At 45.0% G+C, this 45788-nt stretch carries 48 protein-coding genes and 3 tRNA genes; 22 read left to right on the plus strand and 29 right to left on the minus strand.

Annotated features, from left to right (window positions below; genetic code table 11):
• Positions 1-4: 4 nt before the first annotated feature.
• From EDC63_RS16055 to EDC63_RS16065, 3 genes are all read right to left on the minus strand, one after another.
• On the minus strand, positions 5-196 hold the full coding sequence (locus EDC63_RS16055) for a hypothetical protein (protein WP_132920958.1): 192 nt from the start codon (positions 194-196) through the stop codon (positions 5-7).
• A 241-nt stretch (positions 197-437) separates the two neighbouring features.
• Positions 438-2405: a PhoX family protein gene (locus EDC63_RS16060; protein ID WP_124946653.1), complete on the minus strand. Its 1968-nt coding sequence runs from the start codon at positions 2403-2405 to the stop codon at positions 438-440.
• Positions 2406-2657: 252 nt separating this feature from the next.
• Positions 2658-2734: transfer RNA gene (locus EDC63_RS16065), tRNA-Arg, on the minus strand.
• Between the two features lie 799 nt (positions 2735-3533).
• Between EDC63_RS16065 and EDC63_RS16070 the strand changes: the two genes are divergently transcribed.
• The 4 genes from EDC63_RS16070 (at position 3534) to EDC63_RS16085 (ending at position 6888) form a co-directional block, all read left to right on the plus strand.
• Complete coding sequence (locus tag EDC63_RS16070; RefSeq protein WP_124946654.1) at positions 3534-4457, plus strand: hypothetical protein; 924 nt, start codon at positions 3534-3536, stop codon at positions 4455-4457.
• A 105-nt stretch (positions 4458-4562) separates the two neighbouring features.
• Positions 4563-5087, plus strand: a complete 525-nt coding sequence (locus EDC63_RS16075) for a hypothetical protein (protein WP_124946655.1) — start codon at positions 4563-4565, stop codon at positions 5085-5087.
• Between the two features lie 321 nt (positions 5088-5408).
• On the plus strand, positions 5409-5894 hold the full coding sequence (locus EDC63_RS16080) for a hypothetical protein (protein ID WP_124946656.1): 486 nt from the start codon (positions 5409-5411) through the stop codon (positions 5892-5894).
• Positions 5895-5982: 88 nt separating this feature from the next.
• Positions 5983-6888, plus strand: a complete 906-nt coding sequence (locus EDC63_RS16085) for a hypothetical protein (RefSeq protein ID WP_124946657.1) — start codon at positions 5983-5985, stop codon at positions 6886-6888.
• 348 nt (positions 6889-7236) lie between these two features.
• On the opposite strand, the gene EDC63_RS16090 is transcribed toward EDC63_RS16085, so the two are convergent.
• The 7 genes from EDC63_RS16090 to EDC63_RS16120 form a co-directional block, all read right to left on the minus strand.
• Positions 7237-8472: an SEL1-like repeat protein gene (locus EDC63_RS16090; protein ID WP_124946658.1), complete on the minus strand. Its 1236-nt coding sequence runs from the start codon at positions 8470-8472 to the stop codon at positions 7237-7239.
• A 149-nt stretch (positions 8473-8621) separates the two neighbouring features.
• The gene (locus tag EDC63_RS16095) at positions 8622-9077 is read right to left on the minus strand and encodes a hypothetical protein (RefSeq protein ID WP_124946659.1); all 456 of its coding nucleotides are present in this window, start codon (positions 9075-9077) and stop codon (positions 8622-8624) included.
• A gap of 172 nt (positions 9078-9249) precedes the next feature.
• On the minus strand, positions 9250-9492 hold the full coding sequence (locus tag EDC63_RS16100) for a hypothetical protein (RefSeq protein WP_165923019.1): 243 nt from the start codon (positions 9490-9492) through the stop codon (positions 9250-9252).
• 460 nt (positions 9493-9952) lie between these two features.
• Positions 9953-10171, minus strand: a complete 219-nt coding sequence (locus EDC63_RS16105) for a hypothetical protein (protein ID WP_124946661.1) — start codon at positions 10169-10171, stop codon at positions 9953-9955.
• Positions 10172-10219: 48 nt separating this feature from the next.
• On the minus strand, positions 10220-11884 hold the full coding sequence (locus EDC63_RS16110; RefSeq protein ID WP_124946662.1) for a hypothetical protein: 1665 nt from the start codon (positions 11882-11884) through the stop codon (positions 10220-10222).
• 110 nt (positions 11885-11994) lie between these two features.
• Positions 11995-12087, minus strand: a tRNA-Ser gene (locus tag EDC63_RS16115).
• A 53-nt stretch (positions 12088-12140) separates the two neighbouring features.
• Positions 12141-13370: an aspartate kinase gene (locus EDC63_RS16120; RefSeq protein WP_124946663.1), complete on the minus strand. Its 1230-nt coding sequence runs from the start codon at positions 13368-13370 to the stop codon at positions 12141-12143.
• Between the two features lie 429 nt (positions 13371-13799).
• On the opposite strand from EDC63_RS16120, the gene EDC63_RS16125 reads away from it, so the two are divergent.
• A complete protein-coding gene (locus EDC63_RS16125) occupies positions 13800-14102 on the plus strand; it encodes a helix-turn-helix domain-containing protein (protein WP_124946664.1) in 303 nt (100 codons plus the stop codon).
• 54 nt (positions 14103-14156) lie between these two features.
• Here the strand turns inward: EDC63_RS16125 and EDC63_RS16130 are convergent, their stop codons facing one another.
• Positions 14157-14960, minus strand: a complete 804-nt coding sequence (locus tag EDC63_RS16130) for a radical SAM protein (RefSeq protein WP_124946697.1) — start codon at positions 14958-14960, stop codon at positions 14157-14159.
• 167 nt (positions 14961-15127) lie between these two features.
• Here EDC63_RS16130 and queD point away from each other — a divergent pair, with 167 nt between their 5' ends.
• From queD to EDC63_RS16145, 3 genes are all read left to right on the plus strand, one after another.
• Entirely contained in the window at positions 15128-15577 is a 450-nt protein-coding gene (queD, locus tag EDC63_RS16135) for a 6-carboxytetrahydropterin synthase QueD (RefSeq protein ID WP_124946665.1), read from the plus strand.
• A gap of 28 nt (positions 15578-15605) precedes the next feature.
• Positions 15606-16046, plus strand: a complete 441-nt coding sequence (locus EDC63_RS16140; RefSeq protein ID WP_124946666.1) for a universal stress protein — start codon at positions 15606-15608, stop codon at positions 16044-16046.
• Between the two features lie 599 nt (positions 16047-16645).
• The gene (locus EDC63_RS16145) at positions 16646-17302 is read left to right on the plus strand and encodes a PEP-CTERM sorting domain-containing protein (RefSeq protein WP_124946667.1); all 657 of its coding nucleotides are present in this window, start codon (positions 16646-16648) and stop codon (positions 17300-17302) included.
• A 337-nt stretch (positions 17303-17639) separates the two neighbouring features.
• Here the strand turns inward: EDC63_RS16145 and EDC63_RS16150 are convergent, their stop codons facing one another.
• From EDC63_RS16150 to EDC63_RS16170, 5 genes are all read right to left on the minus strand, one after another.
• A complete protein-coding gene (locus EDC63_RS16150; protein WP_124946698.1) occupies positions 17640-18485 on the minus strand; it encodes an SIR2 family NAD-dependent protein deacylase in 846 nt (281 codons plus the stop codon).
• Positions 18486-18490: 5 nt separating this feature from the next.
• Entirely contained in the window at positions 18491-19375 is an 885-nt protein-coding gene (locus EDC63_RS16155; protein WP_124946668.1) for a hypothetical protein, read from the minus strand.
• Positions 19376-19460: 85 nt separating this feature from the next.
• Entirely contained in the window at positions 19461-19790 is a 330-nt protein-coding gene (locus EDC63_RS18600; RefSeq protein ID WP_165923020.1) for a hypothetical protein, read from the minus strand.
• 111 nt (positions 19791-19901) lie between these two features.
• Positions 19902-20126, minus strand: a complete 225-nt coding sequence (locus EDC63_RS16165; protein WP_124946670.1) for a hypothetical protein — start codon at positions 20124-20126, stop codon at positions 19902-19904.
• A complete protein-coding gene (locus EDC63_RS16170) occupies positions 20123-20371 on the minus strand; it encodes a helix-turn-helix domain-containing protein (RefSeq protein ID WP_124946671.1) in 249 nt (82 codons plus the stop codon). Before EDC63_RS16170 ends, EDC63_RS16165 begins: the two co-directional genes overlap by 4 nt.
• 117 nt (positions 20372-20488) lie before the next feature.
• Here EDC63_RS16170 and EDC63_RS16175 point away from each other — a divergent pair, with 117 nt between their 5' ends.
• On the plus strand, positions 20489-20848 hold the full coding sequence (locus EDC63_RS16175) for a hypothetical protein (protein WP_124946672.1): 360 nt from the start codon (positions 20489-20491) through the stop codon (positions 20846-20848).
• Between the two features lie 34 nt (positions 20849-20882).
• Here the strand turns inward: EDC63_RS16175 and EDC63_RS16180 are convergent, their stop codons facing one another.
• Complete coding sequence (locus tag EDC63_RS16180; RefSeq protein ID WP_124946673.1) at positions 20883-21563, minus strand: hypothetical protein; 681 nt, start codon at positions 21561-21563, stop codon at positions 20883-20885.
• Positions 21564-21795: 232 nt separating this feature from the next.
• On the opposite strand from EDC63_RS16180, the gene hsdR reads away from it, so the two are divergent.
• From hsdR to EDC63_RS16235, 11 genes are all read left to right on the plus strand, one after another.
• Positions 21796-24177 (plus strand): EcoAI/FtnUII family type I restriction enzme subunit R, encoded by a 2382-nt coding sequence (hsdR, locus tag EDC63_RS16185; protein WP_124946674.1) that lies wholly within the window; start codon positions 21796-21798, stop codon positions 24175-24177.
• Between the two features lie 31 nt (positions 24178-24208).
• Positions 24209-25684 (plus strand): type I restriction-modification system subunit M, encoded by a 1476-nt coding sequence (locus tag EDC63_RS16190; protein ID WP_124946675.1) that lies wholly within the window; start codon positions 24209-24211, stop codon positions 25682-25684.
• On the plus strand, positions 25681-27477 hold the full coding sequence (locus EDC63_RS16195; RefSeq protein ID WP_124946676.1) for a restriction endonuclease subunit S: 1797 nt from the start codon (positions 25681-25683) through the stop codon (positions 27475-27477). The genes EDC63_RS16190 and EDC63_RS16195 overlap by 4 nt, the downstream gene beginning before the upstream one ends.
• Before the next feature lie 53 nt (positions 27478-27530).
• Positions 27531-28493: an ATP-binding protein gene (locus EDC63_RS18880; protein WP_223248296.1), complete on the plus strand. Its 963-nt coding sequence runs from the start codon at positions 27531-27533 to the stop codon at positions 28491-28493.
• Positions 28494-28537: 44 nt separating this feature from the next.
• The gene (locus EDC63_RS16205; protein ID WP_124946677.1) at positions 28538-28846 is read left to right on the plus strand and encodes an STAS-like domain-containing protein; all 309 of its coding nucleotides are present in this window, start codon (positions 28538-28540) and stop codon (positions 28844-28846) included.
• A gap of 186 nt (positions 28847-29032) precedes the next feature.
• A complete protein-coding gene (locus tag EDC63_RS16210) occupies positions 29033-29407 on the plus strand; it encodes an HNH endonuclease (RefSeq protein ID WP_124946678.1) in 375 nt (124 codons plus the stop codon).
• A 297-nt stretch (positions 29408-29704) separates the two neighbouring features.
• Positions 29705-30862 (plus strand): hypothetical protein, encoded by a 1158-nt coding sequence (locus EDC63_RS16215; protein WP_124946679.1) that lies wholly within the window; start codon positions 29705-29707, stop codon positions 30860-30862.
• 193 nt (positions 30863-31055) lie between these two features.
• A complete protein-coding gene (locus tag EDC63_RS16220) occupies positions 31056-31262 on the plus strand; it encodes a helix-turn-helix transcriptional regulator (RefSeq protein WP_124946680.1) in 207 nt (68 codons plus the stop codon).
• A 10-nt stretch (positions 31263-31272) separates the two neighbouring features.
• Positions 31273-31851, plus strand: a complete 579-nt coding sequence (locus tag EDC63_RS16225; protein ID WP_124946681.1) for a hypothetical protein — start codon at positions 31273-31275, stop codon at positions 31849-31851.
• Between the two features lie 5 nt (positions 31852-31856).
• Complete coding sequence (locus tag EDC63_RS16230) at positions 31857-32327, plus strand: helix-turn-helix domain-containing protein (RefSeq protein WP_124946682.1); 471 nt, start codon at positions 31857-31859, stop codon at positions 32325-32327.
• Between the two features lie 12 nt (positions 32328-32339).
• Positions 32340-33452, plus strand: coding sequence for a tyrosine-type recombinase/integrase (locus EDC63_RS16235; protein WP_124946683.1), 1113 nt, complete (start codon positions 32340-32342; stop codon positions 33450-33452).
• A 158-nt stretch (positions 33453-33610) separates the two neighbouring features.
• On the opposite strand, the gene EDC63_RS16240 is transcribed toward EDC63_RS16235, so the two are convergent.
• The 3 genes from EDC63_RS16240 to EDC63_RS16250 form a co-directional block, all read right to left on the minus strand.
• Positions 33611-34645 (minus strand): hypothetical protein, encoded by a 1035-nt coding sequence (locus EDC63_RS16240; RefSeq protein ID WP_124946684.1) that lies wholly within the window; start codon positions 34643-34645, stop codon positions 33611-33613.
• 2 nt (positions 34646-34647) lie between these two features.
• Positions 34648-35880 (minus strand): tyrosine-type recombinase/integrase, encoded by a 1233-nt coding sequence (locus EDC63_RS16245; protein ID WP_124946685.1) that lies wholly within the window; start codon positions 35878-35880, stop codon positions 34648-34650.
• Positions 35881-36043: 163 nt separating this feature from the next.
• Positions 36044-36133, minus strand: a tRNA-Ser gene (locus tag EDC63_RS16250).
• Positions 36134-36240: 107 nt separating this feature from the next.
• On the opposite strand from EDC63_RS16250, the gene EDC63_RS16255 reads away from it, so the two are divergent.
• On the plus strand, positions 36241-36930 hold the full coding sequence (locus EDC63_RS16255; RefSeq protein WP_124946686.1) for a Bax inhibitor-1/YccA family protein: 690 nt from the start codon (positions 36241-36243) through the stop codon (positions 36928-36930).
• Between the two features lie 54 nt (positions 36931-36984).
• On the opposite strand, the gene rlmD is transcribed toward EDC63_RS16255, so the two are convergent.
• The 9 genes from rlmD to EDC63_RS16300 are packed head-to-tail and all read right to left on the minus strand — an operon-like array spanning position 36985 to position 44024.
• Positions 36985-38277, minus strand: coding sequence for a 23S rRNA (uracil(1939)-C(5))-methyltransferase RlmD (gene rlmD / locus EDC63_RS16260; RefSeq protein ID WP_124946687.1), 1293 nt, complete (start codon positions 38275-38277; stop codon positions 36985-36987).
• Positions 38278-38295: 18 nt separating this feature from the next.
• Positions 38296-38697, minus strand: a complete 402-nt coding sequence (locus EDC63_RS16265; RefSeq protein WP_124946688.1) for a VanZ family protein — start codon at positions 38695-38697, stop codon at positions 38296-38298.
• Positions 38698-38702: 5 nt separating this feature from the next.
• Complete coding sequence (locus EDC63_RS16270) at positions 38703-39476, minus strand: 3'-5' exonuclease (protein ID WP_124946689.1); 774 nt, start codon at positions 39474-39476, stop codon at positions 38703-38705.
• Positions 39473-39889, minus strand: a complete 417-nt coding sequence (locus tag EDC63_RS16275) for a YdbL family protein (RefSeq protein WP_370685880.1) — start codon at positions 39887-39889, stop codon at positions 39473-39475. Before EDC63_RS16275 ends, EDC63_RS16270 begins: the two co-directional genes overlap by 4 nt.
• 22 nt (positions 39890-39911) lie before the next feature.
• Complete coding sequence (locus EDC63_RS16280) at positions 39912-40118, minus strand: hypothetical protein (RefSeq protein WP_124946691.1); 207 nt, start codon at positions 40116-40118, stop codon at positions 39912-39914.
• Between the two features lie 14 nt (positions 40119-40132).
• The gene (locus EDC63_RS16285; RefSeq protein ID WP_124946692.1) at positions 40133-42190 is read right to left on the minus strand and encodes a translocation/assembly module TamB domain-containing protein; all 2058 of its coding nucleotides are present in this window, start codon (positions 42188-42190) and stop codon (positions 40133-40135) included.
• Positions 42153-42779 (minus strand): histidine phosphatase family protein, encoded by a 627-nt coding sequence (locus EDC63_RS16290; RefSeq protein WP_124946693.1) that lies wholly within the window; start codon positions 42777-42779, stop codon positions 42153-42155. The genes EDC63_RS16285 and EDC63_RS16290 overlap by 38 nt, the downstream gene beginning before the upstream one ends.
• Positions 42780-42822: 43 nt before the next feature.
• Positions 42823-43440 (minus strand): phosphatase PAP2 family protein, encoded by a 618-nt coding sequence (locus tag EDC63_RS16295; protein ID WP_165923021.1) that lies wholly within the window; start codon positions 43438-43440, stop codon positions 42823-42825.
• A gap of 14 nt (positions 43441-43454) precedes the next feature.
• Positions 43455-44024, minus strand: coding sequence for a DUF4337 domain-containing protein (locus EDC63_RS16300; protein WP_124946695.1), 570 nt, complete (start codon positions 44022-44024; stop codon positions 43455-43457).
• 78 nt (positions 44025-44102) lie between these two features.
• Between EDC63_RS16300 and EDC63_RS16305 the strand changes: the two genes are divergently transcribed.
• Positions 44103-45683: a bifunctional aminoglycoside phosphotransferase/ATP-binding protein gene (locus EDC63_RS16305; RefSeq protein ID WP_124946696.1), complete on the plus strand. Its 1581-nt coding sequence runs from the start codon at positions 44103-44105 to the stop codon at positions 45681-45683.
• The last annotated feature ends 105 nt before the right edge of the window (positions 45684-45788 follow it).

The following is a 45788-nucleotide window of genomic DNA, read 5'->3' on the forward strand; positions in this document are numbered from 1 at the left end:
GATTTCAAATCGGCACCAAAATATTTTGCTTTCTAAACCCCGCCCAGATTGGATCTTGGCGGCTCGATTCGCGATTTAACCGGACACTACTGACTGGCAATGCAAAGTAAATCAGCACCGCAATCCCTGCTGACAATATCAGCCTGTTCTTTGCATTAAGTTTCGTCATCCAGCGAAATGCATCCCTTACACTCATCAACATCCTCCCAATTATTATTTACCAGATCAACTCGTTATATGGTTTCAGCGATGTACATGTTATTGCTTAAACTAAGGAATCATAATCCATATTTGCGAAATCAATCGCACCCTATTTTTTACACTTGCAAATATTTAACCAAAACCATTGAATTCACAGTTTCAGCAATAAAAAAAGCAACCGGTTAAGGTTGCTTTCAATACATCATCCCCGTTTACCACGGGTAAACTGCTAGGTGTTAGTCATCGTCATTTCCATCAATTTCGTGTTCGTGATGTTCTTCTGTTTTTTTCACCTTGATTGCAGGCAATCCTCCGATATAACCAACAACACCTCGTTGGTCAATTCCCGCTCTGAATGCATCAAATTCAGGTATTTTGCTCTTGTACCCAGAAAGATCATCAGCGGCACCCGGGTGCTGAATGTTGGACATGATATAGGCAAAACCATTCATATCATCAACAGCCTGCAGCCCCGTCCACTCTGCACCAGCTCGGTTGGTTGCGATGCGGGTAGATTTTTTGGTGTCTACATTGTATGCCCACAGGAAGTTGTTCAGATGGTTACCACTATCCTCTCCAATAAACAAAGTACGCATAGCTTCTGAGTATTTCAGGTTATCAGGGTTAGCCATCTTGTCTGTGTCACATTTGTCATAGGTTCCATAAGCCGTTTGCGTAGCAGGCTTCTGCGCTCCCATCAGCAGTGCATTCATATCAGTTGCTACCCATTGACTATTTATAGGATTACCTGATGTATCCTGCTGCCCACCTTTCAGATTTGACTCATAAACAATGCCGCAAGCCAGATCTTTTGGATCGCTGTCCAGATGAATGTCATCTGCCGGATGATCAGCATTCTGCCCTGCAAGCATGCTATTTTGAACATATGACATAGCAACATACAATTTCTTATCTGCATTGTTTGAGGTTTCACCTTCCATCTTTGTGAACTCCGTTGTTGCACCCATGTAGGCTGCGTAACGGCGCGTCTCAAGAAAAGCGGCGGCTTTATCCATTCCTGCTTTTACTTTCAAGTACTCCAGAGCAGTCTTTCCACCTGTACCTGTGTAAGCGTAGACAGCCTTGTAGTCTGCATAGGCAGCAGGGTTTGCCTGATACTCAGTTTTACTGGCAATATCGAAAATATCAGAAAACTGGATACCACTAGCTACAATCGCGTTGATTTCGCTATCTGAAGCATGACCGAGCTTAATCCATTGAATACCGAATTGACCGCCGTTGCTACCATCGTTTTGCTGCAGCTTCGCAGCATAAATTGTACCTTTGCTCAAGTCTTTTGCTTTATCAGCAACAAACATGGTGAGCACAACATCTCTGCCATCATCCCCTTTATAAGCGGTTCTACCATCAGGCATCACATGGGCCAGTTCATTAGCCAGTCGGCCCATGGCATAATGTTTAACTACTTCAGAGTTACCTTTCTTGCTCACTGTCACTTCCGTGATCATGCCGTATTTGTAAGGATTAGCACCGTTAGGTGGCAGTTGTGCAGACGCATCCAGAAACAGGTTCATCGCAGTAAGAGGCTTGCTTTGGAAGGCTCTTGCATCCGGTTCATATTCTTCGCCGCCAATATGGGTATTCCACGGTGTCAATTCACCAGCACAAGGAATCCATAATCCATCCACACCACTCATATCCACGTTCTTCAAATCAAACGCGTTCAACATTCCATTACGGTGATTCTGCTTGATTGAAGCCAGGTTCATTACCATTGGCAACGCACCATACATACTAACCATTGGCTTGCTCGGATTGACGTTTGGCGCTTCAGTATCATATTCAAGGTGGGTTACCAGAAAAATGTTGTCGCCCTGCTTCATCAGCGAATTAGCATCAGGGCTATGCGCATAGAACGGACCTTGCGCGGTTGTACCGGCTTCATCTATCTGAGCGGTTTGAAGAATATTGCCATTTTTATCGACTATAGTGCCTGCCTTCCAATTACCAATCTGTTCGCCTGAACTATAAAGCGCATTGTAACTTAATGGGAATATTGATTTTTTACCATTAGCATAAGTCACAATAGCACTGGATTCAGTGTAAGCTTTTTGCAATTGTTCAGTTGTAATCGGTGCTTTTGTTTCGGTGAATTCCACACTCACAACTGGCATATCTGCCATGCCAAAAGGCGCATATAAAGTTGATAAGACAGCACTTACAAGCAACTTCCGCTTCATCATTTTAATTCTCCTGAATATACATATCTAAATGAAGCCAAGATTCGTAGCTTCATAAGTAAAAATTGGGATTTCTATGAATCCAGCAGAAGTTTAATTGCGTGAGATGTGAATTTCATGAAGAAAACATGAAAGTTAGGTTACAGAACATTTAGCATATTGGGATTAAATGCACTCTACATCACTCAAGCGATTAAAGTAGATGGCTAGAAATGAAAAAAGGGTTAGATCTTAAGATCTAACCCTTTTATTTTTTGGTGCGCCCGGAGCGATTCGAACGCCCGACCCCTTGGTTCGTAGCCAAGTACTCTATCCAGCTGAGCTACGGGCGCATATTGCAGGAGGCATTATACACATAAAATAACCACCATGCAAATTATGGCGGAGAGAGAGGGATTCGCAATCATCCCAAACTAATCGCTATAAATCAATGTGTTGCAAATAACCAGATGTAGCACCTAGTTACAATCAATAGCTACATTTCAAACCATGTAACGCGCTACTGATCAGAGACGGAATTATTGCATAAACAAAGGCTAAAATAAAGACAAATGATAAAAAAATTCCTTACATAATTTTTAGCTAAATGACTAGGGGTGATCTTGGATTGGAACTGGTGGCTGGCTTTAGTGAAATACACAAAGGCCGTCCTTTATTGAGTAAATGTTTACTGCACAAATAGATATCACCACCGTTTTCACATGGACGCTGGCCAGACAATCCCAACCGCAAAAAACAAATATTTTCCCAGAAAAAAGCACTATTCCAGTTTTCAATGGATATAGGAACAAACGGATTGGTTTTGACCTGGCTTTTGACTTTAAGCCGCTATGCGGTGATTGGCGTCCAGCCAATCAGTACTGGTCCCTAGACCAGTGCCGCTGGGGGAGCCGAACTACGTAAACGAACGACAGTGAGTTAAGCCGCCCTAGCGGCTGGTAGTGGTTTGGGGGCAAAGCCCCGATCATTCCCCGGAGGGGTGAGCCCCGCGCTAGCGGGGTGAAAGGGGTGATCGCTGGGTTTTAGGTGACTATGGACGTCCAGTCCATAGAGCCCCCCGAAGCGGCCCTAGCCGCGTGCCTTTCGGGGGGTGGTCGCCTATGTCCGGGACTATCCCGGACGGTTTAGGAAATGAGCAGGTTTTGCTCATTTTTAGGTGTACCGTTTGCGTGCGGTACGCCAGCCGGCACACTATGGATAGCTGGTCGCTATATTAGACATCATCAACTCAATATAGCGACGATTATGCAACCAGAAAAAAAAGCTCCAAGCAAAGAGATAGCTCGGGATCGTGAGATCGAAATATTGCGGTATCTCCACGTTTTTGGATATCTTACCGCGCAACAAATCGCAGCCCTGGTCTATTCCCATGCCTCCCAAAAAGATCGGCTCGCCAGGCGAACACTTCAGCGCATGGAAGGAGCCAACTTGATTATCAGAAAGTCAGGCGGATTCAACGCGCCAGATCACCATACGCTGAGTGAGCCAGGGGCTTGTTTGCTGTCTTCTCTAACCGGGCTGAACGCGAGTTCTGGAAAAGACCTCGTGAGAGAAATCAGCAAACATCGGGATGCTGCGAATTGGGCGGGAATCAAACTACTGCAAGAGGGTTATAACATCTGGACTGAACGCGATATCCAAAGTGTCGGGGAAAGTGCTCGCAACCCGATGAGATCCCCGATAAAAAACGTCGGGGGTAAAGTTCCTGATTTATTAGCAGTTGATTCAAATCGATTGGTGACTTGGGTTGAAGTGGAGGCGTCGGTTCGCGGCGGCAGGGATCTAAAGAAACTGGCTAATTGGTTGATCAATACTGCTTTCCCCATTTCAGGAAACAGAATCCCTTTAAATCCACCAGCTGACGATTTATGGCTGGATAGAGTCCGGTTCATCATGACTGAAAAGCACATAGCGAGCTTTCCTCAGCGGTTAGAGAGGCAATTAATGAGTTTGTTGGGGCCGAGTTACCAATCAGAATTTTGGACAAACCAGATTGAGTTTCACCGAGTCTGGACTAATGAGAGTTGGACTGGTTTTGAAAATCCACCCCTCTAGTTCGCAGGCATACCGTGCTTTTAAACCCTGCCGGCGAAAGAATGCAATTAAAAATCTATGTTTCTATATTACAAGTAACGTTCTTGTAACACCTCTGGAATAAATATGGACGAAAAATACGAAAATACCACTTCCAAGTTGGTGCCAATCCGGCCTTCTAAATTTATTGAGCAAGTACCGGATTACCCTCCATCTGGCGAGCCCTTATCCGACGAAGATCTGATTGCTGGGGGTCTGGTTCCTGTGAAAACTTGGTTTAGAACTAATAAAACAAAGGCGGCTTTACGTGTTGCGAAGCATCGAGAAAAAAATGCAGTTTTAGGCTTAAAACCGGTTAACGTGGTGGCCAACGCAGAAACCGAAGCAGTGATTAAGCAGCTGGCCGCGGCAGCCAAGGCAGGAAAAACAGCAAAGGCAGCAATTCTTGAGCTTGCCGGGCCTGAGATTCAATTAATTACTGCCGATCTTGAAAAAGAGAAAGCAAAGTCAGTAATTGCAATGACTGACCTGGGGCTGTTAAAACGGGAATTAGCTGATATTAAAGCTGAGCGTGATCGTTTGCGTGCATGGAAGGAAACTGTACGCAAAATGGCCCTTTTAGACAGATTTATGGGACGTTGGCCAAGGTAACTTGCCCTTATTTCTGCATCTTTGCTAAATGCGTATTGAACTTCAAACCCGCCAGTTGTTCTACAGTAAGGTCGGCCACCGATTCTAACAAGCTTCCGCCACTTGCAAATGGCTGCTTTTTGGAAAGTCGAATGCGTACTCCCGATCCTTTCGGTCATTCATTACCTTGTCATTCAGCTTCAGTTCAACATCATAAAACAGACATACAGCCTACCTGTCTGTACCATTGCATAATATGCGGACAGATTATTTATAGAGTACCTTGTTAATCATGTTGTTATCGATAATAAGCCCGCTTTATTAGCCGTCTGAGGAGAATATATGCGCGCTTTTACATTCCTAATATTTTTAACTTTCGCGTCGATTGCGCAGGCAGACCTTTTAGTTTCATTTGTCAAAGAATCGAGCTTGTCTTACGACTTATCACCCAGTAACTATGTTAACTCGTCAAGTAATTACGATAATTCGGTTAGTAATTATGATAATTCGCCGAGTAATTACAACAACTCAGAAAGTAACTATGATAATAGCTCATCAAACCATAACAATGGTGCAAGTGGAGATAAACGACTTATTCTTGAGGAAAACGGAAAGTCATATCGAGTCGGTTATTATGTAAGGGTAGATAACGGTGTGATAAATTTTTTCTCAACCAAAGGTAAGAGGCTATTTTACAATCCTGGAAAAGGCGTTGGCATTTTTCATGGAGAAAAAGGTTTTTTCTGCGGTGTTCTTGCCAGTGTAAATGGAAATTATCAACTAGCTTTAACGGAAAAAGGTACGCAAGTGCTCATGCTTTCTCAATAAACGGCTAACAAACGCATTTAATCGAATAATTTGCTACGCTAGGCAAATTTCCAGTTATGCGGGGCGTTAGGGTTTAAGGAATATTCATATGCCAGACCTAAACTTAACAACGTTGATTTCTTCTATATTGTCGTCAGTTGGGGTGACGGCAGTAGGGGCTTGGTGGCTCGGAAAAAGGTGGGTAGACCATCGACTAAATACTGAACTTGAAAAAACAAAAGGCAATATAAGGAAAGAAATAGAAAATGAACTGGCAGATACGAATGCAAATAGACAGTACCAGTTAGCCGCAAAAACCAGACTCTATTCAGCAATAGGTCCACTTAAGTTTCAGCTACTCATTGCATGCCGTGATTTGGCGCTCCATATACGAGCGTTTGGATTAGAAGGAATTTCTTACTCTCTAAGCCCCACAAACTATTACGGGCAAAGTACGTTATACAGAATATTACAACCATTAGTCATATCGGAGTTGATAGAAAAGCAGATAGCTGTAACGGATTTTTCCGTTGACAAAGAAGCAGTAGATCTACTTGTATTTAAAAAGCTCGGGTATGAAGCATTAAAAGGCGACAAACCAATACTAAACAACCCGGATGAGGACTGGAATCACCAAACGCAGCATTTGTTTCATCATTCAATCTCAAAGATCGTTAGTTCTCTTATTGTTGTGGACGGCACATTAAATCGTCCCATGCACTTCAAAGAATTTGAACAATTTCTTTTATCGGTGCATGGAAAGGAAGTGCTTGGTCCGCTTGTGGACTTGATTCAAGATTTTACAATTATGGGAAAGCCAATACTCTGGGTCCGTTTGGTGTTTTATGCATATTGTTGCTCCCATATTGTAAATAAACTGGGGATTAAAATTGGATTTTCAGAGATCGATATTCATGTAAGAGAATTACTTTTGGAGTCAAACAACGAGTTCAATAGGCGAATGCTGGAAGACTTTCAGCACGTCTTCAGTACCCTAATAAATGGTGGCCTATAAAGGAACAGTGAACAACTACCCCTAACAAAACGCTCCAACCGACATCTGCGCTTGGTCGTTGAAGCTGTAGAAATTTTCCTCTACAAATCCCACTCTGAATGGTCGCTGTTTGCTACCTTCCCAACCTTAAACCAAACTGATTCTAATAACTTTTCATGGCACACGACGCAAGTTCGCCATGGAATCCAAGCCAATGGCCGTTTTGGGGAAAGGCGAATGCGTATTCACGACCCAAGTAGGCGATCATAGCCTTATTATCATAGGTCCGATCAACAGCTCGTAGCAGTCAGCCGAAGCTAACAACTTGCATAAATGCTTTATTGATAGATTTTATTCCGAGATTTCTTTTTAACTTCTCACATTCAACCTTGCAAGCGCATCAATAGCTCGCTGATCTCCCTTGTTAGCAGCCTCTCTATACCATTTAATAGATTCCCCCAAGTCTTTAGGAGTATTCTCGCCCTGCTGATACATAAATGCTAGGCAGCATTGAGATGAGGCCAAGCCCAATTCGGCGCCTTTACGGTAAAAGGCCATAGCCTCCCGATGATCCTTAGGCACACCATAACCATGTTCGTAGAGGTAGCCAAGATTCTGGCAGGCCATTGCCTCATCCTGTTCTGAGGCAAGTCGGTACCATTTAGCCGCCTCGGCATAATTTTGCCGAACACCAGTTCCGCATTCAAGGCAACGTCCAACTTGAAACTGTGCACCAGCATTTCCATGTTCAGTCGCCTTCATAAACCACTGGTATGCCAATCCCCCATCCTTTGCCACCCCGCGCCCAAATTTGTAGGCAAGTCCAATGTTATGCTGAGCCAAATCAAAACCTTGATTGGCTGCCTTAAGATACCACTCAGCAGCAAGTACATCGTTCTTAGGCACACCACGCCCATGCTCGCACATCAAGCCAAGATTATGCTGTGCAACCGCTTCACCTTGTTCAGCCGCTTTCAGGTACCATTTGCAGGCTTCAAAGCTATCCTGAGATATGCCAATTCCACGAGCATACATCATGCCTAAGTTTGTTTGTGCAGCAGTTGAACCTGCCTCGGCTGCTTTTCGGTACCAGAATGCTGCATTTGATAAATCCTGCTGGACACCGAAACACCCCGTGTCGTAGGCCACGCCAAGTATGAATTGAGCAGAGCAATTCTCATATTTTGCAAGACGTGTTAAAACGTGAAAAGACTTTGCATCATCTGGCAATTTTACTAGGAAGTCGAAATGACGCACCTTTAAGTTATTTTTAGCAATTTCATGCCCTTGTTTCGCAGCCTTTTCTAACCAACTAATAGCGTCCAGATTGCTTTCAATGTTCTGTTTACTGAGTAAAAAACGCAGAGCATATTGGAACTGAGCCTCCGCATTTCCCTGATGTGCCGCGAGACTAAACCAGTGCTGAGCTTGAACAGAGTTTTCTGAAATGACATCACCGTACCCAGACATGTGCATATAGCCCATATACAGTTGAGCTATTGAGTTCCCTTTTATTGCCAAAGGTTCAAGACATCTCAATGACGTTACATAATCGTCTACCTCAAATGCGCTGATTCCTCTTTTGAGATCAAAATCGACAATCATGGATACTCTTTTCCCCTAAGTGGTGAAACTACATATAACCCAAATAATACTCAGATTAAAATCGAATAATGATAATCAACTTTAGAAAAAACTATTTTGTATGGCTCTTTGCGCAGAAGCTGCGGGATAATGGGTAAACATTTAAGTCGCTATGATTCTGATTTGTGCTCTATCAAGAACTGAGTCAAAGATAGCGCCCCCTTTTTTGTAACAAACAAACTTACATCATAAGCCCCTCTCTGCTGTCCAATATCAAAGAGCCCCCCTGATAAAGTCCATAGCAAGTTGAATAAACTTTCCCCTTTCTCAACACCGAACATCTGCTCAAGTACTTGAGCAGATGTTGTGGTACTTACTGACTGATCATATTTTTTATTTGTGGATTCTGCAAAATATTGCGCAAAACTGTCAGAAAAGCCCCATACATATCCGAGAAAGAACGGTAATACATCATTCGTGAGAAGAGTAGTAGGCTTTCTTTCTGCCAGCGTTAGCTGTAGCGTTATTAATTTATTCGTCGCCTGCGAAATCGTTTTAGCACTTTCTATGCATTCTGCAATGCTCATTTTTTTTCGAGTAAATACCCGAAATAGTTTTTTAAACATGATAGTTGCTCTCCATTCAAATATCCAATAACACTAAAAGCGTGGGTTATGAATTTGCTTCACCTTAATCCTTGCTTGTTTTTTATTAGTTGATGATTGCCAAATATATTTCCACAGAAAATTTAGGATTCCTGTTATGAACCGAAGCTGTATTCCAAACTATTCAAACTTTTTAATCTTGATTTCTGCCAAAAAATGAACCAGCAAGCAATAGCAGTCCAGATAAATATTGAATAACAAAACCACCAATAACAGCCGCCATGGTTATCATCAAACCCTTGACAAAAGATACTGCAAAAAGGATATAAGCTCCAAAGCAGAACATTAAATACCACCCTGGACTTAAAAATAGGAGTAGAGAGGCAGTGCCGACGAGGATTGAACCAATTGTTTTTCTTATCATATAAATACCCATTTTAGTTATTTGAAGGGGTAACCTGATTTACATTTTTCTCGATTTATACAAATTGTTTTTTTGTTCACCTAGCCCCAAAAGTAATTTCTTGCTTGAAATAAGTCACAGTTTTTGAGGAAATATAACAGACTCAATCCACTCAGGGCTCGCGTCCCGCATTACATCTTAAATGATTTTAATTATGCATGTATCAATTAAATGAAATATGTAAAGATCAAGCCAATTTTTAAAAACCCCTAGCTCGCTGATCGCCTGTTTGGTCATGGTTCCCCAAAGCGAGATTTGGCAAACTGCGGGGGTCTTCAATAAACGAACACTTTGGCCGACTTTGAGACTGCCGCAGCTCTCAACGCGAATTTCCGCATATGGCACGTAGCTGGTGGATAGTGCGGAAATCTAATTTCATTTCGAGGGGTGTAAAGAATCCCTACAAGATTCCATGATTCCATTTGAATGTCCGCTATTGAGCAAATTCACAAGCGACTGCTTTTGTTACGAAACTGCCTGATACCCCTAAATTCCCGCCATTGGTTTTAGAGCAAGATGCAACAACATCCGATTCCGGCACGCCGGCTCGTCTAAAGAGATCGGGCAGGGATTTGCGTTCATCTTCCGTCACTTCGCGGTAGCCTTGTATTTTAGCTTCTTCAGTCAGGCTTTCAATATTGTGTGGTTGCATCAATACGTCTATTGGGTAAGCTACATGTTTAAAGAGTTTTCCAGAATTTCATTTCTCAGCTTGTTTTTTGCTGTCATTGATCCGCTTTCGGTTTCTACCGGCTATGCGTCGGCGCTCCGCATCTGCCATTAATGCCTTGATATCATCCACTGTAGGCATAGCAGGTGGCGTCAGAACAACATCAGCATAGACCACTTTATCTATTTCACGCTTCAGGGTTTTTACCCCGGCTATCGATCCGTAACTACTGCCAACACCGGGGGTTTTGTGTCCGGTGATGGCGTCATGAATTTCAGTGGGCAATGGAATATTCCGCGCAGCCGTTTTCAAGGTATGGCGAAAGCTATGCACGTCTTGTTTGAAATCATATTCGCCGATCCTATCTTTAACAAAAGGAACAAACCAATCAGTCAGGCCATCGGAGTTAACCACTCCTGGAAACAGTCTATCAGCCCCAGAATCCCTAACAGTTGCGACGTATTCACTAAATCCAAGACGAATTATCTCGATATGCATTGGCGTCATGCGCTCACAAGTATCTTTTTTAAGCTTGCGCAGCGTGTTATCTTTGAAATGCAAGTAAAGGATCCCCTCCACTTCCCCTACTTCCTCAATCAGGAGACCTGTAAGTTCTTCCCTGCGTGCCCCGGTATATAATGCAAGCAAGGGTATCCAGAGTGCGGCATGCTTTCCAGCGGACGCAGGGATGTCATCGATTGAGGGGGGATTGCGGAAGATTTTTTGCAATGCTTCCAGGGAAAACTCTCTCCTGCTGCTTTTGGCTGTTTTTGCTCCTGCCACGGATACGTCAACAAATGGATTGCGACGTTCGCCTAATAATTCGTTGTTAAGGGCATAATGGTAAACAGTGCGCGCTGCACTTAGCCGCGTCAATGCCGTTTTTTTAGCCACTGTGTTTACCAGTTCATCACGCCATCCGATAATTTGTGAGCGCGTGATTTCTGCTGGAGGGCATTTAGCATAGAACGCAAGGTCTCGGATATTTCTGTTGTACAGCGATACACTGCTGGGTGACAAGTCTTTGTGGTGGTTATGGTAATACTCCAACAAGTAATCCCAAGTGCAAGATGAGCCGTTGCCACTAGTGATTGGCTTGGGTGCGGGGGGTGTCGGTATAAATTTACCTTCGGCCCGTTTATCCAGGGTTTCTGTTATTTGGCGAAATGCCGTGACGAAGGGAATATAGCGGGCGTCAACTGGACCAGAAGGCAATTTGCCCGTCGCTTGCAGCATGAAAAAAGGGATCAGTGATCGCAATTGGAGCAGCAGTTCTGCGTCTCCCATTACGCCAGGAGGAGGAAGTTCGTGGATAAAGCTTGCTTCCCGATCTGGAGTGCGTTCAACTTCTGCGCCGGATAACACGGCTTCCAGTGCCGACTTGTATACTGTTTCATCCGCAGCCAGTAAGTAAGTCTGCATGGTCGCTGCTGCAAGGTTAATATCGTCAGACGAAATGGTCTGCCCAGACGACTGTTTCAGGCTTTCATGTCGATTCAATACATCATCAACTTCAACTGCAAAACGACGAGCAAGTTGCTCTGCTTCGCGCCGATTACCTGTTCCTAGTGAAAAACGAATATACCCGTTTTTACCGACTAGCTGAGGCCCTGATACCAGTTGAATGAACCGCCCTGTGAAATCTTTGAGTTTACGGGAAAACCAGAATATCTGCTTGCGCTGAATTATGTACATTATCTTTGAGTCCTTAGCTACGTTTTTAGCTACAATACTAGCTACAACAATTAGCCACAACCCATTGATTTATTTACCACTTGTAGCAAATACAAGCACTTGAATAAGGTTGGCGGAGAGAGAGGGATTCGAACCCTCGGTAAGGCTATAAACCCTACGCTCCCTTAGCAGGGGAGTACCTTCGACCACTCGGCCATCTCTCCGTTTAGAGGCGGTAGAATACCGCGAACTATCTAAAAGGTCAAAAAAACTTGCTTTATGCTGGTTCCTGATCCAGATTAAAAGCTTTGTGTAGCACACGAACGGCCAGTTCCAGGTACTTTTCATCGATTACAACTGAAATCTTAATTTCAGAGGTGGAGATCATTTGTATGTTAATTCCGTCTTCTGCCAAAGCTTTAAACATAGACCTGGCAATACCAACATGAGAACGCATGCCGACACCAACGACAGATACTTTAGCAATTTTGTCATCGCCAGATACTTCGCGCGCACCGATCTGAGATTGAGCGCTTTTTAGGATGTCTAGTGCTTTGGTAAACTCGTTGCGGTGTACTGTGAACGTAAAGTCTGTTGTACCATCTGCACCAACGTTCTGGATAATCATATCTACATCAATATTGGCGTCTGCAACTGGCCCTAGAATCTGATACGCGATACCTGGCTTGTCTGGTACACCCGTTACTGTAATTTTTGCTTCATCGCGGTTAAAAGCAATGCCCGAAATAATCGCTTGTTCCATAATTTCATCATCCTCAAAGGTAATCAACGTACCGTCCCCACCTTCTTCGAAGCTGGATAGTACGCGCAGTTTGACCTTGTATTTCCCTGCAAACTCGACAGAACGAATCTGCAACACTTTAGAACCCAGGCTAGCCATTTCAAGCATTTCTTCAAAAGTAATGCTTTTGAGCCGTCTGGCCTCTGGCACAATGCGGGGGTCAGTCGTATAAACGCCATCTACGTCGGTATAAATCTGACATTCATCCGCTTTAAGTGCAGCGGCCAATGCAACGCCAGTGGTATCAGAACCGCCGCGACCCAAGGTGGTGATATTGCCTTGTTCATCCACTCCCTGAAAGCCTGCCACAACCACCACATGGCCACTATCAAGGTCAGCCCTTATTCGGGCTTCATCAATACTGACAATACGCGCCTTTGTGAACGAGTCATCAGTGAGAATTCTGACTTGGGAACCAGTGTAGCTTTTTGCCTTTAGCCCTAAATCCTTTAGCGCCATGGACAACAATGAAATAGTCACCTGTTCACCCGTAGAAACAAGCACATCCATTTCACGAGGGTCAGGGATTTTTTGAATGCTCTTGGCCAGTTCAATCAGTTTGTTTGTTTCTCCACTCATTGCAGAGAGTACAACCACTACCTGATGTCCGAGCATTTTGAATTTTGCTACGCGCTGTGCAACGTTTTTTATACGATCAACATTCCCAACGGAAGTGCCGCCATATTTCTGTACTATCAGTGCCATCGAAGACCTTGAAAAAAAACAATAAAATTACAATTTCTCAAAAAAATGCGCATGTTAACGCAGTTTCTGCCTGGCGGGAATTTTAACCCAAGTAGGCAAATAAAACGAGTACAAAAGTGGAATTTACAATTTATAAACCTTAGCTTACCCCGTTATCCCGCCTGGTTTTTTTCAAATACGTTTAAATGAATCCGTTGCAAATGCCAATTTTAACTATCCGGATAACCAATTAATGACATGCGAAATACCAGGAACACCAATATCACCCTTCATGAATTTTTGACATACACATGATTTAGGATAAAGTCAATAATGCATATGATCTGGAATTTTTCTATTTTTATGCTATCATGGTATCAGTAGTACTTAATTGAGTGGCATGTAATGTCAATTCCATAATCTCCTTAGATAATTTAAAGTGTAGAGAATATGAAACTATTCGAAAAAATCGTAAATCCTCGGGATATCAGACGCAAACTTGGTATGAACCAGCAAGAGTTCTGGACCCAGATCGGTGTAACCCAAAGTGGCGGTTCACGCTATGAGAGTGGCCGCTCCATGCCTAAACCTGTACGTGAACTATTACGTCTGGTGCATGTGGAGCAGGTTGATCTTTCCAAAGTCAAGCATGAAGACTTTGAAATCATCGATTATCTGAAGGGTAGCCATCCAGATCTTTACAAGAGCCTGAAGAAAGCGGTTCGCACCAACAAGAAAAAAGAAGAACACTAAGTTTTTCTTGAGTTTGAAAGATGTTTAGCCGTGTTATCTAATTAGATAACACGGCTAAAGGCTTTCCCTTACTTCCAGCCCCGCCTCACGGATTTTATTCGCATAACTCAACAGCCATTCTTCGGGCAATGCGGATAACCTACTCGCTTCTTTCTGCATTGAAGGGCGAGCTAGCCCATAGAGCAACACCCCTTTCACCCCTGCTTCTTCGCTCACCAATTTTTTTATCATTTCCAAATAAGCATGTTGTTCTTCATTTGATGGTGCCTGACCGTCCATACCGAACACGCAAGTTTGTAGCCACGTTGGGCAAAGAGACGCTGCCACACGCAAATTCTCCTGCACGCGCTGCAATCCTATTCTGGAGCCATTTATTCTGCGCATACCCTCGGCAGTCGCGCTATCCAATTTAAACCAGACCTCACCGTTTAAGCCGGCCATATGCTTTAAGCCCTGCTGAACATAGCCACGATTTACCAGGCTACCATTAGTAATCAGCACCAGCTTTATTTTGCCAATAAGATCAAACTCTCTCATCAATTTACCAATGAGCAAAATAACATCCGCAAACTCTTTGGCGCTCGTTGGCTCACCATTACCTGACAATGCGATATCATTAATACGCCTGGCTTCCGGGGGCACCCTCTTCACCATAAAGTCACCGTGCAGCAGTTCAAGCAAAAATCCGCGCAGTTCTGCTTCCAGTTTTTTAAGTTCAATTTCGGGGGGGGCACCTCGCTTTAAATCGGGTACCTGGCAATACACACAGCGCCAATTACAAGCATTATTTGGATTTAAATTAATCCCAACCGAGACACCCCCCGCCCGCCGGGAAATAACCGGATAAACATAGGTCATGTCTGCGCTATCACGATTGTGGTCAACCGTTGTCAGCACATTAGTATGGATAGGCACGAGCATTCCTTGAGTAACGAATTAAATATGAATTGTAACGGTTTTAACTGACTAAATACGGATTCAACAACAATGATATAATTGGCAATTTTCACACTCCACCTTAGACCATGCAAATCACACGCAGACTTGAATTTGATGCAGGACACCGCATTCCCCACCACAAAAGCCAATGCAGGCATATGCATGGTCACCGTTATGCCATTGAGATCACCCTTTCAGGTGCTATTATCGAAATAGAAGGCATTTCCGAGCAAGGCATGGTAATGGATTTCACCGATGTGAAAAATATTGCCTATACTTATATTGCAGGTGTTTGGGACCATGCTTTTCTAGTTTATACGGGTGATACACAAGTGATCGAATTTTTGAAAACATTACCAGAACATAAAACGGTAGCGCTGCCCTTTATTCCCACTGCTGAAAACCTTGCCGCCGAAGCCTTCCGTATTCTAGATAAAGCGTATCAGGATACTTATGGTAACAATTTGCGACTGGAACAAGTCAGACTATATGAAACCCCGAACAACTGGGCAGATGCGGTAAGAAATAAAATCTAGTTCTGATTCAATAATCGGAGAATACAGATTGTATAAACGAATCCTCGTTCCTATAGATGGCAGCGCCACTTCAAATAACGCTTTGCGAGAAGGGATAAAGCTTGCCAGTGAACAACACTCCCAGCTCAGAATTGTCCACGTAGTGGATGAAGCCGTTCTCTACAGTGATGTTGAAGGCTTTATGGATATCACCGCTCTGCGAAAAGCCTTACAGGAATCAAGCAAGAACTTACTCACCAAAGCCGCTGAAACCGCCAAAAAAGGCGGAGTAGATGCTGAAACAGCCCAACTCAATACTGCAGGCGAACGAATTGCCACAACAATTACGGAAGAAGCCAAGCGTTGGTCAGCCGATCTTATTGTCATGGGTACGCATGGCCGGAGCGGTTTTGATCGCCTGCTAATGGGAAGTATCGCTGAGGGCGTAGCGCGAATTGCGCCAGCGCCGGTGCTACTAATACGGGATTAACTTCTTTAATTAAAATACGCTCGATTGAAAACGACCCATTTTCATGGTCTGTTGTTTTCTCAGGAAATCAGTTACGTCACAGTTTTTAGAAACAATATTGCCCAAACTGCTTAATGACTGAATATACTAAAACCACAGCTTTCAGGTTAAGCAGTTAGTTTAACAAGTTTAAAAAAACTGACAGATACTCAGAAAAACCGATGATGAAATGACAACTCAAATCATCTTCACACCTTATTAAATGAAATTTTCACTTCCCTCAAATCAAGCTTTCCAAAAAGACAAAATCTTCAGCTCTTCAACGCTAAAATCATAAAAAATTAACCAAATAAACACCCTAAATAATAATAAATGTCGAAAATATTTACATATATAATATTAAATATTTAGAATAAAAACATAATGTTGTATATTTTTAAACATCAAAACTGTAATTTCAAACCCAATACTGTCGAATTTTTTTACTAATTTACACAAACCCCAACTTTTGACATGCAAAACACCATATATTATCAATCAGTTATATAACTATCACACATATGGCACAGTTTGTGCTTAGTGATACATGCAGTACTTTTAATATAATTGGATAAAATATAATGAAGAAATTTTTAGCGTACTTTTTATTTGCCATTTCAACAGGGGCAAATGCCGGCGTTATTACCACATTTTCGGACAGAACAACATTTGACTCAGCCGTTGGTTCAACCACTTTAGAAAATTTCACCAACACATCTCACTTCCCAATTCCCGGCGGAAGTTTAAGTTCCACAACTGCTTTTGGCACCCTGGCTGCTGGTAGTATCAAGAGCGGCGTTACTTACACAACACCAACTGGCTCAGGAAATTATTTCAACATAGATGCTGGCGGTGGATTTAGCGGTGGGTTTCTTGATGGCTTTAATCCTAGCGATCGTGATTTAACAATCACTTACAACCCAATTATTTCAGCATTTGGATTTGATACAAATAGCTTAATGCCAAATTTTGACATTACAATTAATTTTTTGTCTGGCCCTAGCTACATCAACAACTTCTCAGGTATCTCTGCCATGCAGTTTTTTGGCTTTCAAAGCAATGCAGCCGATATTCAATCAGTGGTCATAAGTGGCAATAACAGCTTCTTTGGTTTTGCTATTGATAACCACTCATTTGGTGGCAACGCGCGCCCTTCAGCAGTACCAGAGCCTGCAACTTTAGTACTGATGGGATTAGGCTTGGCGATGCTAGCTACACGACGTAAAGCAGCAAAATAAGCATAACTAACTCAGTCCATGAACCCCGCCCCTTATTGGTGGGGTTTTTTATTTATAGTCAGGGTTCCTATCAATATTAATAGGGCCTTCTGCCAGCACTTCCAATAACTAATCACACTACAATTCAGTCGATGCAAATGAAAAACGGCCCATTATAAAATGGACCGTTATTTTTTGGCGGGGCGGTGTCCTACACATTGGAGCCTGTATGCTTCACTATATCTACATTTATAATTATCATTTAATTTAGTTACCACGTTTATTACCACGGTTTAGGCTTTGATACCCCTGCGCGATCTTGCCGATAATCACGTTGGGAATATGCACTAAGAAACGACTATGAAACTACGGGAAGTCCGGAGATCGGTTGTAATACCGCTTCAATCCCCTGTAAAGCTGCAAGCCCATCCATCTTAAAACCCATATAAGTTGCACTATTGCGTTCCGTTTCTTTTGGATTGATACGAACCATAAAGCCATTTTGGTTTTCACTAAACCTCCGAACAGTAGGAATGCTTTCACCTGCGCCTATTTCGATAATGACAGGGCGATTAATACTGCTAAGCCATACTTTGAGATTCGATTCCTGAGTGTCTGCTCTATAGCTAAGCCAATCCCTATCGTTAAACATCAGGATATTCGGACGGGCAATTTCTCCGCAATGAGGGCACCGTGGAAAATCAGATGTCAGCAGACAGTTTTCTTGGTCTATCAGAGGATGAAAATCTTCGGCAGACCAAATATCCGCCATACAGCCATCTTGGCATTGCAAGTGGTGAATTGAACCATGGCATTCATGTATTTGTCTGTTGCTGAAACCTGCTTTCTGGAACTGAGCATCCACATTACTGGTAAAAACAAACATGCCCTTGGGCATGGATTCACCGAGACGGAGCAGGATGGAAAACCCTTCATGGGGAACGGTATCTCGGTAAAGGTTCAAGCGGTGACCATAGAAACCCCAAGCTAACTGTGGATTGCTGCGAAAGGCTGATGGATTAGCAATCTCATGAAATTGAATCCCTGCTTTTCCCAGAGCAGGGTATGCTTGCCAGAACCCTTCTGCCCCCCGAAAATCAGGTAAACCGGAATCAACTCCCATGCCTGCCCCGGCAGTGATGATTAGGCTATCAGCTTGCTCAATCTGATCCGCGCATTGGGCGAACCTATTATCTACAATCATGTTGCTCAAGTTGACTTTACCCCAGCTGGTGAAAGCGACACTAGCGTCAATATTGCAAAGGCGTGAGGGCAATTTTTTTCAAGTGTTTCACCTGCAAGATTACACAGATTAGTACATTCGATAACCATCTGGTTATGAAACCATGCCTGTTTTTCTGCAGAAAGCAGACCCAAATGTCCAACCTCGCGCCACTCCTTTGCTACATCCCGGACAGAAATATCGGGGGTAAACAGTTGGCGCAGGAAAGGATGATGGCCAGAAAACATCTGCCACATACCGGAGGCGCGATCGAAGACATTACCATGCTCCTGATAAATTTCAGGATGCGTCACCATGTATGCAACAATTCTTTTGAGCGCAGCCAACATATCATAGGTGTCCCATTCGAGTAATGTTTCCTCTCCCCATATGGTCTGATGATTCTCATCTTGGGCGGGATGTATACCTGCCATCCACATACCGGCAAGCAGTTTTGTCGTTACAGAATCCGAACTGAGTATGCGTTGCTGCCGCTGCTTGACATTCATCAGTCGGTGTTCCATGTAATCCAGATAACGCGGTTCGCTTAGAAAAGCCATCATTGCAGTTCGATCTTCCTTGCTCCAGTCCACCGCTAGCTCATCCCAGCGTGACAAGGTAAAACCTGTTCGCATATAAACCAAGCCAGGCGGTGGCGTAAGACTACCTTCTCCCATTTTAGGATCAATACCTTTACCATGCGCGTCTTCTGGTGTAATGAAGTAAGCCACTAGTAACCAGTCCATCATCTTGGAAATACTGTCTATAGGCAGAATTTTGTGGATATTCGCGGCATTGTCGGAATCATCGAGTAATTCCAAAAGCGGGTAAGGATCAATGGCAACATGACGACCACTGGGTAGTTGTGGCATGAAAGTTTCCTTAATTATGGGCAATGGCTTGAGTGGTAAAAGCTCGTATTGTTCCAATGTTTGAATTTTGCCAGGCAGTGAGGTGCTACCCCTCGTTTCCGGCAGAGCCATCGTAAAGGATGGCGCCTGTTTTCTTTCCGACCAGTATCACACGGCTACTTCGCACCGCAAGCACATCATGATGATCGTTCCAGGGGGCATAAATATACCAGCAGGGTTCGGATGGTCTGTTATAAATGCGACAGTTGCTCGGTTGCGTGCCATAGCAGATTAACGGGACATTCCTAACTTTGTTCGTAATTATTTGTGAAGCGAGTCGCAAAGCCTTGTTCTGTGATACGGGCATGCGCATGCGAACCAGTAATTGCCGTAGCCAATCCCTTATTGCTTTTATTGCTAGGTTAATTTCACGCATATCAACATAGTCCGAATTTCCAAGAGCAATTTTTCCGGTATAGGAAGTCACGATAATTTGTGATGCGGGGTATGATTAATTTTTTTCTGGCTGGGCTTTAGCGGATATTGCTTAGGCTGTCGTTCGCAGTCTGACGGAGAAATTTGCGACACCCAGCTTGAACAAAAGTTTGGCTGTCGCATCCAGGGTTTTAAATTCCCGCGTTTCTTTTTTACCCGTTTCCAGCGGCTTGCCATCCGCCACAATCATGTAACCTTGCGACATCACCGCATAATGCACTTGTATCTGTTTAATGGCGTGCGCATCCAGCAACAGTTTTATTTCCCGCTCGGTCATGATGCTTCCTTGTCTGTATGACTCTGAACACCAAAAAGATCTCCTTGATCCACTACCACAAGTAGATCTCCCGGCTTCACTTGAAGAAAGTCGCATAGCTTGGATAGTACTTCACGGTCAAAGCTGTTTACTTTGTCATTGTAATAACGGTCCAGCGTAGCGCGAGCGACACCTGTCCCACGACAAACATCAGAAACTTTGAGGCGCTTAGCACCTAAAATAGTGGAAAGACGACAACTAATCATATTTTTCTAGTAATTATTAATCGATATCGATTAATATATGATAACTAAAGTAGAATGTCTAGTGTAGGATTTATGAATTTTATTAACTAATAATCCTAACCATGCTCGGAGAAAGTCATGAAACGCGTTTTGCTTTGCATTGTTTTGACATCATCACCAATCACTTTTGCTGATTACTATGTTATTGGGCAAATTACTGGGCCAGTTTGCAGAGGTATAGGAATAGAACTTTGTGAAACACATAATGTTGATGCGGTAGAAGGAAAAGATGGGAAGTTGTTTGCTGTTAATAATCGATTTAATAAAGTTGATGAATACCGGAATGGTAAGTGTTGGATAAAAACAAAAGTGAAGAGCTTTGGTTTATTTAACTTTGCTGCAAATGCCGCCGTTGCTCACCAATTTTATGAAAAACAGGGTGGTGAATTAAAGAAAATAGACGTTGATAGCATTTCATTTAAATGCGTAGAACGTTAGTAATTTTTTTCATGATTAAATTAGAAATCCTGGATTAGGATTCTTCACATATGCACGCCAAAGACATTCCACGGCCATCAATTCCCAAATATCCGTTCGATATGTCTATAAATACAGACTCTGTCGACAACCTTTTGGGAAGCCCGATGAGATTTTTTTTGTCCACGTAATAGTTGCTATCCCAAGCTTTCCCAGTCCCAGGAAAGGCGAGTCGCGTATCAAGAAATTTGATGCAAAATATTTCGCCATCAAATTCAAAGCTAGCTTGCTCGCAGTCATTCGCATTTTTAATCAAAGTACTCAGTTTTTTCAATGCGACACGCAACCAATCACGATCTACAACGCACTGCGGCCGCGCATCATGTTCCTTCCTGCTTTGCACCCATGGTAAGTGATCTTCAAACTTTCGCCCTAGGTCCAGCCATTCTGTTGGTTTCATTGGTACAAAATCCTCACCAACTGAATAAGCTAAAAGTGCCATACCCTCTTCATAAGAATTTACATACGTATGCAACTCACTTTGGACCATACCAATGCTTCTATTATCAGACAATACGCCTGTCAATAAAATGCAGGGTTGTAGGTACTTAGTCATTACTTGAGCAGCATATAGCTTTGCATTCCCAAAGTCGAAATAGTAGCCAGGTAATTCATCAGTCATTACATTCCAATCTTCTTGGAACCCTAACTTGATAAGTAAGTCTCGAGTTTTCACTTCTTCTCCTGGGGGCCTAATTATTTTAAGTGTGTATGGTCTACTGATATATAGCAACAGTTGAAACCTTATTGCAATGTTACTCATTGGTAGTCATGGCCATCCCTTTCTAAAATCAAAATTGGTCCAAAATGGCTATATACCCTATCCGTTTAGCATCAAATCTGATATAACTTCCAACCTATATATAAAAAGCCGATCGAACGGATATATACAAGGATAGTCCTGCCTCATGGCTGACAAGAAAAGCCTCTCCGAACGCGACATCTGTACCAAGTACATCACACCAGCCATCATCAGTGCTGGATGGGATCTGCACAGCCAGATCCGTGAGGAAGTCAGTTTTACCAAAGGGCGCATCATCGTGCGTGGCAAGCTGCATACCCGTGGTGAACAGAAGCGCGCCGATTACATTCTGTACTACAAGTCGAATATCCCGTTGGCTGTTATAGAAGCCAAGGAAAACGGCTACAGCGTGGGTTCTGGAATGCAACAGGCGCTGAATTATGCCGAAACTCTCGGTGTGCCGTTTGTTTTTAGCTCTAATGGCGATGCATTCCTGATGCATGATCGTACCGGGCTAGCCGATAAGACTGAGCAGGAGTTGGCATTAGCCGATTTCCCTTCACCCGCAGAACTCTGGCAACGCTATTGCCAGTGGAAGGGGTTAGAAACAGCTGATGCTCTTCACACGGTAGAAATGTCGTACTACGACGATGGTACAGATCGTTCCCCTCGCTATTACCAATCCATTGCCATCAACAATACGGTGGAAGCAGTGGCGAAAGGTCAGAAGCGTATTCTGCTGGTCATGGCCACCGGCACAGGTAAGACCTACACCGCATTCCAGATCATCTGGCGGCTGTGGAAGTCTGGCACCAAGAAACGCATTCTGTTTCTGGCCGACCGTAATATTCTGGTAGATCAAACAAAGAATAACGATTTCAAACCATTTGGCGCGGCGATGACTAAGATCAGCAAACGCCAGATCGACAAGAGCTATGAGATTTACCTGTCCTTGTATCAGGCTGTTACCGGAAGCGAAGAAGAACAAAACATCTACAAACAGTTCTCACCGGATTTCTTTGATCTGATTGTGATCGACGAATGCCATCGTGGCAGTGCAGCGGAAGATTCCGCATGGCGCGAGATTCTGGCTTATTTTTCCTCAGCCACGCATGTAGGTTTAACCGCTACGCCGAAAGAAACCAAGGATGTTTCAAGTATTTATTACTTTGGTGATCCAGTTTACAGCTACACGCTAAAGCAGGGCATTGAAGACGGCTTCTTAGCACCATACAAAGTCGTGCGTATCGACATCGACAAAGACGTACAAGGCTGGCGCCCAAGCAAAGGCCAGACAGACAAAAATGGTCAGTTAATTGAAGACCGTATTTTCAACCAGATTGATATGGATCGCACATTGGTTCTGGAAAAGCGCACCGAGCTGGTCGCCCAAAAAATCACCGAGTTTCTGGTGGCAACAGACCCATACGCCAAGACCATCGTATTCTGTGATGACATTGACCACGCCGAGCGCATGCGCCAAGCCTTGGTCAACCTGAACCCTGAACAAGTAAAGAAAAACCGCAAATACGTGATGCGTATTACCGGCGATGAAAACGAAGGTAAAGCCGAGCTGGATAACTTCATCAACCCGGAAGAACGTTACCCGGTGATCGCTACCACCTCCAAGCTGATGACCACAGGCGTAGATGCGCAAACTTGCAAGTTAATAGTGCTGGATCAACACATCAAGTCGATGACCGAATTCAAGCAGATTATCGGGCGCGGCACCCGGATTAACGAAGATTACGGCAAGTATTGGTTCACCATTATGGATTTTAAAAAGGCGACAGAGCTCTTTGCTGATCCAGCCTTCGATGGTGAGCCAGTGATGATTTATGAGCCAAAAGGTGATGAATCGCCAGTGCCGCCAGATGATGAACCCGAAATCAATCTTGATGAAAATGGCAATCCCATTCCGCTGGATGCTGGCGATAACGATGTACCAACAGATGGTCCAGATGAAGGCGGGGACGAACCTGGCACCGGACGTTTAAAATATGTACTCAGCGATGTGACGGTGTATGTGGTAGCCGAGCGCGTGCAGTATTACGGGCCGGACGGCAAACTGATTACCGAATCCCTCAAGGACTACACCCGCAAGACCGTGCGCAAGGATTATTCTTCACTTGATGAATTCCTGCGTAGTTGGAGCAAAGCCGACCGTAAGGCAGTCATCCTGCAAGAACTGGAAGCACACGGCGTATTGCTGGAGCCGCTGGCCGATGAAGTAGGTAAGGATTTCGACGCGTTTGACCTCATCTGTCACGTCGCTTTTGACCAACCACCGCTGACTCGCCGTGAACGCGCAGAGAATGTGAAAAAGCGTAACTACTTTGCCAAATATGGTGAACAAGCACGCAAGGTGCTGGAAAGCCTGCTGGAAAAATACGCTGATACTGGCATTGAAAACATCGAGGACATCAAAATCCTCACGCTCGATCCGTTTAAAGATATGGGTACGGCCAGTGAATTAGTGTCAGCCTTTGGTGGCAAACCCGCCTACATCGCTGCATTGCATGAATTAGAACAAAATCTTTACGTGTGATTTTAACCTTTAACAATAAGTAGCCCTATTTATGAGTATTTCCTCCACTATCAAATCCATCCAGGACATCATGCGCAAAGACGTGGGTGTCGATGGCGACGCCCAGCGCCTGAGCCAGCTGGTTTGGATGCTGTTCCTGAAAATATTTGACGACCGCGAAACCGAATGGGAGCTGTTGCAAGACAACTACAAATCACCTTTGCCGGAGCAATACCGCTGGCGTAACTGGGCAGCCAACGCCGAAGGTATGACCGGCGAGGAACTGAAGCAGTTTCTCGATAATGACATGTTCCCAGCCTTGCAGAATCTGGAAGCCAAAGGCGGCGACCAACGCGCCTATGTGATTCGTTCAGTATTTGAAGACGCCTACAACTACATGAAATCCGGCCAGTTAATCCGGCAGGTAATCAACAAGATCCAGGAAGGCGTGGACTTTAACAAAGCACAGGAGCGCCACCTGTTCGGCGATATGTACGAGCAACTGCTACGCGATTTGCAGGCAGCTGGTAACGCAGGAGAGTTTTACACCCCGCGTGCAGTAACCGAGTTCATGGTGCGCATGGTCAACCCGCGCCTCGGTGAAAAAGTCATGGACCCCGCCTGCGGTACGGGCGGCTTCCTGTCCTGCTCGATTGAACACATCCGCAAACAGGATGTGAAAACAGTAGACGATGAAGCGCAATTACAGGCCAGCATTTTCGGTATCGAGAAAAAGCCGATGCCGCATTTACTCTGCACCACCAACATGATCCTGCATGGCATAGATGTACCTAGCAATATCCGCCACGACAACACCTTGGCACGCCCGCTGATCAGTTGGGGGCCGAAAGAGCGTGTGGATGTGGTTGTCACCAACCCGCCTTTCGGTGGCATGGAAGAAGATGGCATTGAAACTAACTTCCCTGCAACATTCCGCACGCGTGAAACCGCCGATCTGTTTCTGGTACTGATCATGCAGTTGCTCAAAGCCGGTGGCCGCGCCGCGCTGGTTTTGCCGGATGGTTTTCTGTTTGGCGAAGGTATCAAAACCCGCATCAAGGAAAAGCTACTGGAAGAATGCAACCTGCACACCATCGTGCGCCTGCCCAATAGCGTGTTTGCCCCTTACACCAGTATTAAGACCAACCTGTTGTTCTTCACTAAAGGCTCACCCACCCAGCACATCTGGTTTTACGATCATCAATTGCCGTCGGGTGTAAAAGCCTATAACAAAACAAAACCCTTAAAGGTTGAAGAGTTTGAACCGCTGGAAAAATGGTGGGGTAAAGAAAAAGATGGCTTCAAACAACGTGTAGAAAATGAATACGCGTGGAAGGTCAGCCTGGAAGAGATCAAGGCGCGCAACTACAACCTCGATTGCAAGAACCCGCATATCGACGAACAGGAAATCCATGACCCTGATGTGCTGCTAGCGCAGTACAACGCCATGCAGAATGACATCTCTGGGCTGCTTGGGCAGTTGAGAGATATACTGGGAGAGGCGCTGCAACGCGGGGCGAAGGCATGAATGCCATACAGCAATTGCTGACCGATCACATCGACATCTGGACAGCTGCCGATAGCGTGAAAAAATCAGGGCGTGGTCGTAGTTCGGGCAATGCTGCCAGTGTGTATGGCATCAGGAAACTGCGCGAGTTGATTCTTGAACTCGCGGTGCGCGGCAAGCTGTTGCCGCAAGACCCGAAGGATGAGCCTGCTAGAGAGTTACTCAAACGTATACAGGTTGAAAAAAACAAACTGATTGCCGAAGGCAAGATCAAAAAAGATAAACCACTGGCGCCAATAAATGGCGATGAAGCACCGTTTGATTTGGCAAAGGGATGGGAGTGGGTCAGGTTAAATGAACTGTTAAGTAAAATTGGTGCTGGTAGTACGCCGCTTGGGGGGAAGCAAGTTTATGTTAATAAGGGCGTCCCTTTTTTGCGTTCTCAAAATGTCTGGGATGAAGGTTTGAGACTTGATGATGTGGCTTTCATTGCGCCAGAAACACATCATAAAATGTCAGGAACACGTGTATGTGCAGGTGACCTTCTGTTTAACATTACTGGAGCTTCAATTGGGCGATGTGCAATTGTGCCTGATAGCTTTGAGACAGGAAATGTTAGTCAGCATGTGACAATTGTCCGTTCCACATCTAAAGAAATATTGCGTTTTCTTCACTTGGTTTTAATATCAAGGCATGTCCAGCAAACTGTAATGGATGTTCAAGTAGGTGTGTCTCGTGAAGGATTGAGTATAGGGAAATTAGGTCAATTTATTATTCCTATTCCACCACTCGCTGAGCAACACCGCATCGTCGCCAAAGTCGATGAGCTGATGGCGCTGTGTGACCAACTGGAAACCCAGCACAACAACGCCGCCGAAGCCCACGAAAAACTCGTGAGCCACCTGCTCGCCACGCTCACCCAATCGCAAAGTGCCGCAGACTTCAGCGCCAACTGGCAGCGCATCGCCGCGCATTTCGACACCCTGTTCACCACCGAAGCTAGCATCGACGCCATCAAGCAAACCCTGCTGCAACTGGCGGTAATGGGCAAGCTCGTTCCGCAAGACCCGAAAGACGAACCTGCCAGTGAATTGCTCAAGCGCATACAGGCTGAAAAAGCCAAGTTGATAGCCGTTGGTAAGATTAAGAAAGACAAACTCCTATCGCCGATGACAGAGGAAGAAAAACCATTTGAGATTCCAATGTTATGGGAGTGGGTGAGGCTTTTTGAGGTTACAACAAGTATGGACTCAGGTTGGAGTCCATCTTGTTTGGATAACTGTTCACCATCGGATAGCGTTTGGGGGGTATTGAAGACCACAGCAGTACAAGTAATGCAATATTTAGAGCAAGAAAATAAAGAGCTGCCTGGTAATTTAACGCCACGACCAGAGGCAGAGGCTAAGGCTGGTGATATTCTTTTTACTAGAGCTGGTCCCACAAACCGAGTTGCAATCTCATGTTTTGTCCAAGATACAAGGCCAAGGTTAATGATTTCAGACAAAATCATTAGATTTCATCCTGTCGATATTGGTGTTGATGGTAAGTTTATGACTCTCTGTTTAAATACTGGGGCAACCGCGGTATATCTTGAAAATGCAAAGTCAGGCATGGCTGCAAGTCAGGTAAATATATCTCAAGAAAAACTACGTTTAGCCCCGATACCATTGCCCCCATTAGCCATGCAACACCGAATTGTTTCTAGAGTCGATGAGCTAATGGTGCTGTGCGATCAACTAAAAATTCGTATCACTGACGCAAATCAGCTGCAACAGAAGCTGGCGGACGTGTTGGTTGAACATGCAATATCTTAATGCGCCCAGATTTATAGAAAGTGTAGATAATTTCAGGTACAGGTAGTGGTCGCATGATTATTTTCCCCAGTTATTTGTCAGCACCGTCCGCACTTGAGACTATTTCCGTTTGCCAGGAAATTATGAAATCTGTTGGGGTTGCTGAAATCAACGCGGTACATTTGAAGTTTATTGACCCCTTTGGGATGGCGATGTTGGGTGCCTGTTTCGATGAAGCAAGAAGACAAGGTCGCGTGATTCGAATCCATCATTTATCTCCGGGTTTAAGTGGCTATTTGCAACGCATGGATGTGTTTACTGGTATCGAGTTGGTAGATTGCACCATGAAAAATGGAACGCGACAGGATCGCAGTGATGCATTGGTGGAGTTGACGCAGTTGTGCGATCGCGCTGAGGTAGGAAATGCCGCACACCGGTTGGCGAAAGCAATGATTGGCAGAGCAGACCCTGATGATATGCCGGATGAAATGACGGGATATACGGCTTACGAAAGATTGGTGGAACCGTTGCAGTATGCGTTGAACGAGTTGCTGGAGAATGCACTGACCCATGCCAGGCGAGGAAATAAGAATGCTTGCGTCTGGGTTGCGAGTCAGCATTACCCCAACAAGAATTTAATACGTTTGGGGGTAGTGGATAATGGTTGCGGATTTCTAGAATCGCTTCGAGCGCACACGAAACTTCAGCGCGAGCACCATCTTGATGCCATCTTGCTTGCTTTACAGCCACGTGTTAGTTGCAATCGAGATTTGGGTTTGCTTGCTGATTCCGTCAATCAAGGGGTGGGCCTTACTACCTCTTGCAGAATCGCAGAGCATGCGGGTGGTCGCATGATACTGGCTAGTGGTAATGCGATGCACAGCACGTCCGGTTATAGCGGAGAGAGTACAGGAGCCTATTGGCAGGGGGTTGGCGTTGCAATGGAGGTAAACCGATCGAAACTCGCCGATGTTCATGTGAAAGACCTTTTACCTCCTTTAGATGACATACCAGCAGTAAAACTGCGGTTTGAATAAATAGCTTTGGGATTTTTTATAACTTAGGTTATCATTGCCAAATCATGCGTTCATCCTTATTACTTCAAGCATATGCCCATGGTCGCCTTGTCGGCCCTCGGTTAAGTGCTGCTCCTATCAGGGATAAGATTGAGATTGCCTTGGCTCAAGGGGAAGAGGTCGTCCTCGATTTTTCTGGTGTTGAAGCTACTCAGTCATTTATCGACGGCCTTATCGGTGTGTTGATTCTTCAACGCGGACCTGATGTGCTTTCACGTCTGGTGTTCAAATCCTGCTCTGATGATGTGAAGGCTATTTTGCAGTTTGTTGCTGCAGATCGCTCCGATCAGTACCTCAAAAGATCTTCGCACTAACATCGTTTTACCTGTTGATCTCATCGAAATTTTTGATGAGAGTTGCCTTTAGTAAACCACCTGTAGTACTATTTTCATAGATGTCTCCATAGGAGCTTCTGTATTGCCAGTCTGAGTAACTCAGCTGATTTCCCGCCTTTACCCATATGGTGAGCGGGTTCCTTTATATTTTTATTGGAGCCTCTCATGCCTAAAAGAAAATCCCTCATTCGCCCTCGCACTATTGCCTTTGTTCTTCAGTCTGGCCTTTGCTGTTATTGTGGTTGCCCTATGTGGTCTGAGAATCCTACTGAATTTATCACTAAGTGTGGAATTACCCGAAGACAAGCCAAGGATTTACAATGTACAGGTGAACATCTTGAAGCTCATAAGGATGGTGGTACAGTTGTTCAATCCAACATAGCCGCAGCCTGCCGAATTTGCAATCAAGGTCGACATAGACGTAAGGTGGCCCCTTCTCCAGATAGCTACAAGCAATTGGTATCCAGCCGAATGGCAAAAAAACGGTGGCACCAGCCTTGGGTATTTCAAAAGCTTCTGCCAGCGTTTCAGGTGGATTAAGTGTCGGCAAGATGCCATTACTCAACGTAAGCGCATCTTGCCGACCATGTTTGATACAGAAATTTATTAGAAAGGTTTTGTCAGTAACTATTGTTTTTATTGTTTCCCATATGATGGGATTTGCACTGCAAAAACACTGTAAAGTCCGGCATAATACATATAAATTTATATCACCTCTCACGGAATGAACATATGCCCTGCATAAGGAGCAGGTGCACTTCAGGTCCGAGGGATTTCAGAGCCCGACCTGCTAAAACGGACTGTTGATTTGTTTACCACATACATTAAAGAGGCTTGATGGTTTTCGATTCCCTAACAAAAGCATTGGAGGACTGGTTCGATACACCCTTAGAGGCCCTGCCTGAAATGCAAAAAAAGCGCGTCGAAACCGATTTTTTTCCGATACCTTGGAGCGACTTATCTCCAGACCAACGGCGCAGCGTGGCAGCACAATTAGACTATCAACACGACCCAGCTACCGAAAAAGACAGAGAATTCTGGTGGGAATTTTTCGAACACAAGGCCGGCATCAAAAAGGCGATCAATAATTGGGAGACGATTTCAGCCCCGACTGCCAGTGATCTTGATAAAAAAGAAACCCGTCTCGCTGAGTTGCGACGCGAACTCACTGTTATGGAACAAAAAGAGCGCAATTCGCGGGGAAATTATTTGGTCCATTGGAGCAAGAGACCAAAGGCATCACCCACTTCGGACAAAGCTGTATACATTCCCTACCCAAAGACACTTAAACTGCTTTCTGATCGGCTGAACGCATCACCAGAAGAAATCGCCACTTGGATCTGGATGGGGCCGAACGAGGGTGGTCTTGCTGCTTACATGAACGCCAACGAGTTAGAGACCCCACAAAGATTCTATTTCGATTATTTCATGGGCACGGACTATCTAGCGCCTCTGATGGCTTGCTGGTTTCTAGCAGACGATGTTTCCAACTTCCAGCCTAATGATCGTTATATAACAGGGAAGACATTGATCGAACGCTGGAGCAAACAACCCGGCATTCAGCCTGAAGCTTATATCCGCGCCAAGATTACTGAATCACGATTATTGGATCTTCACCCAACCATGGGTGGAACCCAATGGACAAGGGACGAAACCTGGCCACCCAAGGAGACGGCTCTGTTTTTGCTAACCCATGTGGCGCACATTGAGATTGAAGACTTCGGCGAAGATGTAACCAAAAAATTGTCTAGTAGTGACTTACTGCCAGTAATCATCAAACCTTCTGGTCACCTAAATCACGATCTACAAATGCAACAGAGAGCAAACGAAATAGCCACCGAGATATTCACCTCCACTAAGAGACTCCCCACAAAAGACAAAGTGGCTAATAAATTGGCATTAGAGCTTAAAATTTCAGTCGATACTGTATTGCGCAGAATAAGAGTCGAATGGAAAATAAAGTCCCCGCCCAAGTTCCAAATCCATCCAAAATAACAAAACCTGCCTAACTACCTAAAGCCGCCTAAATAACCCTCTGATTTTAAATTAATTAATAAAGTAAGGCATAGTTCCGCCTATTTTTTTGCCCGCGCATAGTTCTATCAAGTGTTCCGCTGCAATCCTCAATAGTGCGAACAAGGCCAGCTAGCGACGCGGAGCACCAGGTCTTGTTCGTTAGGACAAAATCATGGCCGAACAATTGCAATCATTCCTCCGACTCAAGCAGGTAAAAATCCTGACGGGCTTATCGCGTAGCTGGATATACGAAGCAATCCGTCGCGGTGACTTTCCCGCCCCCATTTCCATCGGTGCCAGAGCTGTAGCATGGACTGAACAATCAATAGCTGAATGGCAAGCACTCCGAATCAAGCAAAGTCGCAAGACTGTCTCGTGAGGGGTGCGCAATGAGTCAAAACCGTGACGCCCCTGCTTACCAAGAATATGCAGCAACCATCTTGGCACAGTTACCCTTCCGAACCATGACGCTACAGGATCGTGGATTGCTTTATACGATGCGTCTTGAGTGTTGGGTAAATGTTCGGCTTCCACAAAACCATAACGACTTAGCAAAAGTACTGGGGGTGCCAGTTGCTGAAATAGATAGCTCGCTTGTTGCAGTTATGCCTTTTTTTGAAGTTATAGACGGTTTCATTATTAGTCCTGAACTAGAAAATTATCGGGCGCACTTGGCGGATCGAAAGAACAAGCAAAGCCATGGTGGAAAACTTGGTTCAGCAATAACAAACAACAAGCGTAAACGCCCTGCAAAGATTGCCGCTGATGGTGTTTCGAGTACCTTGTCGAGTACCCCGCGTCTACCCCATCAAGATAGAGGCGAGTCCTTAGTACAGCAAAGTACAGGAAAGCCAAGTCAAAACCAGTCACCAGGGAGGTCTGTTATTAAAGATTCATTTGTTGCTGAATATGAAGCTGCCGAGAAATGCACGGCAGAAGAGTATGCTAAAGCAAGTGGGAGCGGTTAACCATCATGAAAAAACAACATCCCAATCACCGCCACGTCAAAATCCATCGCAGCTACTCCGTTGAAGAGATCGCAAAGCTGTTCAGCGTTCATAAAAATACGGTAAGAAGTTGGTTAAAAAATGGTCTCACTACAGTCGATAACAAACGACCGATGCTGATCCATGGGCAGACTCTTTATTCCTTCCTTCAAGTGAAGCGGGTTAAACATAAGCGACCATGCGAGCCAGGCGAAATGTATTGCGTTCGGTGCCGCTCGCCGAAAGCACCCGCCGGAGACATGGCGGAATATCAGTCCAAAACCGATACGCTAGGCAACCTAGTAGCGATCTGCCCGGACTGTGAAGCAATCATGAATAGGCGTGTTTGCTTGTCCAAACTGGATGAGTTTCGCCGCTATATGGACATCTCAATACCGCAAGCACTGAAACACATAGTTGAGAGCACCCAACCCACCGTAAACAGTGACTTATTATAAGGACATCAAACCATGACAAAACACAGCGCAAATAATGAAAGAATCAAGCGTAAGTATTTCGCCTATCTGAAGGAAGCAAAACGCCATAGCGAGCCAACAGTAGATGCAGCTGCAAAGGCACTCAATCGTTTTGAAATTTATACCAAGCATCGTGACTTCAAGACGTTTCACTTTGAACAGGCGGTTGCATTCAAGAAGCACCTTGCTGAACAGAAAGCTCAACAATCAGGGGAGAAATTGAGCAAGTCAACCTTACATGCAACACTCACACAACTCAAACGATTCTTCCAATGGCTCGCGTGGGAACCAGGTTACAAGTCCCGCATTCAGTGTTCAGACGCTGAGTATTTTAATTTATCTGACAAGGACACTCGTGTCGCTACAGCCCAGCGGGAACAAAAAGTGCCAACACTGGAACAGATAAGGCATGTCATTAAGATGATGCCAAATAGCACAGCTATAGAGCGGCGTAATCAAGCACTCATCGCATTCACGCTTTTAACTGGTGCTAGAGATAGTGCTATTGCCTCAATGAGGTTAAAACATGTTGATCTAGTCGCGAACAGCGTAAATCAAGATGCCCGCGAAGTTAAGACTAAATTCAGCAAAACATTCAATACTTTCTTTTTCCCTGTGGGTGAGGATATACGTGTGATTGTGTCGGAGTGGGTATCATATCTTCGAGATGAGAACCTTTGGGGCAATGACGATCCACTCTTCCCGGCAACGCGCATTGCTCTTGGGTTAACTCACCAGTTTGAAGCGGCGGGCCTGACAAAGGATCATTGGAGCACCGCCTCACCAATTCGAACAATATTTCAAGAAGCCTTCATCAGCGCTGGACTGCCGTATTTCAACCCGCACAGCTTTAGAAACACACTTGTCCAACTCGGCCAGGAAGTATGCAACTCCCCCGAACAGTTCAAGGCATGGAGCCAGAATCTCGGGCATGAGAAAGTTTTGACAACTTTTCTTAGTTATGGCGAGGTTGCGTGTCAGCGTCAAGGGGAAATCATTCGAAGCTTGGCATCACCAAAACAGTCTGCGCAATCAGATGTCAACGACATTGCAGAAGCAGTATTCCGAAAATTGCGTGACTCTGGTGCGGGCATGCAGATTAAATAAATTAAAGAAGGGATACATTAAATTTGGCAACATGGCCATCAATCCCACTTAGGAAAAACATTTAATTTTTATTTTTTTTTACAAAACCTGAGGATTTTTTTTTAGCTGATCACTACGGCGCAGTGGATGAGCTCTTTCATACACACCGATAACACTCATCAGACATCAGCCTCATCACACCACCCCTCGGAAACAAACCGCCATGGTGCGTCCAATTCGGCAAGACGGTTATAGTCATCCGTTTGCAGCAATTCCTGGCTGTAATCAACCATAGGCTTGGCAAACCGGGGCCAAATACTCGAATACAACACCCATAAAAGCCCACTATCCCCATCAAAAAAATCTGACAGCATACTCCGCAGCTCATCTCGTAGATTGGCAGTAATCGCAGCCACCGCCAGCCATCCGATCTTATCAAGATCAAGATCATGCTCGTCGCACAATGTCTCCAGATCATCTGTACATAAACGGGCAAACTCAAAACCCAGATAAAAATCAGACATCCCCAATTTCTCGCTCACAGAGTCAGCATCAAAATCGTTATACCCATTACCACTCGCAGCGTTAAAGCCATGCAGCCATTCACACAAAGTGGCAGCCCAAGATGCAGCCCTATCGCTGCCTAACACGTCAGGGCTTGTTGCTTGGACGGTATGCAATTTCGCTACATTACCCAGCACGATCAGCCAAGTCGCCGCACGTGTACGATGTGTAGCAGGAAGTTCAGAAGCAAAATCATCAGTATTGAAGGGCCGCTCTAAAACACCGTCATCATGTTCGATGCCTGTCCACCAGAATGGCGCGCTCTGATATTCCCGGCTGAACAGGGCTAACGCACCTGGATGCTCTCTATTGAGCCAAGATGAAACACAGTCGCCGACTTCAGCACTTACATTGCCGCCATAGCTGATACTCAATTGCTCATCGAGCTGATCACTTTCCATAGTAATGACACTAAAGTTTGTGAATCCATATCCAGAGATAACCTCTCTAGCCATATCGGTATCGTAGTGGCCAACCAACACAAACAAGAATACATCCGTCGTTCCATTCTTTTTGCGAAGCATGGAACGATTAGCTGCACGTAGCAAAGAAATTTCCGGCGCAGAGTCTGTCGATGGAGGAAAGTAATCGCCGATAGTTACATGGATTAATACTTGCCGTAGACCGTATTGAGGAGATGGAGTAAGCATGGTCAGAGATTCCTTGCGTTGGCATGTATTGATATTACTTTAGCCCCTGCCTCAATTGAATCGAGGTAATCCGCCCAGTACTGCATCATGTTCTTACGATCTGGTAGGTATTCGGCACGGTTGTATGCACCCCTTATCTCATTACGCTCGCAGTGGGCAAGCTGGCGCTCAATCACATCAGGGTTGAAGCCTGTTTCGTTGAGTATGGTAGAAGCCACCGCACGGAAGCCGTGGCCGGTCATCTTACCCTTATAACCCAACCGATATAGAGCAAACAGCATGGTGTTATTGCTGATCGGTTTATCGCGGTTCCTGCCAGGGAAAACATAGCGACTGCCGCCAGACAGTTCCTTGAGTTCAGCCAGCATAGTGAGCGCCTGCCTGGACAAAGGAACAACGTGCTCGGTTTTCATCTTCATACGACCAGAGGGAATAACCCACAGTGCGTTATCCAAATCAAGCTCCACCCACTCCGCGCCTATTAGTTCATTGGTGCGAACAAAAGTTTGCGCCAGCAGTTGCAGAGCAAGGCGGGTTTGCTTATCACCTATTTCATCATACTTGGTAATAGCGCGCATCAGGTCAGGCAACTCTTCAGGGCGAACGGCAGATTGATGTTTTTTTACATGCGGGGTGAGTGCACCACGCAAATCTACGGACAAATTACGTGTACAACGGCCCGTAGCAATTCCGTATCGAAATACCTGCCCGCAAACTTGCAACACCCGATGAGCAAGATCATATGCGCCACGTGTTTCTATCTTTCGGATAGTTTCCAGTAATTCTGGCGCTTCTATTTGATCTATGGGGCGCTTACCGAGGCTGGGGAAAATATTATTTTCAAGACGGCGCTTTACATCACTAGCATGATGCTCTACCCATGTATGCAGTTGTTTGGCGTACCATTCACGCGCAACAGCTTCAAATGAATTTTCGGCGGAGAGTTTTTTACGTAGATTCGTAGCTTTACGCTCGGCGGATGGGTCGAGATCAGCTTCCAATTGCTTGCGTACCTCTTCGCCCTTTTTTCGTGCATCACTAAGGGATACTTTAGGATAAACACCGATGGAGAGAGATTTTTCTTTACCTGACTGCCAGTAACGCATACGCCAATACTTCCGGCCATCAAGGTAAACCCACAAATAAAGGCCATCACCATCATGGAGTTTGCGGATACCTGCCCCATTGCTGGTAGCGTTTTTACATTCGGCAGCGGACAACAGATTGGTAGCCATCGTGGTAACTCCAGACCGTGGTAATTTCGTTACCACGATTTTTACCACGATTTAGAACCGGATGCAATGGGCTCTTACCACACCACACTGGACTACTAGAAGCCATAAAACCGCATAAAAACTAGGGTCTCATGGCTATAACGGACGACTTAGGATGCTAAATTGGCGGAGGCGGTGAGATTCGAACTCACGAACGAGTCACCCCGTCGCCAGTTTTCAAGACTGGTGCCTTCAACCGCTCGGCCACACCTCCAGTGATGCGCATCATACCCTTTTATAAGCTTTTTGGCTAGGGTTGAAACTTTTTGTATTGTTGGGTAGTCTTATGAGTAGTTGTTAAACCATAGAAGGAGTTTCTGCATGCAACCTGATATTCAAATGACCTCACAATCTGCACAGATTGCTGTTGGCACCCACAAGGTGTTGCGCAATACTTACATGATGCTTGGGCTATCCATGATCCCGACCGTTATTGGTGCGATGATGGGGCTCAGCATGAATTTCTCTTTCATGGCACAGCATCCAATCATGGGTATGATTGGTATGCTGGCCGTCATGTTCGGGCTTTTCTACAGCATTCAGGCTAATCGTAACACTGGAGTAGGAATCGCGTTGTTACTCGCTTTGACCTTTTTCATGGGATTGATGCTTGGCCCGATCCTTCAAGCTGCATTGCACTTGCGTAATGGCGCACAACTTGTGGGGATGGCGGCTGGTGGTACAGGCATTATTTTCTTTAGCCTGGCTGGGTTTGCTACAATTTCCAAAAAGGACTTCAGCTTTCTGGGTAACTTCCTGTTTGTTGGCTTGATTCTGCTGATTATTGCTTCGCTTGCTAACATGTTCTTCCAGGTTCCGGCTGCTGCATTGGCGATTTCGGCCATTTCCATCCTGATTTTTTCTGGCTACATTTTGTATGATGTAAGTCGGATCATTAACGGTGGTGAAACCAACTACATTATGGCTACTTTAGCGCTTTACCTGGATATTTATAATATCTTCGTAAATCTGTTGAGCTTGCTGATGGCACTGTCTGGTGAACGTGATTAACGTGTTAACAACTTGAAATGAACGGGCGAACTCAGGTTCGCCCTTTTTTATGGCTTATTGCTCAAACAATGCGATGGATTCTATATGTGCGGTATGCGGGAACATGTTAATGACTCCTGCACCTTTCAATTTATAACCCTTGGTGTGCACCAGCACTTCTGCATCTCGTGCCAACGTAGAGGGACTGCACGAAACATAGACAATACGGTGAGGAAGGTGCGCCTCATTTAACGCGTTAACCACTGCAAATGCACCATCTCTAGGAGGATCAATCAGCATTTTGTCCAGATGACCAAGATCAGCAATGCTCTCTCTTGTTGCATCGAACAAATTAGCCTGCATAAAGGATGCATTGGTGATGTGATTGTAAGCTGCATTGGATTGCGCTCGACGCACCAGTTCAAGACTGCCTTCTATGCCCACCACTTCTGCACCGCTACGCGCTATGGGCAAAGTAAAGTTACCTAAACCACAAAACAAATCAACAATACGTTCGCCCTGCTTTGGATTAAGCAATTGTAACCCTCGTCTTACCAGAATGCGGTTAATACCCGCATTTACCTGGGTAAATTCAGTGGGGCGGTAGGGCATGGTGACATTGAACTCAGGAAGGCTGTAAGAGAGCATTGGTGCATCCAGCGGATAAAATGGATAGGCGCTATCTTCTTTTTGTGGCTGTAACCAGAACTGGATATGGTGCTGATCAGCAAAGGCCTTCAAAATCACTTCGTCGTGTTCACTGAGCGGATCAAGAATGCGCAATACAAGAATATCGACATGATCACCCAGCGCCACTTCTACCTGTGGAATTCTGTTCAGGATGGAAAGCCCGCTGAACATGTCCCGAAGTGGTTTGATCAGGGCTGAAATGCGCGCAGGCAACACTTCGCAACTATCCATATTGGCGATGAATGAACTGCGTTTTTCGTGAAATCCGACCAGCACTCCACCTTTTTTTTCTACAAACTTTACCGACATCCGCGCACGATGCCGGTAACCCCAAGGCGTACCATAAGTTGGCCTGAAAATAATCTCGGGTGACACTTTTCCGATATGCTTTAAATTGTCCTCCAGAATCCGCTGTTTGGCCGCAACCTGCGCGGATGGCTCCAGATGTTGCATACTGCAGCCACCACATATACCAAAATAGCTACACTTTGGCACTGCACGCATGGCACTGGGCCGGTGGATTTCCTTTACCGTAGCCTGATCGTAATTCGGCTTCTTTTTAAATACGGAATAGGTGACATGCTCACCTGGCAGCGCACCTTCAATGAATACCGCTTTGCCTTCAACATGGGCGACTCCGCGACCTTCTTGATCTAAAGATTCTACAATTACTGTCATAAATCACTACAAAATAAATTAACGTACTATCACTCGTTCAAATTGGCACAGGGTGTGCTTTAATACCGTTTTTCCAACCCCCCAACCAATCAAAACACCTATTGTATTTGCCAGCATGTCCGCATACTCAAACACACGAAAACCTTCCATACCTTGCACTATTTCCATAGATACCCCAAGCGCTGCGAGGGCAATAGCTACTTTCAACTGCCGGGAGAATTCCCAGAATATCTGGCAAAACCAGAACATCAATAATGCATAAGCTGCAAAGTGCTCAATTTTGTCTGCCATATGCACATCTAAAATCTGCGGTGGATTATGCATAAGGGAAAGATAAATATCCAACGCAATCCACACAAAGCCCATGAACAACCAAAAATTGCGGTATTTGAGATCTGGCATCAAAATGGAAGCAGGCATTCTATCTAGCTCCAGCGGCTAAGAAATTCACGCCAATGTGGTTCATCTGATTTTTGCAGGGTGCTGCGCACAAGTTCACACTCCTGCTCATATTGTTCGTGATTAAATATCCCGCGCATCAGTTGAAAACGCAAATACACCAGATAAGTATTTGCCACATCCGTCTCACAATAGTTGCGAATCGATACTATTTCTCCATTTTGGAATGCCCCCCATACCTGAGAACCATCCATCCCCATTTTTCCGGGGAAACCAATCAGCTTGGCCATATCATCCAATCCCACATTGGCACGGGGTTGATACATTGCTAGCAAGTCCATCAAATCCAGATGTCGTGCATGATAACGACTAATGTAATTATTCCATTTAAACTCACGGTCATCTTCGCCCATATCCCAATACCGTGGCGCCTGAATCCCGTGAATCATGCCCCTATAGTGCAATACGGGAAGATCAAAACCACCGCCATTCCATGAGACTATTTGAGGCGAAAATTTTTCAATTCCGTCAAAAAAACGTCTGATCAAATCTTGTTCGGGATCTTCCGGGCTGCCTAGCGTCCATACTTTGAACGAATCGCGGTCCCGCATGGCACAGGAAATGGCAACCACACGCTGCAAATGCAATTGCAGAAAGTCGTTCCCGGTTGCCTGTCGACGATGCTGAAAAGCCATTTCTGCCAACTCGTTGGCAGTGACATCCGGGCCGGTGTCATAAAGCTTACGTATCCCTTCTGTATCAGGTACCGTCTCGATATCAAAGACTATGACCGGTATCACTTCTTGACCCAGCTGCCGCTGCCATTTTGGTACCACCAGCCAGATGCGGCCTTGCTTACCCATCGATCGGCAAATGTAGAACGCACTTCGCTTTCCCATTCCGGGTGGCCATTTGCGCGTGCGATTTCACGATACAACGCACTACGATCACGGTTTTCATCTGCTACCAGTGAGTTAACCTGCTGGCGTTTGGATAACGGCACCAGACCTGCATCATGCACAGCTATCTGTCCATCACGGGTTAAACCCACTGCGCCACTGGTATAGAACTCCGCCAACTGGCCATGCCTGTCCTGCATGCTTTGTTTGATACTGGAAATAGCAGGAGTATTCACTTCCAGATCGGCAGCGGCAGAAACAGAACCGCTAATCATCAAGGCTAGCAATCCAAAAAACAATGTCCAACGTGTCATCCATGTATTCATCACCGACTCCTTAAGGTTTAGGCTGTGTGGCAGGTGTAACTGCATTGGGAAGCGCTTTGCTTTCTTCCGGCTTTTTAAGTTGCCATACTTCCTCAATAATTTTATCGGCCGCTTTTTCAGCAGCTGCCGCAGGAAAATAAATATTGATAGTGACACAGGATGCCAACAACCCGGCCAAACTCAGTAACAATAGCGTGGGTAATGATAAAACTCGCATGTAAACTCCTTCCATTATTGAACTACTGGCTTAACATTACTCTGAGTAATGCGTTTCAAACGTTGCAACAATTCGTCCCAGCTTACCTGTCGATTGTAGCCGATTACAGTGATAGCCGGAATCCCACCGCCTTTTACGATAACAAAACCATTAGCGGTGTTCTCCACGCCCTCCATCACACAAACGCCATTTACAAGGGCACAACTCAAACCAATCTTGTCATATCCAAACTGTTCAAAAATACCCAAAAAACTCCGTTGAATAGCTGCTGCAGCACCTGCGCCACCTAATGCGGAAATATTTTGCACCGCGCGCTGGGAAATTTTCTTGCGATAACTGCCCGGGCTGCTTAAAACTTTTGCTTTGAATCTCACAGGTTGCCAGTTGGACATGACCATATCCTCAACGTTCACATCAATTCGGCCTTCAATACTGCCAAACGAAAATGCATTGGTAAGCAATCCCAAATCCAGATTTCTCATATCCACATCCGACATTAAGCGTGGTGCAAGACCAAGTGGCTCCAGCATGACCAGATTTTTAACCACAACGGTACCATCGAATAGCTTGAACAGCAGCGCGCCATTCATGCGAAGTGTCTCATCGGCATAAGTAATTTTGGGAATAACACCTGACAGCGTACCCTGCATAACCGGTATTTTCATGGCATTCGAAAACTGCTCCATAGATATGGGTGCTATCCCTCCGCTGAATTGCCACCGCCATGCATTATTCTGCATCGAAGCTTCAAAATCAGCCAAATTCAACTTTCCATCAAGCAATGGAATGCTGAGCGATGCAAGCGCAAAGTGTAATCCATCCATTTGCAAAGGAATGTGCATTTCTCCCAAAGGCAGATTCAATACCCGACCAGTCTTGATCCGAATATTTGCCTGAGCAGGTTGAGCTCGGTTCCAGGGAATATTTGCATTCATGCCATTTAATGCAAAACGCTGTTTTTCATCATCAATATCAACATCATGTGTCTTAAAATCAAATACTTGTGTGGCACGATTTCTGAACTGCCAGTTCAAGTCTATCTTGCCTTTCGTTTTCAGATCGGCAAATGCGGTTTTTTCAAAATACGGCTTCAGCAAAATACGGTATAAACCATCAACATTGATCCCTGAACCGCGCAAATCAAAATCATTTAAATACCCATCCACCTGATTCCACTTCCCTGAAAGCTCCGCATTACCTATGCCATCCAGCTTTAGCTGACCTTGTTCCACCGTGAAGAAATTTTTATTCAGGCTGCCTTTGACTGTTAAGCTGTGCCCTCCTTTCGAAAAATAAAGCGGCTGCCAAAACACTTCCCCATTGCGCAAGTCCAAATCAGCCTGCCATTTCCAGGCTGTGCCACGCTTATTAGCCTGCATTTTGACACGACCATCCATTTTTTCACCTGCGTGCAGGCCCGTTGCATCGCTAAAAGCGAGCTGTTTGAACTGTATATCTCCACTGACGCTTAGGGGTACTTTATCTTTCCCGGCAAGACTTAACTGACCGCTGATGAGACCGGCACTCGGTACAGGCGTTGTTGCAGGTAACCATGGCGCTAATTGCGCTACTGCTCCGTTAGTAACGGACAAGCGGGTTTCCCATGATGAGTTTCTTAATTGAGCGAACAGCTCCCACTTTTCACGCGGCGCAGGATTTAAAGTCAAACTTAGCTGCTTTTCTCCGGGCAAATAACTGAAACTGACAGGAAAAGATATTTTTCCCTTAAACATTCCTTTTTTACAATACACACCACGCTTTTCCAGCCTTACATCGGCACAGATCAATCCCACTTTTTTCCATTTTTTTCCCTGGACAATCAGTTCACCAATCTCAACAGTCAAAGTTGAGAAATCCTCTCCTCGTAACTTTGCAACTATAGCGCTGGCACTAAACGATGGGCTTTGAATATCTTCAATGCTGAGCGTTAATTCTTGTGCAGATGCACTTGATTGAAGCCATAAAAAAGCACAGAACAGTACTAAACCGTGCACAAGAAAGCTGCACGCACGCCCCTGTTCTGTGCATGTGGAATTAATCTGCCACTTTCCTGTTGCTATCAAGCTTGCCATCGTGAAATAACAAACTTGTGAGCGCACGCGCCCCCTGACCTTCCACTGCCATACGTGTAATTGCTGCGCTGGCTACTTGTATCTTGTAAACATTCGCCAGCGGAATACCCAGCACATGCGCCAGAATCATGCGAATCACGCCAGCGTGACATACTACCAGTACATGCTGGCCATAGTATTCTTCCTGTATTGCCTGCCAGGCCTGGGAAACACGCGCATGAAATGCATCCAGTGTTTCCGCGCCTGCAGGTCGGTTACCAATGGGGTCCAGCTTAAAATCGAGCAAGATATCTGGATTCCCTTCCTTCAGCTCCTGGGGTGTTTTACCTTCCCATTCACCGAATACAACTTCCTTTAATCTCGCATCATGTTTCACGGGAATGCCCCATTTTTCATGAAGCAACTGGGAAAATGCACTGCAACGTAATAGCGGTGACGATATAATTTGCTGCCAATCGTGAAAGCCCCCTACGGACGACCACATTTGCTTTAGTCCTTTTTCGCTTAAAGGATCATCCGTTTGCCCGCGGTATTTCCTTCCCCCAACAGGTTCACCATGGCGAATTAAATCAATTGTTGTTACAGCCATTTCTCAATTCCTCAATAACATTTCCATGTAAAGATCATTTAGATTACGCCGACCTGGTACACATTCTACTTATTCCCCAAAGCACAGCTCGCACCAGAATCACAACAAACAAACTGGACAAAAATCCAGCAACCACATCAGCTGGAAAATGCGCACCCAAGCTGACTCTGGATAAACCAATCCATAATACAAACACAATACCACCAAGCCGCCACCAGCTATTCAAAACTGGCCAGAGACTGGCCACAATCAGCATGGCAAAAGAAGAATGCCCACTCGGCAAGCTATGGTGATATTCAGCTTGCCCTATGATATGAACGCTGCCAACTGGCAAAGCCAGGGGCGGTCGAGGAAAATCCAGGAGCGGCTTGAGCGTGCCAAGCAGCAATCCATCCAGCAAATAAGCAATACTGAACACGGCAATAACGATTAACCAACTGGTTGCCTGCTCTTTGTATTGAGCAGGCTCCTGTATTGATTTTCCAGAAACAGCAATCACAGCCGCCAATGTAAATACAGCTAAATAATAAGGAAAATGCGCATGGCCTCCCAACTCAGTTCCAAGCAGCATGAATTTATCTATAAATTCAGATCGAATGTTATTAATAAAATGGAACAGCCATACATTTACGCCATTCCAGTCATACAAAATTTCTTTCATGGATAAATTTCCGCCTAAGCAAAAAGGGCAGCCCCCCACAATACAAGTCCACCTGATGCGGCAATTGCAGCCAAAGCAAACAGCCATTTTTTACGCGTCAATACGGTAATGGAAGCCAGCGCAATGGAAATCTGGATCAATGTCATAGCTTGGGCCAGCCGATGGTGCGGGTGCATTATGTGCTCACTTTCTTCATTTGCTTTAGCAGATTCTGCTTCCAATGCCTCTGCCTTTAGTTTGATTTCTTTCTTATCATTTTCATATTTCTCAATCAACTTCTGATAATGAGCCTGTTTATCTGCTGGTGCCATATCAGCAGCCAGTTCCATGAGATGACCTTTATTGCTTTTTGACTGATAAAAGTTCCACTGATCTGATGCCTGCGCTTTCTTCAAAACTGCCTCGTTCTTGAATAACATCGCCTCATTTTGAGTGGCCCCACCCTGATAGCTGACTATCGCACCAACTGTAGACAAAATGGCAGTAAAAATTGCAACAGATTGTCCTAGGCCTGGACCATGCTGAGCATGATGTTCTACTTCGTGCTCATGCGCGCCGTGAACGTGAAATTCACCACCGGACATAGTATTACCCTCGCTTGATAAAAATTGGATTCAGTTAAAAGATGCTATTATCAGCAATATGCATAGCGATTGCCAGCCATGAATCCTGATAAGCAAAACGCGTTGATTCAATCTCTGCAACAATCCGCAGTTGATCAACCAGATATCAGCCGCGCAGACCTGCTGGAAACCCACATTTCTTACGTGTTACTCACCGGTATTTTCGCCTACAAAATCAAGAAAGCACTGAATCTGGGTTTCCTTGATTTCAGCACCTTGGAAAAACGCCATTTTTACTGCCAGGAAGAGCTGCGACTCAACCAACGTTTAGCGCCTGATCTCTATTTGGATGTTGTCGCCATTACTGGTTCAGTCGCTCGCCCCTTGATCAATGGCGATGAACCTGCAATTGAATACGCTGTGAAGATGCACCAGTTTTCTCAAGATAGTTTGCTTGATCAGCTAGAAAGCCACGGTATGCTTCAAGCTAAGCATATTGATCAGATAGCAAGCAAAATCGCTGCTTTTCACCAATCAATTCCCGTCGCTTCGCGAGAAAGCCCATTCGGATCAAACCAGAATATCCGCCAGCCTGCTTTGGAAAATTTTGAGCAGATAAAGCCTTTGCTTCATCTACAGGATGACATTAAACAATTTGCGCAACTGCTCACCTGGACTGAGGACACATTTATTACCCATCAATCCGACTTTGATGAACGCAAAGCAAACGGTTTCATTAGGGAATGCCACGGTGACATGCATATGGGCAATATGGCGCTAATTGATGATGTTGTCACAATTTTTGACTGCATTGAGTTTAATGAAAACTTGCGCTGGATTGATGTTATCAGCGAAATCGCATTTGTTGCTATGGACTTATTCCACCGCAACCAAAACAAACTTGCATGGCGATTTTTAAATCATTATATGGAAATTACCGGTGACTACTACGGTATCAAAGTGCTTCGGTATTATCTTGTTTACCGTGCACTGGTTCGCGCAAAAGTTACCTGCATCCGAGCCAATCAGCCTGGCTTGAATAATGAGCAGCGCGAAGCGTTAATGGCGCAGTATCGTCAGTTCATTCAATTAGCTGATAGTTTCATAAAACCACCACGACCTGCTCTGTGTATTACACACGGATTTTCAGGTTCGGGCAAAACAACCTTTAGCCAATCAATACTGGAAGAAATATGCGCTATTCGGATCCGTTCTGATGTGGAACGAAAACGGCTATTTAATTTTGCGCTCCATGAAAAAAGCGGAAGCGAAATTAATATTGGCATATACACCCAGGATGCAGGTAACCAAACCTATACACAACTTGCAGCTATAGCCCGCAGTCTCATATTGGCAGGGTTTTCTGTCATTGCTGATGCCACTTTTTTAAAACAAGCTGATCGGGATGCTTTTAAAGTACTGGCCGCGGAGCTTTGCGCCCCTTTTCTTATCCTTGATTTTGTTGCACCTGAAAGCATTTTACGAGCACGTATCATTCAACGTGAAAAATGCGGAACTGATGCATCAGAAGCCAACCTCGCTGTCCTGGCAAACCAGATTCGTTCGCAGCAGCCGTTAACGCCAGATGAACTAGCTGAAACCATCTTAATCGATACAGAGGAGCCATCCATTTCACCGCTATTATTTGAACAGATCAAATCACGCTTAAACCCGTTTTAATAGTCCGGCAGATTCAAGGATGAAGTGCAATTTTGAGTAATGTTGGTTAAGAGGGCGAGATGCGGTAGCATCCGAGCCTTTTTGACCAGCCAGTCGAAATTGCAA

Source organism: Sulfurirhabdus autotrophica (genome assembly GCF_004346685.1).
In the GTDB taxonomy this organism is placed as follows: domain Bacteria; phylum Pseudomonadota; class Gammaproteobacteria; order Burkholderiales; family SMCO01; genus Sulfurirhabdus; species Sulfurirhabdus autotrophica.

Coding starts and splice junctions, on each gene's coding strand:
- EDC63_RS16290 (WP_124946693.1), bottom strand. CDS start 42,779: ATGGCTGTAACAACAATTGATTTAATTCGCCATGGTGAACCTGTTGGG.
- EDC63_RS16080 (WP_124946656.1), top strand. CDS start 5,409: ATGCGCGCTTTTACATTCCTAATATTTTTAACTTTCGCGTCGATTGCG.
- hsdR (WP_124946674.1), top strand. CDS start 21,796: ATGGCTGACAAGAAAAGCCTCTCCGAACGCGACATCTGTACCAAGTAC.
- EDC63_RS16060 (WP_124946653.1), bottom strand. CDS start 2,405: ATGATGAAGCGGAAGTTGCTTGTAAGTGCTGTCTTATCAACTTTATAT.
- EDC63_RS16190 (WP_124946675.1), top strand. CDS start 24,209: ATGAGTATTTCCTCCACTATCAAATCCATCCAGGACATCATGCGCAAA.
- EDC63_RS16195 (WP_124946676.1), top strand. CDS start 25,681: ATGAATGCCATACAGCAATTGCTGACCGATCACATCGACATCTGGACA.
- EDC63_RS16150 (WP_124946698.1), bottom strand. CDS start 18,485: ATGATTGTAGATAATAGGTTCGCCCAATGCGCGGATCAGATTGAGCAA.
- EDC63_RS16120 (WP_124946663.1), bottom strand. CDS start 13,370: ATGGCACTGATAGTACAGAAATATGGCGGCACTTCCGTTGGGAATGTT.
- EDC63_RS16055 (WP_132920958.1), bottom strand. CDS start 196: ATGAGTGTAAGGGATGCATTTCGCTGGATGACGAAACTTAATGCAAAG.
- EDC63_RS16165 (WP_124946670.1), bottom strand. CDS start 20,126: ATGACCGAGCGGGAAATAAAACTGTTGCTGGATGCGCACGCCATTAAA.
- EDC63_RS16280 (WP_124946691.1), bottom strand. CDS start 40,118: ATGCGAGTTTTATCATTACCCACGCTATTGTTACTGAGTTTGGCCGGG.
- EDC63_RS16095 (WP_124946659.1), bottom strand. CDS start 9,077: ATGTTTAAAAAACTATTTCGGGTATTTACTCGAAAAAAAATGAGCATT.
- EDC63_RS16075 (WP_124946655.1), top strand. CDS start 4,563: ATGGACGAAAAATACGAAAATACCACTTCCAAGTTGGTGCCAATCCGG.
- EDC63_RS16155 (WP_124946668.1), bottom strand. CDS start 19,375: ATGCCACAACTACCCAGTGGTCGTCATGTTGCCATTGATCCTTACCCG.
- EDC63_RS16215 (WP_124946679.1), top strand. CDS start 29,705: ATGGTTTTCGATTCCCTAACAAAAGCATTGGAGGACTGGTTCGATACA.
- EDC63_RS16245 (WP_124946685.1), bottom strand. CDS start 35,880: ATGGCTACCAATCTGTTGTCCGCTGCCGAATGTAAAAACGCTACCAGC.
- EDC63_RS16240 (WP_124946684.1), bottom strand. CDS start 34,645: ATGCTTACTCCATCTCCTCAATACGGTCTACGGCAAGTATTAATCCAT.
- EDC63_RS16265 (WP_124946688.1), bottom strand. CDS start 38,697: ATGCCTGCTTCCATTTTGATGCCAGATCTCAAATACCGCAATTTTTGG.
- EDC63_RS18600 (WP_165923020.1), bottom strand. CDS start 19,790: ATGCGTGAAATTAACCTAGCAATAAAAGCAATAAGGGATTGGCTACGG.
- EDC63_RS16100 (WP_165923019.1), bottom strand. CDS start 9,492: ATGGGTATTTATATGATAAGAAAAACAATTGGTTCAATCCTCGTCGGC.
- EDC63_RS16275 (WP_370685880.1), bottom strand. CDS start 39,889: ATGACACGTTGGACATTGTTTTTTGGATTGCTAGCCTTGATGATTAGC.
- EDC63_RS16205 (WP_124946677.1), top strand. CDS start 28,538: ATGCGTTCATCCTTATTACTTCAAGCATATGCCCATGGTCGCCTTGTC.
- EDC63_RS16085 (WP_124946657.1), top strand. CDS start 5,983: ATGCCAGACCTAAACTTAACAACGTTGATTTCTTCTATATTGTCGTCA.
- EDC63_RS16125 (WP_124946664.1), top strand. CDS start 13,800: ATGAAACTATTCGAAAAAATCGTAAATCCTCGGGATATCAGACGCAAA.
- EDC63_RS16220 (WP_124946680.1), top strand. CDS start 31,056: ATGGCCGAACAATTGCAATCATTCCTCCGACTCAAGCAGGTAAAAATC.
- EDC63_RS16285 (WP_124946692.1), bottom strand. CDS start 42,190: ATGGCAAGCTTGATAGCAACAGGAAAGTGGCAGATTAATTCCACATGC.
- EDC63_RS16210 (WP_124946678.1), top strand. CDS start 29,033: ATGCCTAAAAGAAAATCCCTCATTCGCCCTCGCACTATTGCCTTTGTT.
- EDC63_RS16110 (WP_124946662.1), bottom strand. CDS start 11,884: ATGTACATAATTCAGCGCAAGCAGATATTCTGGTTTTCCCGTAAACTC.
- EDC63_RS16145 (WP_124946667.1), top strand. CDS start 16,646: ATGAAGAAATTTTTAGCGTACTTTTTATTTGCCATTTCAACAGGGGCA.
- EDC63_RS16230 (WP_124946682.1), top strand. CDS start 31,857: ATGAAAAAACAACATCCCAATCACCGCCACGTCAAAATCCATCGCAGC.
- EDC63_RS16130 (WP_124946697.1), bottom strand. CDS start 14,960: ATGACCTATGTTTATCCGGTTATTTCCCGGCGGGCGGGGGGTGTCTCG.
- queD (WP_124946665.1), top strand. CDS start 15,128: ATGCAAATCACACGCAGACTTGAATTTGATGCAGGACACCGCATTCCC.
- EDC63_RS16295 (WP_165923021.1), bottom strand. CDS start 43,440: ATGAAAGAAATTTTGTATGACTGGAATGGCGTAAATGTATGGCTGTTC.
- EDC63_RS16175 (WP_124946672.1), top strand. CDS start 20,489: ATGAAACGCGTTTTGCTTTGCATTGTTTTGACATCATCACCAATCACT.
- EDC63_RS16070 (WP_124946654.1), top strand. CDS start 3,534: ATGAGCAGGTTTTGCTCATTTTTAGGTGTACCGTTTGCGTGCGGTACG.
- EDC63_RS16170 (WP_124946671.1), bottom strand. CDS start 20,371: ATGATTAGTTGTCGTCTTTCCACTATTTTAGGTGCTAAGCGCCTCAAA.
- EDC63_RS18880 (WP_223248296.1), top strand. CDS start 27,531: ATGATTATTTTCCCCAGTTATTTGTCAGCACCGTCCGCACTTGAGACT.
- EDC63_RS16225 (WP_124946681.1), top strand. CDS start 31,273: ATGAGTCAAAACCGTGACGCCCCTGCTTACCAAGAATATGCAGCAACC.
- EDC63_RS16090 (WP_124946658.1), bottom strand. CDS start 8,472: ATGATTGTCGATTTTGATCTCAAAAGAGGAATCAGCGCATTTGAGGTA.
- rlmD (WP_124946687.1), bottom strand. CDS start 38,277: ATGACAGTAATTGTAGAATCTTTAGATCAAGAAGGTCGCGGAGTCGCC.
- EDC63_RS16305 (WP_124946696.1), top strand. CDS start 44,103: ATGAATCCTGATAAGCAAAACGCGTTGATTCAATCTCTGCAACAATCC.
- EDC63_RS16105 (WP_124946661.1), bottom strand. CDS start 10,171: ATGCAACCACACAATATTGAAAGCCTGACTGAAGAAGCTAAAATACAA.
- EDC63_RS16300 (WP_124946695.1), bottom strand. CDS start 44,024: ATGTCCGGTGGTGAATTTCACGTTCACGGCGCGCATGAGCACGAAGTA.
- EDC63_RS16235 (WP_124946683.1), top strand. CDS start 32,340: ATGACAAAACACAGCGCAAATAATGAAAGAATCAAGCGTAAGTATTTC.
- EDC63_RS16255 (WP_124946686.1), top strand. CDS start 36,241: ATGCAACCTGATATTCAAATGACCTCACAATCTGCACAGATTGCTGTT.